Origin of the sequence: Streptomyces thermocarboxydovorans (assembly GCF_039524635.1) — a bacterium.
Taxonomy (GTDB): Bacteria; Actinomycetota; Actinomycetes; order Streptomycetales; family Streptomycetaceae; genus Streptomyces; species Streptomyces thermocarboxydovorans.
In genome coordinates this window covers 1-55459 of sequence record NZ_BAAAGU010000018.1, presented here as the reverse complement: position 1 = coordinate 55459, position 55459 = coordinate 1, and the positions used below count along the sequence as shown (strand labels likewise).

General features: G+C 72.0%; 50 protein-coding genes and 8 pseudogenes (1 of these 58 cut by a window edge). 26 read left to right on the top strand and 32 right to left on the bottom strand.

The genetic code is table 11. The annotated features are described in order from the left end of the window. A protein-coding gene (locus tag ABD198_RS10875; RefSeq protein WP_425580450.1) for an ABC transporter ATP-binding protein crosses the window boundary here: on the bottom strand, window positions 1-235 show its 5' end (the start). It extends 746 nt beyond the left edge of the window; the window shows 235 of its 981 coding nt (coding positions 1-235); its start codon is at window positions 233-235; the stop codon falls past the left edge of the window. Between the two features lie 255 nt (window positions 236-490). Between ABD198_RS10875 and ABD198_RS10870 the strand changes: the two genes are divergently transcribed. From ABD198_RS10870 to ABD198_RS10860, 3 genes are all read left to right on the top strand, one after another. Beyond that, a complete protein-coding gene (locus tag ABD198_RS10870; protein WP_343999812.1) occupies window positions 491-1156 on the top strand; it encodes a dienelactone hydrolase family protein in 666 nt (221 codons plus the stop codon). A 159-nt stretch (window positions 1157-1315) separates the two neighbouring features. After that, window positions 1316-2326, top strand: a complete 1011-nt coding sequence (locus ABD198_RS10865) for a TerC family protein (protein WP_343999810.1) — start codon at window positions 1316-1318, stop codon at window positions 2324-2326. A gap of 21 nt (window positions 2327-2347) precedes the next feature. Further along, window positions 2348-2608: a hypothetical protein gene (locus ABD198_RS10860; RefSeq protein WP_343999808.1), complete on the top strand. Its 261-nt coding sequence runs from the start codon at window positions 2348-2350 to the stop codon at window positions 2606-2608. Here the strand turns inward: ABD198_RS10860 and ABD198_RS10855 are convergent. Next, the gene (locus ABD198_RS10855) at window positions 2593-4977 is read right to left on the bottom strand and encodes an ATP-binding cassette domain-containing protein (RefSeq protein WP_343999886.1); all 2385 of its coding nucleotides are present in this window, start codon (window positions 4975-4977) and stop codon (window positions 2593-2595) included. The genes ABD198_RS10860 and ABD198_RS10855 overlap by 16 nt on opposite strands. 55 nt (window positions 4978-5032) lie before the next feature. Continuing rightward, entirely contained in the window at window positions 5033-5479 is a 447-nt protein-coding gene (locus tag ABD198_RS10850) for a helix-turn-helix transcriptional regulator (protein WP_343999806.1), read from the bottom strand. A gap of 105 nt (window positions 5480-5584) precedes the next feature. Between ABD198_RS10850 and ABD198_RS10845 the strand changes: the two genes are divergently transcribed. Next, a complete protein-coding gene (locus ABD198_RS10845; protein ID WP_343999804.1) occupies window positions 5585-6031 on the top strand; it encodes a universal stress protein in 447 nt (148 codons plus the stop codon). A gap of 18 nt (window positions 6032-6049) precedes the next feature. Here ABD198_RS10845 and ABD198_RS10840 read toward each other — a convergent pair whose 3' ends face one another. The 3 genes from ABD198_RS10840 to ABD198_RS10830 form a co-directional block, all read right to left on the bottom strand. After that, window positions 6050-7756: an enoyl-CoA hydratase-related protein gene (locus ABD198_RS10840; protein ID WP_343999802.1), complete on the bottom strand. Its 1707-nt coding sequence runs from the start codon at window positions 7754-7756 to the stop codon at window positions 6050-6052. Window positions 7757-8099: 343 nt separating this feature from the next. After that, a complete protein-coding gene (locus ABD198_RS10835) occupies window positions 8100-8606 on the bottom strand; it encodes a DUF2267 domain-containing protein (protein WP_343999800.1) in 507 nt (168 codons plus the stop codon). A gap of 109 nt (window positions 8607-8715) precedes the next feature. After that, window positions 8716-9138, bottom strand: coding sequence for an Hsp20/alpha crystallin family protein (locus ABD198_RS10830; RefSeq protein WP_343999798.1), 423 nt, complete (start codon window positions 9136-9138; stop codon window positions 8716-8718). Between the two features lie 729 nt (window positions 9139-9867). On the opposite strand from ABD198_RS10830, the gene ABD198_RS10825 reads away from it, so the two are divergent. From ABD198_RS10825 to ABD198_RS10800, 6 genes are all read left to right on the top strand, one after another. Continuing rightward, on the top strand, window positions 9868-11061 hold the full coding sequence (locus ABD198_RS10825) for an ATP-binding protein (RefSeq protein ID WP_343999796.1): 1194 nt from the start codon (window positions 9868-9870) through the stop codon (window positions 11059-11061). A 14-nt stretch (window positions 11062-11075) separates the two neighbouring features. After that, complete coding sequence (locus ABD198_RS10820) at window positions 11076-11456, top strand: roadblock/LC7 domain-containing protein (protein WP_343999884.1); 381 nt, start codon at window positions 11076-11078, stop codon at window positions 11454-11456. Beyond that, window positions 11453-11830, top strand: coding sequence for a DUF742 domain-containing protein (locus ABD198_RS10815; RefSeq protein WP_343999794.1), 378 nt, complete (start codon window positions 11453-11455; stop codon window positions 11828-11830). The genes ABD198_RS10820 and ABD198_RS10815 overlap by 4 nt, the downstream gene beginning before the upstream one ends. Further along, complete coding sequence (locus ABD198_RS10810; protein WP_343999792.1) at window positions 11805-12434, top strand: GTP-binding protein; 630 nt, start codon at window positions 11805-11807, stop codon at window positions 12432-12434. The genes ABD198_RS10815 and ABD198_RS10810 overlap by 26 nt, the downstream gene beginning before the upstream one ends. 413 nt (window positions 12435-12847) lie before the next feature. Continuing rightward, complete coding sequence (locus tag ABD198_RS10805) at window positions 12848-13882, top strand: tryptophan dimethylallyltransferase family protein (protein ID WP_343999790.1); 1035 nt, start codon at window positions 12848-12850, stop codon at window positions 13880-13882. A 170-nt stretch (window positions 13883-14052) separates the two neighbouring features. Beyond that, on the top strand, window positions 14053-15969 hold the full coding sequence (locus tag ABD198_RS10800) for an AMP-dependent synthetase/ligase (RefSeq protein ID WP_343999788.1): 1917 nt from the start codon (window positions 14053-14055) through the stop codon (window positions 15967-15969). Window positions 15970-16020: 51 nt separating this feature from the next. Here ABD198_RS10800 and ABD198_RS10795 read toward each other — a convergent pair whose 3' ends face one another. After that, window positions 16021-17568, bottom strand: coding sequence for a VWA domain-containing protein (locus tag ABD198_RS10795; protein ID WP_343999786.1), 1548 nt, complete (start codon window positions 17566-17568; stop codon window positions 16021-16023). A gap of 346 nt (window positions 17569-17914) precedes the next feature. Here ABD198_RS10795 and ABD198_RS10790 point away from each other — a divergent pair, with 346 nt between their 5' ends. Then, window positions 17915-18559 carry a CBS domain-containing protein gene (locus ABD198_RS10790; RefSeq protein ID WP_343999784.1) on the top strand — a complete coding sequence of 215 codons (645 nt, stop codon included), beginning with the start codon at window positions 17915-17917 and terminating at the stop codon, window positions 18557-18559. Between the two features lie 199 nt (window positions 18560-18758). Here the strand turns inward: ABD198_RS10790 and ABD198_RS10785 are convergent. Further along, window positions 18759-18998 (bottom strand): annotated as a pseudogene (locus ABD198_RS10785) (DUF2201 family putative metallopeptidase); the annotation flags it as partial. 421 nt (window positions 18999-19419) lie between these two features. Between ABD198_RS10785 and ABD198_RS10775 the strand changes: the two are divergent. Beyond that, window positions 19420-19872, top strand: a complete 453-nt coding sequence (locus ABD198_RS10775; protein WP_343999782.1) for a phospholipase — start codon at window positions 19420-19422, stop codon at window positions 19870-19872. Window positions 19873-19965: 93 nt separating this feature from the next. Here ABD198_RS10775 and ABD198_RS10770 read toward each other — a convergent pair. From ABD198_RS10770 to ABD198_RS10760, 3 genes and pseudogenes are all read right to left on the bottom strand, one after another. After that, a pseudogene (locus tag ABD198_RS10770) lies at window positions 19966-21404 on the bottom strand (catalase). Between the two features lie 145 nt (window positions 21405-21549). Continuing rightward, entirely contained in the window at window positions 21550-22005 is a 456-nt protein-coding gene (locus ABD198_RS10765) for a MarR family winged helix-turn-helix transcriptional regulator (protein WP_343999780.1), read from the bottom strand. A gap of 113 nt (window positions 22006-22118) precedes the next feature. After that, window positions 22119-22343 (bottom strand): hypothetical protein, encoded by a 225-nt coding sequence (locus ABD198_RS10760; RefSeq protein WP_343999778.1) that lies wholly within the window; start codon window positions 22341-22343, stop codon window positions 22119-22121. A gap of 163 nt (window positions 22344-22506) precedes the next feature. Here ABD198_RS10760 and ABD198_RS10755 point away from each other — a divergent pair, with 163 nt between their 5' ends. Continuing rightward, window positions 22507-22980: a carboxymuconolactone decarboxylase family protein gene (locus tag ABD198_RS10755; protein WP_343999776.1), complete on the top strand. Its 474-nt coding sequence runs from the start codon at window positions 22507-22509 to the stop codon at window positions 22978-22980. 85 nt (window positions 22981-23065) lie between these two features. Here the strand turns inward: ABD198_RS10755 and msrA are convergent, their stop codons facing one another. Both msrA and ABD198_RS10745 read right to left on the bottom strand, forming a co-directional pair. Beyond that, window positions 23066-23578, bottom strand: coding sequence for a peptide-methionine (S)-S-oxide reductase MsrA (gene msrA, locus ABD198_RS10750; protein WP_343999774.1), 513 nt, complete (start codon window positions 23576-23578; stop codon window positions 23066-23068). 101 nt (window positions 23579-23679) lie between these two features. Next, on the bottom strand, window positions 23680-24156 hold the full coding sequence (locus ABD198_RS10745) for a MarR family winged helix-turn-helix transcriptional regulator (protein ID WP_343999772.1): 477 nt from the start codon (window positions 24154-24156) through the stop codon (window positions 23680-23682). A gap of 79 nt (window positions 24157-24235) precedes the next feature. Between ABD198_RS10745 and htpG the strand changes: the two genes are divergently transcribed. Then, on the top strand, window positions 24236-26134 hold the full coding sequence (gene htpG, locus ABD198_RS10740) for a molecular chaperone HtpG (RefSeq protein ID WP_343999771.1): 1899 nt from the start codon (window positions 24236-24238) through the stop codon (window positions 26132-26134). A 90-nt stretch (window positions 26135-26224) separates the two neighbouring features. Here the strand turns inward: htpG and ABD198_RS10735 are convergent, their stop codons facing one another. Next, window positions 26225-26815 carry a DUF2269 domain-containing protein gene (locus ABD198_RS10735; protein WP_343999769.1) on the bottom strand — a complete coding sequence of 197 codons (591 nt, stop codon included), beginning with the start codon at window positions 26813-26815 and terminating at the stop codon, window positions 26225-26227. Between the two features lie 105 nt (window positions 26816-26920). Further along, window positions 26921-27223: pseudogene (locus ABD198_RS10730) on the bottom strand (GNAT family N-acetyltransferase); the annotation flags it as partial. A gap of 293 nt (window positions 27224-27516) precedes the next feature. On the opposite strand from ABD198_RS10730, the gene ABD198_RS10725 reads away from it, so the two are divergent. Both ABD198_RS10725 and ABD198_RS10720 read left to right on the top strand, forming a co-directional pair. Next, complete coding sequence (locus ABD198_RS10725; RefSeq protein ID WP_343999767.1) at window positions 27517-28461, top strand: hypothetical protein; 945 nt, start codon at window positions 27517-27519, stop codon at window positions 28459-28461. A gap of 176 nt (window positions 28462-28637) precedes the next feature. Continuing rightward, window positions 28638-29801: a S1 family peptidase gene (locus ABD198_RS10720; RefSeq protein WP_343999765.1), complete on the top strand. Its 1164-nt coding sequence runs from the start codon at window positions 28638-28640 to the stop codon at window positions 29799-29801. 1019 nt (window positions 29802-30820) lie between these two features. Here ABD198_RS10720 and ABD198_RS10715 read toward each other — a convergent pair. Next, the gene (locus ABD198_RS10715; protein WP_343999763.1) at window positions 30821-31390 is read right to left on the bottom strand and encodes a snapalysin family zinc-dependent metalloprotease; all 570 of its coding nucleotides are present in this window, start codon (window positions 31388-31390) and stop codon (window positions 30821-30823) included. Between the two features lie 249 nt (window positions 31391-31639). Between ABD198_RS10715 and mgrA the strand changes: the two genes are divergently transcribed. Further along, window positions 31640-32683, top strand: coding sequence for an L-glyceraldehyde 3-phosphate reductase (gene mgrA, locus ABD198_RS10710; protein ID WP_343999761.1), 1044 nt, complete (start codon window positions 31640-31642; stop codon window positions 32681-32683). Window positions 32684-32781: 98 nt separating this feature from the next. Next, complete coding sequence (locus ABD198_RS10705) at window positions 32782-33261, top strand: MSMEG_6728 family protein (RefSeq protein ID WP_343999759.1); 480 nt, start codon at window positions 32782-32784, stop codon at window positions 33259-33261. 102 nt (window positions 33262-33363) lie between these two features. Here ABD198_RS10705 and ABD198_RS10700 read toward each other — a convergent pair. From ABD198_RS10700 to ABD198_RS10685, 4 genes and pseudogenes are all read right to left on the bottom strand, one after another. Beyond that, window positions 33364-34649: pseudogene (locus tag ABD198_RS10700) on the bottom strand (ABC transporter substrate-binding protein). Further along, window positions 34646-36037 (bottom strand): ABC transporter permease, encoded by a 1392-nt coding sequence (locus tag ABD198_RS10695; protein ID WP_343999757.1) that lies wholly within the window; start codon window positions 36035-36037, stop codon window positions 34646-34648. Before ABD198_RS10695 ends, ABD198_RS10700 begins: the two are co-directional and overlap by 4 nt. Then, complete coding sequence (locus tag ABD198_RS10690; protein WP_343999755.1) at window positions 36034-36741, bottom strand: ABC transporter ATP-binding protein C-terminal domain-containing protein; 708 nt, start codon at window positions 36739-36741, stop codon at window positions 36034-36036. Before ABD198_RS10690 ends, ABD198_RS10695 begins: the two co-directional genes overlap by 4 nt. Before the next feature lie 479 nt (window positions 36742-37220). Next, the gene (locus tag ABD198_RS10685) at window positions 37221-37415 is read right to left on the bottom strand and encodes a hypothetical protein (protein WP_343999882.1); all 195 of its coding nucleotides are present in this window, start codon (window positions 37413-37415) and stop codon (window positions 37221-37223) included. Window positions 37416-37616: 201 nt separating this feature from the next. On the opposite strand from ABD198_RS10685, the gene ABD198_RS10680 reads away from it, so the two are divergent. Then, window positions 37617-37763, top strand: coding sequence for a hypothetical protein (locus ABD198_RS10680; RefSeq protein ID WP_343999753.1), 147 nt, complete (start codon window positions 37617-37619; stop codon window positions 37761-37763). A gap of 96 nt (window positions 37764-37859) precedes the next feature. Here the strand turns inward: ABD198_RS10680 and ABD198_RS10675 are convergent, their stop codons facing one another. The 3 genes and pseudogenes from ABD198_RS10675 to ABD198_RS10665 form a co-directional block, all read right to left on the bottom strand. Continuing rightward, entirely contained in the window at window positions 37860-39626 is a 1767-nt protein-coding gene (locus ABD198_RS10675; protein ID WP_343999751.1) for a tetratricopeptide repeat protein, read from the bottom strand. A 114-nt stretch (window positions 39627-39740) separates the two neighbouring features. Continuing rightward, a pseudogene (locus ABD198_RS10670) lies at window positions 39741-40118 on the bottom strand (hypothetical protein); the annotation flags it as partial. Window position 40119: 1 nt separating this feature from the next. Beyond that, window positions 40120-40844 (bottom strand): annotated as a pseudogene (locus tag ABD198_RS10665) (molybdopterin-dependent oxidoreductase); the annotation flags it as partial. A gap of 228 nt (window positions 40845-41072) precedes the next feature. Between ABD198_RS10665 and ABD198_RS10660 the strand changes: the two are divergent. After that, window positions 41073-41894, top strand: coding sequence for an SAM-dependent methyltransferase (locus ABD198_RS10660; protein WP_343999750.1), 822 nt, complete (start codon window positions 41073-41075; stop codon window positions 41892-41894). A gap of 132 nt (window positions 41895-42026) precedes the next feature. On the opposite strand, the gene ABD198_RS10655 is transcribed toward ABD198_RS10660, so the two are convergent. Together ABD198_RS10655 and ABD198_RS10650 are read right to left on the bottom strand one after the other, a co-directional pair. Then, window positions 42027-42944, bottom strand: coding sequence for a helix-turn-helix domain-containing protein (locus tag ABD198_RS10655; protein WP_343999748.1), 918 nt, complete (start codon window positions 42942-42944; stop codon window positions 42027-42029). 156 nt (window positions 42945-43100) lie between these two features. Then, window positions 43101-43331, bottom strand: coding sequence for a DUF397 domain-containing protein (locus ABD198_RS10650; protein WP_343999746.1), 231 nt, complete (start codon window positions 43329-43331; stop codon window positions 43101-43103). Window positions 43332-43483: 152 nt separating this feature from the next. Between ABD198_RS10650 and ABD198_RS10645 the strand changes: the two genes are divergently transcribed. From ABD198_RS10645 to ABD198_RS10630, 4 genes and pseudogenes are all read left to right on the top strand, one after another. Further along, complete coding sequence (locus ABD198_RS10645) at window positions 43484-43651, top strand: hypothetical protein (protein WP_343999745.1); 168 nt, start codon at window positions 43484-43486, stop codon at window positions 43649-43651. Window positions 43652-43680: 29 nt separating this feature from the next. Further along, window positions 43681-44226 carry a hypothetical protein gene (locus ABD198_RS10640; protein ID WP_343999744.1) on the top strand — a complete coding sequence of 182 codons (546 nt, stop codon included), beginning with the start codon at window positions 43681-43683 and terminating at the stop codon, window positions 44224-44226. Window positions 44227-44499: 273 nt separating this feature from the next. Next, a pseudogene (locus ABD198_RS10635) lies at window positions 44500-45168 on the top strand (sensor histidine kinase); the annotation flags it as partial. Between the two features lie 297 nt (window positions 45169-45465). Beyond that, window positions 45466-46830, top strand: a complete 1365-nt coding sequence (locus ABD198_RS10630) for an FAD-dependent oxidoreductase (RefSeq protein ID WP_343999742.1) — start codon at window positions 45466-45468, stop codon at window positions 46828-46830. A gap of 96 nt (window positions 46831-46926) precedes the next feature. Here the strand turns inward: ABD198_RS10630 and ABD198_RS10625 are convergent, their stop codons facing one another. Further along, window positions 46927-47334 carry a DUF3224 domain-containing protein gene (locus tag ABD198_RS10625; RefSeq protein ID WP_343999740.1) on the bottom strand — a complete coding sequence of 136 codons (408 nt, stop codon included), beginning with the start codon at window positions 47332-47334 and terminating at the stop codon, window positions 46927-46929. A 109-nt stretch (window positions 47335-47443) separates the two neighbouring features. Here ABD198_RS10625 and ABD198_RS10620 point away from each other — a divergent pair, with 109 nt between their 5' ends. Next, a complete protein-coding gene (locus ABD198_RS10620) occupies window positions 47444-47941 on the top strand; it encodes a lamin tail domain-containing protein (protein WP_343999738.1) in 498 nt (165 codons plus the stop codon). Window positions 47942-47995: 54 nt separating this feature from the next. Here ABD198_RS10620 and ABD198_RS10615 read toward each other — a convergent pair whose 3' ends face one another. The 5 genes from ABD198_RS10615 to ABD198_RS10595 all read right to left on the bottom strand — a co-directional run bounded on the left by ABD198_RS10615 (window position 47996) and on the right by ABD198_RS10595 (window position 52933). Further along, entirely contained in the window at window positions 47996-50365 is a 2370-nt protein-coding gene (locus tag ABD198_RS10615; RefSeq protein ID WP_343999880.1) for a glycoside hydrolase family 65 protein, read from the bottom strand. Between the two features lie 372 nt (window positions 50366-50737). After that, window positions 50738-51112 (bottom strand): roadblock/LC7 domain-containing protein, encoded by a 375-nt coding sequence (locus ABD198_RS10610; RefSeq protein ID WP_343999735.1) that lies wholly within the window; start codon window positions 51110-51112, stop codon window positions 50738-50740. 83 nt (window positions 51113-51195) lie between these two features. Further along, the gene (locus ABD198_RS10605; RefSeq protein WP_343999733.1) at window positions 51196-51714 is read right to left on the bottom strand and encodes a roadblock/LC7 domain-containing protein; all 519 of its coding nucleotides are present in this window, start codon (window positions 51712-51714) and stop codon (window positions 51196-51198) included. 38 nt (window positions 51715-51752) lie between these two features. Then, window positions 51753-52529, bottom strand: coding sequence for a hypothetical protein (locus ABD198_RS10600; protein WP_343999732.1), 777 nt, complete (start codon window positions 52527-52529; stop codon window positions 51753-51755). Next, on the bottom strand, window positions 52526-52933 hold the full coding sequence (locus ABD198_RS10595; RefSeq protein WP_343999730.1) for a hypothetical protein: 408 nt from the start codon (window positions 52931-52933) through the stop codon (window positions 52526-52528). The genes ABD198_RS10600 and ABD198_RS10595 overlap by 4 nt, the downstream gene beginning before the upstream one ends. Window positions 52934-53374: 441 nt before the next feature. Here ABD198_RS10595 and ABD198_RS10590 point away from each other — a divergent pair, with 441 nt between their 5' ends. Beyond that, entirely contained in the window at window positions 53375-54718 is a 1344-nt protein-coding gene (locus ABD198_RS10590) for a hypothetical protein (RefSeq protein ID WP_343999728.1), read from the top strand. A 209-nt stretch (window positions 54719-54927) separates the two neighbouring features. On the opposite strand, the pseudogene ABD198_RS10585 reads toward ABD198_RS10590, so the two are convergent. Then, window positions 54928-55459: pseudogene (locus ABD198_RS10585) on the bottom strand (hypothetical protein); the annotation flags it as partial.

Below are 55459 nucleotides of genomic sequence, written 5' to 3'. Positions count from 1 at the left end.
ACAGCAGGGTCGACCTGCCGGAGCCGGAGGCGCCGACGAGCGCCATGCACTCACCCTCCTCGACGACGAGGTCGAGCCCTTGGAGGGCCTGGGCCTCCACCCCCTCGGTGCGGTAGACGCGGACCAGGTTGTCGCAGACGATCAGGCCCGCGTCCGGCAGGGGGCGGCGGGCCTCACGGGCGCGCTCCTCCAGCCGGCGCAAGTCGGTCGCTTCGGTCGCTTCGGGTTCGCTCACGCTCACCGTTCCTCCGCACGGGCAGCGGGTAGCAGCGCAGCAGGACGGCGACGACGGCCAGGCCCAGCAGGGCCGGCACCGCGGCGAGCAGCGGATCGGGACCGGCGCCGTCCGGACGGACTCCCGGGGACGCGCCGGGGCGGGCGATGAACGCTGCCGAGGTCGAGGGCCGGGGTTGGCGTGGAGGGGTGGCGTGGCGGGTCCGGCCGGGTACCCGGGTGGCAGGCGACCAACTGCCGGAGGGAGTGACGCGGCATGCTCTCCGAAACTGTGACGGTCCCCGCGCAGGGGCCGGACCAGGCATCCCTGGACGGCGATCTGGTCCTTCCGGAGGAGCCCCGGGGGGTGGTGCTGTTCGCGCACGGCAGCGGCAGCTCGCGGTTCAGCCCCCGCAACCGGGCGGTCGCCGCCGAGCTGCAGCAGGCCGGGCTCGGGACGCTGCTGCTCGATCTGCTCACCGAGGACGAGGAGCGCGACGACCTGCTGACCGCGCGGCACCGCTTCGACATCGATCTGCTCGCCGGGCGGCTGGCCGCCACGATCGACTGGCTGGAGCGGCGGCCGGACACCGCCGACCTTCCGGTGGGTCTGTTCGGGGCGAGCACGGGGGCGGCGGCCGCGCTGGTGGCGGCGGCCGAGCGCCCGGAACGCGTGTCGGCCGTGGTGTCGCGGGGCGGGCGCCCGGATCTGGCGGGCGGGGCGCTGGAGCTGGTCACGGCGCCGGTGCTGCTCATCGTGGGCGGCAACGACCAGACGGTGCTCAATCTCAACCGTGAGGCGGCGGCCAGGCTGCGGGCGACGCACGAGATCCATGTGGTGCCCGGGGCGACCCACCTGTTCCCGGAACCAGGTGCGCTGGAAGAGGTGGCGCGGGCCGCCGCCGGATGGTTCGGCCGCTGGCTCGCGGAGTCCAACGGGTGACAGTCACCGGGCGGGTGACGACGGGCTCGGGCCGCGCGGCGCTCGAGGAACTGAACGTGCCGCCGGAGAGACAAGGCGTGCCACCGGAGAGACAAGCGGTCACCGGATGCCCCAGACTCGACACAGGCCTCCCGATCGACTCCGTTGGGGGGTGGGCCCGTGTATGACGTGCCGGAGTGGCTGTGGCTGGTGTTCGCCGTCACCGTGCTGGCGTCGCTGGCGGTCGATCTGCTCGCGCACCGGCAGGCGCATGTCATCGGGTTCCGTGAGGCCGCCGTCTGGAGCGGATGGTGGGTGAGCCTGGCCGTGCTCTTCGGCGGCCTCGTCTTTCTCGTCGTCGGGACGCAGCCGGGGGTCGAATACACCACCGCCTGGCTGCTGGAGAAGAGCCTGTCGGTCGACAACCTCTTCGTCTTCGCGCTGGTTTTCAGCTACTTCAAGGTGCCGCGCGACTATCAGCACCGGGTGCTGTTTCTCGGGGTGTTCGGCGCGCTGGTCTTCCGCTGGGTGTTTCTCGCGGCCGGTGTGGCGGTGGTCAGCCGCTTCACCGCCGTTCTTTTCGTCTTCGCCGCCATCCTCTTCTACAGCACGTACAAGATCCTCCACGAGGAGGACGTGGGTTTCGACCCGGGCCGGAGCCTCGCCGTGCGTCTGCTGCGCAAGGTCGTTCCGGTGCGGGACGAATACGCGGGCGCACGGTTCTTCGTGAAGGAGGCCGGGAGGCGGGTGGCCACGCCGCTGCTGGCGGTGGTCGCCGCGATCGAGGCCGCGGACCTGGTGTTCGCGGTGGACAGCGTGCCGGCCGTGCTGGCCGTGAGCAACGACGCCTTCATCGTGTACACCAGCAATGCTTTCGCGATTCTCGGTCTGCGTGCCCTGTATTTCCTGCTGTCCGGGCTGCTCGACAGCTTCCGCTATCTGAGTCAGGGCCTGGCGCTGGTCCTTTCCTTCATCGGCGTCAAGCTCATCATGCAGGCCTCCCACAAACTGATCACCCCTGCCGTTCCCGAGGTGCCCTCGTGGCTCAGTCTCTGCGTGATCGTGGTCGTGCTGACCGTCTCCGTCGCACTCAGCCTGCTCCGGCCGGGGACCGTGGTGGATTCCGGAAATGCGCGCCCCGCTGAAGTTTCCGCGCCGGAAGACCCTCCCGACCCTCCCGAAAAGCATTAAAAAGTGGGTAAAATCCCGGGTATGAATGGTGAGCGGAAACACCGGGTGACGCTGCCCGCCGGTCAGGTCTGCCCGTCCTGCAAGCACCCTGTCGAGACGGTGGTCGAGCGTCACAAGACCATGGGCGTGTACGTGCCGCTGTGGGTGGCGGGGCCCTGCCGGAACCCGCACTGCTCGCGGTACGAGCCGGAGGAGGCCCCCTCCGCCGAGGAGGAGGCCTCGCCCCGCGTGATGGAGACCAAGACCAAGGAGGCCTCCTCCTCGGGTCAGGCCCCCACGTAGTCCGCGAGGTGCTCGCCGGTGAGGGTGGACCGGCCGGCGACCAGGTCGGCCGGCGTGCCCTCGAAGACGATCCGGCCGCCGTCGTGACCCGCGCCGGGGCCGAGGTCGATGATCCAGTCGGCGTGCGCCATGACCGCCTGGTGGTGCTCGATCACGATGACCGACTTGCCGGAGTCCACCAGGCGGTCCAGCAGGCCGAGCAGCTGCTCCACGTCGGCCAGGTGCAGACCCGTGGTGGGCTCGTCCAGGACGTAGATGCCGCCCTTCTCCCCCATGTGCGTGGCGAGCTTGAGCCGCTGGCGCTCGCCGCCGGAGAGCGTGGTGAGCGGCTGGCCCAGCGTGAGATAGCCGAGCCCGACGTCCGTCAGCCGCTCGACGATCTTGTGCGCGGCGGGCAGGCGTGAGGCGCCCTCGCGGAAGAACTCCTCCGCCTCGGTCACCGACATCTCGAGGACCTCGCTGATGTCCCGCCCGCCGAAGCGGTACTCCAGCACCTCGGCCATGAACCGCTTGCCCTCGCAGTCCTCGCAGGGCGAGGAGACGGTGGCCATGATACCGAGCTCGGTGAAGACGACTCCGGCGCCGTTGCAGGTGGGGCAGGCGCCCTCGGAGTTGGCGCTGAACAGGGCGGGCTTGACGCCGTTGGCCTTGGCGAAGGCCTTGCGGACCGGATCGAGCAGCCCGGTGTAGGTGGCCGGGTTGCTGCGCCGGGAGCCGCGGATCGGGGCCTGGTCGACGAAGACGACGCCCTCGTCCTCGGGCATCGAGCCGTGGATGAGCGAGCTCTTGCCGGAGCCGGCCACGCCGGTGACGACCGTGAGCACGCCGAGGGGGATGTCGACGTCGACGTTCCGCAGGTTGTTCTCGGTCGCGCCGCGGATGGCCAGCTTGCCGGTGGGCTTGCGCACCGACTCCTTCAGCTGCGCCCGGTCGTCCAGGTGCCGGCCGGTGACGGTGCCGCTCCTGCGCAGCCCCTCCACGGTGCCCTGGTAGCAGACGGTGCCGCCGGCCGTGCCCGCGCCCGGTCCGAGGTCCACCACATGGTCGGCGATGGCGATGGTCTCCGGCTTGTGCTCCACGACGAGCACCGTGTTGCCCTTGTCGCGCAGCCGCAGCAGCAGATCGTTCATCCGCTGGATGTCGTGCGGGTGCAGGCCGATGGTCGGCTCGTCGAAGACGTAGGTGACGTCGGTGAGCGAGGAGCCGAGGTGACGGATCATCTTCACGCGCTGCGCCTCGCCGCCGGAGAGGGTGCCCGCGGGACGGTCCAGGGACAGGTAACCGAGGCCGATCTCCTCGAACGAGTCGAGGGTGCCCTGGAGTGCGGTGAGCAGCGGGGCGACGGACGGCTCGTCCAGCTCGCGCACCCAGGCGGCCAGGTCGCGGACCTCCATGCGGCAGGCGTCGGCGATGTTGATGCCCTTGATCCTGGAGGACCGGGCGGCCTCGCTGAGCCGGGTGCCCTCGCACTCGGGGCAGTCGGTGAAGGTGACCGCCCGCTCCACGAAGGCCCGGATGTGCGGCTGCATCGCCTCCTTGTCCTTCGACAGGAAGGACTTCTGGATCTTGGGGATGAGGCCCTCGTAGGTCAGATTGACCCCGTTGACCTTCACCTTGGTGGGCTCCCGGTACAGGAAGTCCTGCATCTCCTGCTTGGTGAACTCGCGGATCGGCTTGTGCGGGTCGAGGAAGCCCGACTGGGCGTAGAGGCCGACCGTCCAGACGTTGTCCGACTTCCAGCCGGGGATGGTGAAGGCGCCCTCGGCGATGGACTTGGAGTCGTCGTAGAGCTGGGTGAGGTCGATGTCGGAGACCTTGCCGCGGCCCTCGCAGTGGGGGCACATGCCTCCGGTGCGGGTGAAGGTGACCTTCTCCTTCTTGCCGCTGCCCACGGTGATCGCGCCGGCCGCCTTGACCGTGGGCACGTTGAAGGAGTACGCGGCGGGGCCGCCGATGTGCGGGGTGCCGAGCCGGCTGAAGAGGATGCGCAGCATCGCGTTGGCGTCGGTGGCGGTGCCGACGGTGGAGCGCGGGTCGCCGCCCATGCGCTGCTGGTCCACGGTGATCGCCGTGGTGAGTCCCTCGAGGACGTCGACCTCCGGGCGGGCCACATTGGGCATGAAGCCCTGGACGAAGGCGCTGTAGGTCTCGTTGATCAGCCGCTGCGACTCGGCGGCGATGGTGTCGAACACCAGGGAGCTCTTGCCGGAGCCGGACACGCCGGTGAACACGGTGAGGCGGCGCTTGGGCAGTTCGACGCTGACGTCCTTGAGGTTGTTCTCCCGCGCGCCGTGCACGCGAATGACGTCGTGGCTGTCTGCGGCGGGCAAGGCGGGCGACTGGCTCTTCGTCGTCTCGGCCTTGGTCATCTTCTGACTCCTCGGACGGTTCTCGAACGGCTCGGCGGTGTCCATGACCGTCACGCTAGTCACGGCGCAGAGGGGGTGCTTCTCGATTCCTGACCGGTCTGGTGACCTGCTTGGCGACACAGGAGGGCAGCCCGGCCGTGGCACGGGCCGCCTCCTGCCGGTACACGCTCGGCGGCATGCCGACCAGCTCGGTGAAGCGGGTGCTGAAGGTGCCCAGCGAGGAGCAGCCGACCTCGAAGCAGACCTCGGTGACGCTCAGGTCGCCGCGGCGCAGCAGGGCCATCGCGCGCTCGATGCGCCGGGTCATCAGGTAGCTGTAGGGGGACTCGCCGTAGGCGCGGCGGAACTCGCGGCTGAGATGCCCGGCCGACATGTGCACGCCGCGGGCCAGTGCCTCCACGTCCAGCGGCTGCGCGTACTCCCGGTCGATGCGGTCGCGGACGCGGCGCAGCCTCGCGAGATCCCGCACGTGGTGAGGGGCGTCGCCGCTGCTGCTGGTCATGCTCGCATCGTGCCACGACACGGGTGCGCCGCGCGTTCGAATGGCAGGGTCGCCCGGAGCGGGGCAGCGTGGTCGTAGGAGCTACGACTTCCGTGTGAGGTGGCCATGCAAGCCGATGAGCCGGTTCGTCTGGTGGTGGTCGGCGTGGACGGTTCCCCGTCGTCGTACGCGGCGCTGCGCTGGGCCGTGCGGTACGCGGACATGGTCGACGGTGAGGTGGAGGCGGTGCACGCCTGGGACACTCCGTCGGCGGTGGGCTGGACCGGGCCCGCCATCGACCCCGAGTTCGATCTCGAGCAGGCCAGGGAGCGGTTCACGGAGGAGCTCAACGCCGTCTTCCCGGACGGGCGGCCGCCCCGGCTGCGGGAGCGGCTGGTGGAGGGGGACCCGTCGGAGGCGCTGATCCGGGCCTCCGAGCGGGCCGAACTGCTGGTGGTGGGTCATCGCGGCCGGGGCGGGTTCGCACGGGCCATGCTGGGCTCGGTCAGCCAGCGCTGCGCCCAGCACGCCGCCTGCCCCGTGGTCGTGGTACGTGAGGGCCAGCGGGTCTGACGCGGGCGTGCGCTCCGGTCAGCAGGGGTCCGGTGCTGGGCCGAGCGGCCGGGCGCCGGCCGGGGGCGCCTTGCGCACGAAGGCCGAGCGCAGGGCGTGGTGCGGTGAGCCGGGGTCGAAGAGGATGGCGTGCATGCGGGCCAGCTCGGCCTCGCGGTACTCCGCCAGCGGGCGCGTCGCCTCGTCGCGGGCCCGCCGGTCCCGCTTGGCGGCGATGCGCCGGGGCAGGCCGGACTCGGCGGCGAGCCGGGCCGCCGCGCGCTCGACCTCGCCGGTGAAGTCCTGGGGTGCGACCGGCAGGAGGCGGTCGACCAGGCCGAGGGCGGCGGCGGAGGCGGCGCTGACCGGCAGCGCCTCACCGGTCAGGCGTTCTGCGGTCTCCGGCCCGACGCGGCGCGGCAGGGTGTAGGTCCAGTACTCGGAGCCGTACAGGCCCATGCGCCGGTAGTGCGGGTTGAGGACGGTGCCGGTGCGGCACCAGACCTCGTCGGCGGCGAGGGCGAGCATCACGCCGCCCGCCGCCGCGTTGCCGCCGAGAGCGGCGACGACCAGCCGGTCGGTGGTGCGCAGCACCGCCTCCACCAGATCGTCGATGGCGTTCAGGTTGGCCCAGGCCTCCGCGGCGGGGTCGGGGGCGGCCTCGATGACGTTGAGGTGGATGCCGTTGGAGAAGAAGTCGCGCCGGCCGCCGAGCACCAGGACCGGGGTGGGGCGGGTGAGCGCGTACCGGTAGGCGGTCAGGAGTCTGCGGCACTGGCCGGTGCTCATGGCGCCGCCGGGGAACGAGAAGTCCAGGAAGCCGACGTCGCCGCGCTGCCGGTAGCGGATGTCGGTGTAGGTGCGCCGGTCCGGCGGGAGTTCGAGCGGGGCGGGCACCTCGGGCAGGCAGGGGGCCTGTGGAAGGGATGCGAGGACGTCGGCGGCGGGGCGCCGGAAGGGTGCCGGGTCGCCGGAGGCGCGGCGGAGGCGCAGCTCCGGTATCCACACCGCGCCGTCCCGGGTGGCCCGGCAGACCGCGCCGTCCCGGGTGGCGAGCAGTTCGCCGGGGCGTCCGCGCAACCGGTCCTCGGGGTGGCCGCCGTGCAGGAACATCTGTTGGCCGAGGAGTTCGTCGAGGACGCCGGGCTGCGAGTCGGCGGCCCGCAGGGTGTGCAGCACCGTGTCGGTGCTGTCGGCGTGCCAGTCGATGCGCCGCCGCTCCTGGCGGAAGGCGTCCCGCCAGACCACGCGGATCGCGGGGTCGGACTGCGGCTGCGGTTTGAACGCGCCGCCGGCGTAGTGCCGCACCGCCAGCAGGACGGCCGAGACGGCGGCGTCGGAGACCTCTCCGCGGTAGAGGTCGCTCTTGCCGACGGGCGGTACGTCGAACGCCGCCGACGCCCAGATGGCGCCCGCGTCCATCGCGGCCTCCGCCTGAAGAACCGTTACTCCCCAGCGGGGGGCGCGTTCGGCGAGGGCCCAGTCGAGGGCGGACGGCCCGCGGTCGCCGGGCGGGCCGGGGTGCACGATCAGGCAGGTGTGCTGCTGCCACACGTCGTCGGGCAGCACCGACTTCAGCATGGGCGCGATGATCAGTTCGGGCCGTGCCCGGCGTATCGCGGCGCGTATCGCGCCGGCTCCGTGCGTGGCGAGCACGACGTCCACGCGGTGTCCGCGGTCGGAGAGTTCCGCGTACACGCGCTGGGAGAGGCTGTTGAACGCGCTGGCGACGAGCAGAATGTCCATGCCGCGGCATCGTTGCCGCTCCGGGCGGGGGCCGACAGAGGACCTGGCGGAAATTCAGCCGTTCGGGCGGTTGTGCGCGATCGCGGCTGCGTGATCCCGACTTCCCTGCTCCAGCGGGGAGACCGGCTCTCCGGCCGACGAGGGCGGAGGGCCGGGCGGGCCGGAGGATCTGGCCGGATCCGGCGCGGCGGTGCGGCCTGCGCGGGCGGTTGCGCGCCGCGACCGCGGGCTCGGCGGGCTCATGCGACCGGGCCCCGCCCGGACCGCGGCGGCTCCGCGGCCCGGGCGGGGCCCGGGTGGAAGGGTTCGGATCACCGGCTGGAGGAACCGGTGTGCGGCCCGGTCACTCCGCCGGGGTGAGCTCGGCCCGGCCGAACAGGAGGGCGTACCCCTGGGGCAGTTGACCGATGATGCGGGTGATCAGGTCCTCGCCCACGAAGGACGGCAGGACGCTGAGGACCGAGCTGACGTCCCAGCGCGCGGTCGCCGGGGTCGAGCCCTCGATCCGGGCGGCCACCGACTCCACGAATTCCGCCGCGGTGAGCGGGCGGGTGGCCGGGACCTGGGAGGCGATCACCCGTGCCGCCTCTTCCGGCAGCGCGCGTGCCAGATCGACACGTTCGTCACCGACGACATGACCGCCGAGCGCGGAGAGGACGATGCGGGTGACGCTCTCCGCCTCCGCCCGCGTCCGGTACTGACCGGACTCCCGCACCGCGTCGACCAGTTCCTGCCAGCCGACCTCCGCGGAGCGGGGGACGGGGGCCTGGCGGTCCCGGTCCGGGGCCGGGGCCGGGATCACCGTCTTGCGGCTGGGCATCGTGGTCTCGTGCGGCGTCACCGTGGTCATGGGGCTCCTCTCCTCCTTCGGGGCCTCCGGTCGCTCCCCCGCGCCGCTGCGGGCACGGGAGCGCGTCCCGCGGGCGGCCGGGGTCCGCGGGACGCGTGCGTGAGTGGTGTCAGCTGCTGATCTGCTTGCGGCTGTCGCCGCCCGTGATCTGGATGCGGCGTGCCTTGGCCTCCTCGGCCACCGGGATGCGCAGCGTCAGGACACCGGCGTCATAGGCGGCCTCGATGCGGTCGGTGTCGAGGGTGTCGGCGAGGAACAGCTGCCGGCTGAAGGTGCCGGTGGGCCGTTCCGCGACGATCACGTCGGCGTCCTCGGGGGCCTCAGAGCGTCGCTCGGCGCGCACATTGAGGACGTTGCGCTCGACATCCAGCTCGATCGTCTCGGGGTCGAGGCCGGGGAGATCGAAGTGGACGACGAACTCGTCCCCCGCCCGGTACGCGTCCATCGGCATCGCCGACGAGCGGGCGGCCGAGCCGAAGACCTGCTGTGCGAGTCGGTCGATCTCGCGGAACGGGTCGGTGCGCATGAGCATCACAGTCCACTCCTCCCTTCACTGTGACGACCGATGCGATGCTCTTCGATCACCTTCTTATATAGCTCCGGAGAGGAAACTTGACAACCCCAGACTCAGGTTCGGTGAGCTCCGAACCGGCGTCGTAGGGGGGTGATCACGACGTCGGGGGGAATCGGCGCGGCCGCCGGGCCGGCTGGCGCCGCCTCGTGGACCGGGGGCGTAGCCGGGCCGCTCCGGAGCCGACTCGGAAAACGCGCGTGCCGGCGCAGCCAGGCGGGCCCGGATCGGCGTCGCTGCCGCGGGCGGATCCGGCGGCGCGATGGGCGCCGACGGCCAGATCGCGATCACGACGGCGGCGAGGGCGCCGGCCGCCACAGCGGGCGGACCCCCGCGAAGCGCGACTCGCCATCGGCGTGAGCGACCACAGCGAGCAGGCTCGGCGACGCGCCCCCTCTCAACTCGGGAAACCGCACCCCCTCTCACCTCGGGAAACAGGGAAGTCACAGACCGTTTCCTTCCGTTGGCATCCACGATCCGGCGACGCCACGGCCTCAACCCCGCTCCCCGGCGCTCCGGCGATCTACCCGCCATGTGAGCAACCCAGGTATTTGGCAAGGGTCTTGACGTCAGTTCATGCGTTCGGCCGGTGATACGATCACCGCGTTTTTGATGCGGGCGCGGACCGCCTGCCATGGACGCCGACACCTCGCCGGCACCGCCGGCCGCCAGTCGCCTGAAGAGAGTCCTATGACGTCATTCGCAGCGAGCCCCCTGTTCTGGGCTCTGGTCGCCGCCCTCGCTGCCGCCCTCGTCGTGATCGAACGCCAGCGCCGGGCGGCGCGTACCGTGCGGCAGGAGGTACGAGCGCTCAAGGAGCGCTGCGCGCAGCTGGAGAACGACCACACGAAGTCTGTGCGGGCGGCGCAGGAGCAGGCCGAGGAGGAGACCAAGACGGTTCTGAAGTCCGCCATGCGGACCCTTCAGGGCCTCGCCGCCGAGCAGCAGTTGGTGCTCTCCCGGCTGCAGACCAAGTACGGCGACTCGGCGATCCTCCAGGACCTGCTGGAGATCGACCACACCAACTCGCAGTTCGGCCGGCGCGCCCAGTCCATCGCGGTGCTGTGCGACGGCTGGCTGGGCGGCCGCCGCGACACCGCCTCCGTCTTCGACGTGGTGCGCAGCGCCCAGGGCCGGATCCGCCACTTCCGCCGGGTGGAGATCCTCTCCCAGGTCGACTTCGGCATCACCAGCCGTGCCGTCGAGCCGGTCGCCCTGGCCCTCGCCGAGCTGCTCGACAACGCCACCAGCTACTCCAGCCCGGACACCGTCGTCGAGATCAACATCCGGACCGTGCCGAAGGGCATCTGCATCGTCGTCGACGACGCCGGTGTCGGCATGAGCGAGGAGGAGCGCGCCCGCGCGATGAAGCTGCTGAGCAGCGAGCGCGCCACCGGCGTGGCCGGCCTCGGCAACCCGCCGCAGTTCGGGTTCGCGGTGATCGGCGTGCTGTGCGAGCGGTTCGGTTTCGAGGTGTCGGTGGACTCCTCCTCCCCCTACGGCGGTGTGCGGGCCGTGGTGCTGCTGCCCCACGATCTGCTCACCGCGATGCCGGAGAAGAAGGCTCCCGCTCCGGCCGCCGTCCACACCGCCGCCGCCCGCCCGGCCGCTCGGGCGGGTTCGGACGGCGGGCCCGAGCCGGCGCTCGCCCCGGCGACGACCGCGGACGGCCTGCCCCGGCGCCGCCGCAAGCGGCCGATGGCGATCGTGCCGCCGACCGGCGGCGAGCCGGCTCCCCGCCCGGGCCGCTCGGACGCCGAACAGGCGCGCATCATGGGCGCCTTCCAGCGGGGCACGCGGTCCGGCCGGGCAGCGGCGCCCGACCAGACGGACCCGACGAGCAGCACACCCGGTGCAAGCAGCGAAGGACATGAGGTCTCGTGAACGATCTGTCATGGATGCTCGACAGCGCTCTGGAGATTCCGGGGGCCCTGCACGCCGTCCTGATATCCGCCGACGGTCTGCTGATGGCCCGGACGAAGGACTTCGACAGGGACGACGCGGACCGGGTCGCCGCGGCGATGAGCGGGGTGCAGTCGCTCAGCCGCACGCTCGGCTTCTTCTGTGAGGACCCGAGCCAGCGGTGGCGTCAGACGCTGGTCGAGTTCGACGGCGGCTGGGTGTTCGTGATCTCCGCCGGGGAGGGCGCCTACCTGGGTGTGTCCGCCACCGCGGACGTCGACATGGCCGACATCACCTTCCGCATGCAGCAGCTGGTGTCCCGGCTCGGCAAGGAGCTGACGACGCCGCCGCGCGAGAACCTCGGCGCCCGCTCATGACGGGCCACGACGGCTGGGACCCGGAGGACACCGCCTTAGTACGGGCGTACGTCATCACCAAGGGACGCGAACTGCCCGACGAGGAGCAGTTGTCGCTGATCACCCTGGTGACGGCGTCCCCCGACCACGCGCAGCGGCCGCTGCGGCTGTCCCCCGAGGAGCAGATGCTGCTCGACATCTGCTCCGCCGGCTATCTCTCGGTCGCCGAGATCGCCGGCCACACCAGGCTGCCGCTGGGAGTCGTGCGGATCCTGCTGGCCTCGCTCGTCGAGGGCGGCTATCTGATCACCCGTCCGCCGGTGGCGCCCGCCCAGCTCGCGGACCGGGAGATCCTGGAGGAGGTGCTCAATGGTCTCCGCGCCAAGTTTGGGTGAGCGGGCCTATGTCCGCAGCGGGGCGACGCAGACCGCGGTGAAGATCCTTGTCGTCGGGCACTTCGCGGTGGGCAAGACCACGTTCATCGGCTCGATCTCCGAGATCGAGCCGCTGTCCACCGAGGAGACGATGACGCAGGCCGCCGAGTCGGTGGACGACCTCAAGGGGATCCACGGCAAGACGACCACCACGGTCGCCATGGACTTCGGCCGGCTGACCATCAGCGACCGGGTCGTGCTCTACCTGTTCGGCACGCCCGGTCAGCAGCGGTTCGTGCAGATGTGGGAGGACATGGCCCGCGGCGCCCTCGGCGCGCTGGTGCTGGTCGACCCAGAGCGCCTGGCCGACTCCTTCCCGGTGATCGACCTCATCGAGAGCTACGGCCTCGACTACGCCATCGCCGTCAACCACTTCGACGGCACACCGCTGCGGGACGAACGGGCCCTGCGGGAGGCGCTGGACCTGCTCGACGACACCCCGGTCGTCACCTGCGACGCCCGCGACGAGAAGTCCTCGGCCGCCGCCCTGACCACCCTGGTCCGCTACCTCCTCAACCGCGCCCAGCAGACCACCCATCCGGCACCGCGCCCTTCATCTCCCTAGTACCAGACCGGCAGTTGACCGGGGGGCGTGGACGCTCACGGCAGCACCCCGTTCCCGCCGCCGGGTTGCCCGGTCCACGGCTTCCGTGGACCGGGCCGGGTGGACGGAAGCGGCTCATGGGGTGACAGGCGCAACACGGGTCCAACGTGCCTGATTTGCATGATGGCTGAACAGCAGGGGTAGTGAGCAATTCGGCACAACGAGTTGCTTCCCTGCAAAGGAGGTGCCGTGGACCACATATCCATGGATGCCGGACAACTGCCGAGACCTTCGATACCCGCCTCTCGAGGCGGGTATTTTCCTGTGCGGCGCGGGAGCAGCCGGTGACCGGGGGGCCGGCCGGGGGTCTTGCGAGCGGGGGCACGGCCACCCTGGGCGCCTTTGCCGGCGGGCAGTTGCGCAGGCTGTGTGCGGTGGTGGGGCTGTCCGAGGGCGATGCGGACGGGTATGCGGAGGTGGTGGCCGGGTCGCTGGGGGCGGTCGCCGGGCGGTCGCTGGATCTGCCGCCGCCGTCACGCAGCTTCCTGTCCGACGACCACACGCCGGTGGAGTTCTCGCTCTCCTTCCGGCCTGGGTCGGCCCCGGCCGTGCGGGTGCTGGTGGAACCGGGGTGCGGGGCGGGGAGCCTCGCCCGCAACGGGCATACCGGGCTGGCGGCGGTGCGGGCGATGTCCGAGCGGTGGGGCTTCGCCACCGACTCGCTGGACGCGCTCGTGGATCTGTTCCTGCCCGCGCGGCCGCAGGGCGCCCTCGCCCTCTGGTACGCCCTGGAGCTGCGTCCGGGCGGGGTGCCGGGCCTGAAGGTGTACCTGAACCCGGCCGCCAACGGGGAGGAACGTTCCGCCTCGACGGTGCGGGAGGCGCTGAGGCGTCTCGGTCACGACCAGGCCTTCGACGCCCTGCCGGAGGCCGGCGGCTACCCGTTCCTCGCCCTGGACCTCGGCGATTGGGACGCGCCCCGGGTGAAGGTCTATCTGCGGCACGACGCTCTGTCGGCAGCCGAGGCCGGACGTCTGTCGCGGATGCCCGGCGGTCCCGATCCCGCGTCGGTCGAGGGTTTCTTCCGGGCGGTGGCGGGCCCCGACGTGCCGTTGCTGACCCGGCGCCCGGGGCTGACCTGCCACTCCTTCACCGAGACCGGCGCCGCCCGGCCGAGCGGGTTCACGCTGCACGTCCCCGTCCGTGACTATGCCGAGCACGACGGGGAGGCCCTGCGGCGGGCGACGAAGGTGCTGGGCGACTTCGGCATCGAGGCTCCAGTCCTCGCCGAGGCTTTGGGGGCCCTCACCTCGCGCCACCTGCACGAAGGGGTGGGTCTGATCGCCTACTTGGCCCTGGCGCACCAGCAGGGCAGCCCGCCCCGGGTGACCGCGTATCTCTCCTCGGAGGCGTATGCGGTCAGGCCTCCCAACCGGGCTCCGGCCCGCTCCGCGCAGCCGGTGCGCTGAGCGCGGGAGCAACGCCAGAACGATGAGCGCCCCGGTGGCGCTCATCGTCGTTTCTGCCGGTCCTGCCCATTGACGCATTCTTACGCATGAGTAAGTTGACTCTGGAGTAAGGAAGAGGGACCGCAAGCACCATCAGAGCACCATCAGCATCAGCGCGACCGGGAGCCGCCATGGGCGTACGCAAGGATCTGAAGCGGGCGAAACGACACACCGACCTGGCCGCCCGTACCAGGGTCGAGACCGTGCGGGACGAGCGAGGCGTCGTCCGCGAGGTGCGTGCGCAGCCGCTCGTCCCGCGGCCGGCCACCGGCAGCACCGCCGACATCCCGTTCACCAACGCGTCCGAGGCCCCGGACGAAGTGGTGCTGCGCCGGGAGCGGGACGGCGCCTGGCAGCCGGTGACGGCGGCGGCGTTCGCCCGCGAGGTCACCGAGGTGGCCAAGGGGCTGATCGCCGCCGGACTCCAGCCGGGCGACCGGGTCGCGGTGATGTCCCGCACCCGCTACGAGTGGACGGTGCTGGACTTCGCGATCTGGTCGGCAGGCGGCCAGTCGGTCCCCGTGTACGCCACCTCCTCGGCGGCCCAGGTGGAGTGGATCGTCCGGGACTCCGGCGCGCGGTACGTGGTCACGGAGACCGGGGAGAACACCGCCACGGTCACCGTCGGCACCGCCTCGCACTCCTCTCCCCCGCGCATCTGGGAGCTGGACTCGGGCGCCCTCGCCGAGCTGACCGCCCTCGGCCGGGATGTGCCCGACGAGGAGGTGACCAAGCGCCGCGCGGCACTGACCCCCGAGACCACGGCGACCATCTGCTACACCTCCGGCACCACCGGCCGCCCCAAGGGCTGCGTCCTCACCCACGGCAATCTGCACGCGGAGGCGGCCAACACCGTCGAACTGCTGCACCCCGTCTTCAAGGAGGTCACCGACCAGGTCGCCTCCACCCTGTTGTTCCTGCCGCTCGCCCACATCCTCGGGCGCACCCTGCAGATCGCCTGTCTGATGGGCCGCATCGAGATCGGCCACTGCCCGAGCATCAAGCCCGACGACCTGCGGCCCGCCCTCAAGGCGTTCCGGCCCACCTTCCTGGTCGGCGTCCCGTATCTCTTCGAGAAGATCCACGACACCGGCCGCGCCACCGCCGAGAAGATCGGCCGGGGGGCTTCCTTCGAGCGGGCCCACCGCATCGCGGTCCGCTTCGGCGAGGCCCATCTGGACAAGTTCCTGGGCCGGGGCAAGGGACCGGGCCCCGGCCTCTACGCCGCCTGGGCGCTGTACGACCTGCTGGTCTACCGCCGGGTCCGCAAGGAGCTGGGCGGCCGGCTGCGCTACGCAATCAGCGGCGGCTCCCCGCTGGAACGCGACCTCAACTTGTTCTTCTACGCGGCCGGGATCATGGTCTACGAGGGCTACGGCCTGACCGAGACCACGGCCGCGGCGACCATCGTGCCGCCGCTGAGCCCCCGCCCCGGCACGGTGGGTCTCCCGGTGCCGGGCACGGCGGTCCGGATCGCCGACGACGGCGAGGTGCTGATCAAGGGCGGGATCGTCTTCGGTTCCTACTGGAACAACCCGGACGCCACCGAGGAGGTCCTCGACGACGGCTGGTTCGCCACCGGCGACCTGGGCTCCCTCGACGAGGACGGCTTCCTCACCATCACCGGCCGCAAGAAGGACATCCTGGTCACCACCGGCGGCAAGAACGTCTCCCCGGCCGTGCTGGAGGACCGGCTGCGCAGCCGGCCGCCGATCGGGCAGTGCCTGGTCGTCGGCGACAACCGCCCGTTCGTCGCCGCGCTGATCACCCTCGACCCGGAGACGGTCGCGCACTGGCTCGCGGTGCGGAAGATGCCCGCCGACACGCCGATGTCCGAGGTGGTGCGGGACCCGCGCATGCTCGCCGATGTGCAGAAGGCCGTGGACTACGCCAACGAGGCCGTCTCCCGGGCCGAGTCGATCCGCGCCTTCCAGCTGGTGGAGGGCGAGTTCAGCGAGGAGAACGGCCTGCTGACGCCCTCGCTGAAGGTGAAGCGGAAGGCGGTGCAGGAGGCGTACGCCAAGGAGATCGAGGCGCTGTACTCCTGACCGGCGCCCCACGCTCCGGGCGCCGGTCGGGACGGCCGGGGCGCCGTCGGCTCAGTCCAGGCGGTCGGCGGTGCGGATCGCCCGGGCGAGTCCCCGTACCTCCTCGTCCTCGGTGCGAGCCGCCAAGTCGTCGGCCCGCTCCGCGAGTTCGCCGAGGCCGGGGGCGCCGGGCAGGCCGCTGCCGCGGTGGCCGGCGGAGCGCAGGGCGTCGGCGAAGTAGGCGGCGGTGGCGGTGACGGCGAGGCCCCGGCCGGCGGACCACACCGACTCCTCGAGGGCGCCGGTCTCCAGGTCGCCGGACTCCTCGTGCGGGCTGCGGGTGTCCGGGTCGAGCCAGCGCACGGTGGCGGTGGCGAGGTGGCCGTCGGTCCCGGGCCGGGTGCGCACCGCGTACAGGGCGGTGACGGTGTGTCCGGGACCGACCTCGCCGCCGTCCACCCGGTCGTCGCGGAAGTCGTCGTCGGCGACCCGGCGGTTGTCGTAGCCGACCAGGGCGAACTCGGCGACCGTCTCCGGGTCGAAGGCCACCTGCGCCTTGGCGTCACGGGCGGTCAGGTCGATGTTGCGGGGCAGCTCGTCGCAGAAGACCTTGCGGCCCTCCTCCTCGTCGGAGACGTACACCGTGTGGCCGTCGCCCCGGTCGGCGAGGCGTTCCATCAGGGCGTCGCCGTAGTCGCTGCCGACGCCGACTCCGAAGAGGGTGATGCCGTGTTCGCGGCGGTGCTCCGCGATGCGTTCCAGGATCGCGTCGGCGTCGGTGTCACCGGTGTTGGCGAGCGCGTCGGAGACCAGGACGACCCGGTTGGTGGCGCCCCGGCGCAGTCCCTCGACGGCGGTCTCGTAGCCGGTCTCGACCCCGGCCGCGAGGTTGGTGGAGTCGGTGGGTGACAGGCTGTCGACGGCGTCGTGGATCCTGCCCCGGTTGCCGCCGAGGCGGGTCATCGGCAGGACCGTCTCGGCCTCGTCGCTGAAGGTGACGACGGCCACGGAGTCGTCGTCGCGCAACCGGTCGGTCATCACGCCGAGGGACTTCTTGGCCAGGTCCAGGCGGCCCGGTTCGGCCATCGAACCGGAGATGTCGATGACGAACGTGAGGGCGGCGGGCGCGCGGCGGGCGGAGTCCTCGGCGGCCCGGGTGGCGAGGCCCACGCGGAGCAGGGACCAGTCCTTCTCCTCGGTGCGGGCCCCGTCGACGGTGACGGTGAAGCCGTCGCCGTCGGGGCGTTGGTAGTCCTGGCGGAAGCTGTTGACGAACTCCTCGGGCCGGACCGTGGACGGGTCGGGCAGCCGGCCGTCGGCGAGGGTGCGGCGGGCGTAGCCGTAGGAGGCGGTGTCGACGTCGAGCGCGAACGTGGACAGGTAGTCGGGCTCGGGCGCGATGTCGCGGGAGTCCTGCTCGCCCTCGCTCGCGCCGTTCCTGGGCCCTTCGGGTGCGGGCAGCGGCGCCGAGCCGTCGCCGCGCGAGCCGTCGTAGCGGCTGTCGGTGGCGCTCTTGCCGCCGCCGTCGCTGCTGCCGCTGCATCCGGTGAGCAGCAGACCGCTCGCCGCCGTGAGCGCGATCAGCGCCCCGCCGAGCCGTCGTGTCCGGTGCCACTTCATCTTCGGTGCCCCCTGGGTGCGTTGGCCGACTTCTGTGACTGTGACGGCGGAGCCCACCGAAACGTGCGCTACGGAGCGTCACAGCTGCGTCTCGAAGCGGCCACGGTGCGAGGTCGCCGAGACCGGTGGGTGATCTTCCGTTGACCCGGCCCGGCGCGCCGCCACCGGCCCGAACGGGCGCGGGCCAGTGCGGACGGCCCCGACGGCGGGCGTTACCGGCCGTGCACGGTGCGGGGCGCCGCGTGTGACACGACCGTCACACGGCCGGCCGTGCGGAGGCGCGGCGCACGTCCGACGATGATGGGGGTGAGGAGCACTGCCCGGACCACGGAAGGACAGCATCCCGATGAGCCACCAGAAGGTGCGCGACGTGATGAGCGACGCGGTCGTCCGCATTCCGCCCGGGATGCCGTTCAAGGAGATCGCGTACCTGCTGCTGGAGTACGACATCACGGCCGTTCCCGTGGTGGACGCCGAGGACCGTCCGCTGGGCGTGGTGTCGGAGGCGGATCTGCTGCACAAGATGTGGGGGTGGTCGCAGGACGGCGGCGACGGCACGCCGGAGGCGGAGCGGCGCCTCGCCAAGGCCTGGGCCACCGATGCGGGAGGCCTGATGACCTCGCCGCCGGTGTGCGCCTTTGAGGACTGGGAGGTGGTGCAGGCCGCCCGGGTGATGGCGGAGCGGGGCATCAAGCGGCTGCTGGTGGTCGACGGGGAGGGCCGGCTGATCGGTGTGGTGAGCCGGGGCGATCTGCTGCGGGTGTTCGTGCGCAAGGACCAGGCCATCCGCACCGAGATCGTGGAGGAGGTGCTGGTCAGGAAGCTCGGTGAGGCTCCGTCGGCGGTGCATGTGGACGTGTCGCACGGTCATGTGGTGCTCACCGGGCGGCTCTCCACCGGGGCGTCGGTCCAGGAGCTGGAGAAGCTGTGCCGGGACGTGGACGGCGTGGTGGACGTGGAGTTCCGGCCGCTTCCGGAGGCCGGTGACTGAGTTTCCGCCGGCGGTGCGTCCGCCCGTCCGGGAGCGGATGCCCCCCGGACGGGCGAACGCCGGGGTGACCGTCAGACGGCGGTCGGGAGACGGTCAGACGGCGGGGAACTGGTCCGGGGTCCGGATGCGGTCGCGGACCCAGACTCCGGCCGGCTTCAGCTGGGCCGTGCCGGCCCACGGGCCCTTGCAGGTCGTGGGCCGCGGCGTCGCAGGGCACCACGGACACCATGTCGCGGCGTCCGCCGACGGCCCGGGAGATGGCGGCGACCTCCAGCAGCGCACTGCCCAGTTCACGGTCGCTGACCGACCCGGACGTGTCGATCACGACGGCGACCCGTGGCGGGGTGCGGCGCAGGCTCGGCAGCACCGCACCGGGCACGCCCGCCGAACGCCGGTACGGCCGGCCGTAGCTGTAGTCCTCGCCCGCGCCGGAGCCGGCGACGGCGGGAGCGCAGGTCGATCTCGTGGTCGATGTGGGCGGCGGAGCAGGCGCCCGCCCAGTCGCCGGCGCGGCGGCGTGCGGTCGCGGTCTCGATCATGGAGGCCGGCACGGCGTACCTGCCCACGCGCCGCCAGAGGAGGATGCGGGATTCCTCGGTGCGGGGTTCCTCGTTCGCGGTGTGAGTGGCCATCAGCACTCACCTTGGGCGGACGGGACCCCCAATCTGTCAGCGGAGTGAGTCGTCATCGCGGTGAGCATATCGGTTCGCCGGCTTGGCCCGCCACGGTGAATTTTCCTCTCCTGCCGGTGAGTTGACAGCTCATTGGCCCACATGTGGTTGAAAGCATGAATAGTCCGGGCATTCATTGTCATGAACCTGCGGTCCGGTGGGCGGACCGCAGTCTCATGGAGGTGTGGGATGCACCGAAGACTTGCCACCGCACTCACCGCCCCGGCCCTGGCCTTCGCCGCCGTCATCGCCACGGCCGGAACCGCCGACGCCGTACCCGCCGACAAACCGGCCGTGCTGGCGAGCTGGACCCAGACGAGCGCGTCCAGCTACAACCAGTGGGCCGCCGCCCGGGCCAACCAGTCCGCCTGGGCCGCCTACCAGTTCGACTGGAGCACCGACTACTGCTCGTCCTCGCCGGACAATCCGTTCGGCTTCCCCTTCCAGATGTCCTGCGCCCGCCACGACTTCGGCTACCGCAACTACAAGGCCGCCGGCACGTTCAGCGCCAACAAGGCACGGCTCGACAGCGCCTTCTACGAAGATCTCAAACGGGTCTGCGCCAACTACAGCGGCGGGACCAGGACCGCCTGCGACAGCACGGCATGGACGTACTACCAGGCCGTCAAAGCCTTCGGCTGACGCGGTCTCAGCCACGGAACACCGAAGGGGCCCGGCCGTTCGGCCGGGCCCCTCCCCGTTCGTCAGGTGCGGTCGGTCCGCGGGCCGCGCGGATCAGACCCGGCTGTCGAAGCGCTCCCAGACGCGGTGGCCGGCGAGGAGTTCGCGCACCTGCTCCAGGGCGGCCGGGCCGGAGCCGGCGACGACCACGCCGGGTGCGTCGGCGGGGACACCGGCCCCGGCGAGGGCTGCCTCGCCCCCCGCCCAGGCGCCGATCGCCTTGCCGTGCCGGAACGCCTCCGACAGCAGCAGCGCGACCCGCGGGTCGCCCGCCGGGCGCAGTGCGGCGGACGGCACTCCCTTGGCGTCCCGTGCTCCGTAGGCGTCGTCGCCGACGGCGGGCGGACCGGCCAGCAGTACGGCGTCGAACTCGACGGACCGTGCGGTGACGTAACTGCGCTGGGCCATCAGCGCGTTGCTGCCGGAGCCGAGCATGCCGCCGGTGGGGCCGACGACCAGGGGCACCATCTCGGCCTCCAGCACCGCGTCACGCACCGCGTGGACCGCGCCGAGGTCGCTGTCAGGTCCGGCGACGATGCCGATGACCCGGCCGTCCACCGGCCAGGTCCCGCCCCCAAGCCGGCCGTGCCGCTCGCCGACGTCGAGCCCAGCCCGGCGCTGTCCCAGATCGGGGTGGAGCCGTCGGCGGCGACCAGGCGGAAGGTGTGGACGCCGAAGCCCTCCATCATCCGGTAGGAGCGCGGGATGCCCCGGTCGGACATGTTCCACAGGGTGTGGTGGGTGGCCTCGGTGTGCAGGGAGACGAAGTCCCAGAAGGTGTCGTGGGCGCTCTGGGCCTGCGGGATCTCCCAGTCGGGGTGCGGCTTGCCGGCGTGGATGACGTCGGGGAACTTGATGGCGTCCTGGATGAAGAAGACCGGGATGTTGTTGCCCACCAGGTCGAAGACGCCCTGCTCGGTGTAGAACTTGGTGGCGAAGCCGCGGGTGTCGCGCACGGTGTCGGCGGAGCCGCGCGACCCCAGCACGGTGGAGAAGCGCACGAACACCGGCGTCTCGACGTCCTTGGCGAGGAAGGCCGCCTTGGTGACGGAGGCGGCGGTGCCGTAGCTCTTGAAGACGCCGTGCGCCGCGGCGCCCCGGGCGTGGACCACGCGCTCCGGGATGCGCTCGTGGTCGAAGTGCATGACCTTCTCGCGCAGATGGTGGTCCTGGAGCAGGACGGGGCCCCGCGGGCCGGCCTTGAGCGAGTGGTCGGTGTCGTACAGGCGGGCGCCCTGCGCGGTGGTCAGGTAGCTGCCCGCCTGGGCGACGTCGGCCTGGTCGGCCCCCGTGGCCTGGCCGGTCGGCGACATGGTGGCGGGGCCGGTCTGGTCGGGCTTGGGCGGCAGCGGTCCGCAGGGCTCGACCGGCTCCTCGAGGGACGGCTCCTCGGGGGCGGGCCGGCCGGGGATGCCGTCGGAGGGGGCGGCGTCCCCCGGAAGGGCATCGGCGATCTTCCGGACAGCCCGCTTCAAGGGGTTGGCCTCGCTCATGGGATGACACTCCTACGGTCCGCTGGGGGGCAGTGGCCACGGCTGAGTACCCAGAAAGGGGGCACGATGCCGTCAAGTTCTCACGCCCCCGGACCCCTCGCACCGGGCGTGCCGCGATGGGGTGAACCCGCCGCCCCGCGTCCCGTCAGTGGTGCCAGGCCCGGCCGCCCGTGTTGCGGATGAACCGCTGGAGCACCTTCATGGTGGTCAGGTACTCCTCGTCGGAGATGCCCGCGTGGCGCTCCGCCCAGAGCTCGTCCTGCAGGGCGGCGGCCTTCTCGTACAGGGCCCGCCCCTCGTCCGTCCGGGTCAGCCGCCCCTCGGCGTCCTCGTCGAGCAGAGCGCGGGCGACGCAGGCGTCGATCTCCGCGGCGATGCCCTCGCGACCGGCGTCCAGGTAGCCGGACAGCAGGTCGAGCAGCTCGTCACGGGTGCGTCCGCCGGTGCGGGCGGTCTGCGCGAGGATCCACCACTGGGGCTGGGTGAGGCCCAGTCCGGCGAGGGCGGAGCGGGTGCGGGTGACGACCGCCTTGTAGGCGGCCCAGCTCCAGTAGCCGATCGGCTGCTTGATCAGTTCCGCGTCGCTGTGCGAGTACTGCATGGCTGCGATCCCCTCGATGGCTGCCCTCTCGGGCCGGACGGGTTCGAACGTAGAAACTCAAGCGCACTTGAGGTCAAGCGACGCCCGCCCCGGGTGCTCGCCGGCGACCCCGCTCAGAACAACTGCTCCTGGACGGCCGGTGCGGAAGGACCCTGGGGGCGGCGGGGGCGCGAGGGGCGCTCCGGGCGCTGCTGCCCGAACAGGGCCGGGGTGCCGTACTCGTCGGGCTCGGCCGGGACGACGACGGGGCCGCTGCCGACGTTCAGGCACAGCGGCGCGTCGCGGTCGAAGTCGCCCGGTGTCATGTCCGTCCAGTCGCGTTCCTGACGCTCACCCACCGGCGCTCCGCTCCCCGTCCCTGCTCCCGGCCACACATTGTCCCCCGTATCCGGCCGCCCACCCCGCCAAGGGTGAGACGCACATCACATTCGCCGCCGGTCACACCGTCCGGCGCCGCCCCGTCAGTAGGGCGTAACCGACCAGCTGACCAAGGAGATCATCATGGATGCCCGAGTCGATCTCTACGCCAACGCCCTCGGCGCGAAGGTACTGCGGCACATCAACTCCGCGGGCAAGGCGGTCTCGGACTCGACACTGCCGGCCGCCACCCAGGAGCTGGTGAAGATCCGTGCCAGCCAGATCAACGGCTGCGGCTTCTGCCTCGACATGCACACCAAGGAGGCCGCCGCGGCCGGGGAGAGCGCCCTGCGCCTCAACATGGTCGCCGCCTGGCGGGAGGCCACGGTCTTCACCGAGGCCGAGCGTGCCGCCCTGGAGCTGACCGAGCAGGGCACCCGGCTGGCGGACGCCTCCGGGGGCGTGACCGACGAGGCGTGGGAGAACGCGGCCAAGCACTACGACGAGGACCAGCTCGTCGCCCTGATGTCGCTGATCGCGATCATCAACACCTACAACCGGCTGAATGTGATCAACCGGCAGCCGGCGGGCGACTACCGGGTCGGCCAGTTCGCCTGACCTGCGGCCGCGCCACAGCACGAGAACGCCCCGCGTCCGGTACGGGCGCGGGGCGTCGGCCGTTGCCGGCGGCTGCGGTGTGCGGTCAGGACCGGTTGCGCTTGGGCAGCTTCCAGTCGGGCCGCACGAAGTGGCAGGTGTAGCCGTCCGGGTAGCGCTGGAGGTAGTCCTGGTGCTCGGGCTCGGCCTCCCAGAAGGGGCCCGCGGGCGACACCTCGGTCACGACCTCGCCGGGCCACAGCCCCGAGGCGTTGACGTCGGCGATGGTCTCCTCGGCGATGCGCTTCTGCTCGTCGTTGTAGTAGAAGATCGCCGAGCGGTAGCTCAGGCCGATGTCGTTGCCCTGCCGGTTCTTCGTGGTCGGGTCGTGGATCTGGAAGAAGTACTCCAGAATCGTGCGGTAGTCGGTGACGGACGGATCGTAGGTGATCTCGATCGACTCCGCGTGGGTGCCGTGGTTGCGGTAGGTGGCGTTGGGGACGTCACCGCCGCTGTATCCCACTCGTGTGGAGATCACGCCCGGGAACGAGCGGATCAGCTCCTGCATGCCCCAGAAGCAGCCGCCCGCCAGCAGCGCCTTCTCCTCGGTCCTCGTCATCTCGTCCTCTCCCCGCGTGCGTGTCGGCGACCGTTCAACGGGGTCAACCCCGCCAAGGGCATGATTGTTCCAGCCATGATCACCGGCGCCGTGCCCCGGGGTCAGCGGGCCGAGGAGTCCAGCTGGCGGGTGAGGGCGGTGAGCGGCCCCACGGCGGACCGGAGGGCACCTACCTCGCCGTCGCTGAGGGACATCAGGGCCTGCCTGATCCGGGCGGTCTCCCAGTCGCGTACCTCGGCCAGCCGGCGGCGGGCCGCGGCGGTCGGATACAGATGGGCGACGCGCCGGTCGGAGCGGTCCTGCCGGCGCTCCAGCAGCCCCGACTCGGTCATCCGGGAGACCAGCGCGCTGACATTGCTGGGCTTCATCAGCAGCGCCTCGGCCGCCTCCCGCACGGTGGCGCCCTCGCACCCCTCCACGAACCGCAGCAGGGCGAGCTGGCCCTCCGGCGGCCGGGGATGCGGGTGACCGGCGGCGAGCTGCCGGTCCAGGGCCCGGGACAGCGCGGGCAGGCACGCAGCGAGGCCGGAGGCCGTGCGGTCGAGCTCCCGGCCCGGGGCACTGGTCGAGTCGGTCACTCCGGCACAATAGGTATGGTTTCATACCTATGTCAAAGGACGTACTTCACCCCATGGACCTGTGAGGTAAGCGCGCACCATGCCGACCGAAACGTTTGAGTTCCAGGTAGAGGCCCGTCAGCTGCTCCAGCTGATGATCCACTCGGTCTACTCGAACAAGGACGTCTTCCTCCGCGAGCTCATCTCCAACGCCTCGGACGCGCTCGACAAGCTGCGGCTGGCCAAGCTGCGGGACGACTCGCTCGACGCCGATGTCTCCGACCTGCACATCGAGCTCGAGGTCGACAAGGACGCCCGCACCCTCACCGTGCGGGACAACGGCATCGGCATGTCCTACGACGAGGTCGGCGAGCTCATCGGCACGATCGCCAACTCGGGCACCGCCGAGTTCCTGCGGGAGCTGAAGGAGGCGAAGGACTCGGCGAACGCCGAGGGGCTGATCGGCCAGTTCGGTGTCGGCTTCTACTCCGCCTTCATGGTGGCGGACGAGGTCACGCTGGTGACCCGGCGGGCCGGTGAGCAGCAGGGCACCCGCTGGCAGTCGCGCGGCGAGGGCACGTACACCCTGGAGAAGGTCGACGACGTCCCGCAGGGCACCTCGGTCATCCTGCACCTCAAGCCGGCCGACCCGGACAACCAGCTGCACGACTACACCTCGGTGTGGAAGCTGAAGGAGATCGTCAAGCGCTACTCCGACTTCATCACCTGGCCGATCCGGCTCGTGGGCGAGAAGCGCGACGGTGACAAGGACGCGGAGCCCGAGACGCTCAACTCGATGAAGGCGCTGTGGGCGCGCTCGCGCGACGAGGTGTCCGACGAGGAGTACCACGAGCTCTACAAGCACATCAGCCACGACTGGCGCGACCCGCTGGAGATCATCCAGCTGCAGGCCGAGGGCACCTTCGAGTACCAGGCGCTGCTGTTCCTCCCCTCGCACGCCCCGCACGACCTGTTCACGCAGAACTTCAAGCGCGGCGTCCAGCTGTATGTGAAGCGCGTCTTCATCATGGACGACTGCGAGGAGCTGCTGCCGCCGTATCTGCGCTTCGTCAAGGGCGTGGTGGACGCCCAGGACCTCTCGCTGAACGTCTCCCGCGAGATCCTGCAGCAGGACCGGCACATCCGGATGATGCAGCGCCGGCTGACCAAGAAGGTGCTCTCCTCGGTCAAGAGCATGATGGCGAAGGACGCCGAGAAGTACGCCACGTTCTGGCGGGAGTTCGGCGCGGTCCTCAAGGAGGGCCTGGTCGTCGACCCGGACAACCGCGACGCGCTGCTCGCCGTCTGCTCGTTCGCCACCACGAAGTCCGGGGACGAGACGGTCACCCTCAAGCAGTACGTGGAGCGGATGCCGGACGACCAGAAGGACATCTACTACGTCACCGGCGAGTCCCGGCAGACCATCGACAACTCCCCGCACATGGAGGCGTTCCGCGAGCGCGGCATCGAGGTGCTGCTGCTCACCGACCCGGTGGACGAGGTCTGGGTCGACGCGGTGGGCGAGTTCGAGGGCAAGCGGCTGCGCTCCATCGCCAAGGGCGAGATCGACCTCGGGTCCGAGGACGACGAGAAGAAGGACAGCGAGCGGGAGAAGCGGGCCGAGGAGTACGAGGGCCTGCTCGGCTGGATGCGGGAGCAGCTGGACGAGGACATCAAGGAGGTGCGGCTGTCGTCGCGTCTGACGGTGTCCCCGGCCTGCCTGGTCGCCGACGCCAACGACCTCACCCCGGCGCTGGAGAGCATGTACCGGGCCATGGGCCAGGAGGTGCCGCACACCAAGCGCATCCTGGAACTCAACCCGGACCACGAGCTGGTGAAGGGCCTCAACCGCGCCTACAAGGAGCGCGAGGACAAGGCGGAGCTGGCCGAGACCACCGAGCTGCTGCACGCCCTGGCCGTGGTGGCCGAGGGCGGCCGGCCCAAGGACCCGGGCCGCTTCGTGAAGCTGGCGGCGGAGCGCCTGCAGCGGACGCTGTGATCAACTCCCGTACTCCGCGGGGAGTATGATCGCCGGCCAGGGCGGGGATGCGCCCTGGCCGGAGCGCTGAGCATTCCGGACGCCACGTGCTCAGGACGCCGCGGCCGGGGATGCCTGCCTCGGCCGGCGGGCCGCGGCGGCGCGCAGGCGGCGGCCGCGGCGGGTCAGCCCCCAGGGCTTCAGGACGGAGATCACCGTCATGAACACATACGCGGACAGCGAGACGACCGGCCCGAACAGGACGTCACCGGCGTCCGGCAGCGGTTGCCCGGCGGCGACCGCCGCCACCGCGGTGTTCACCCCCGGCCGCAGCGCGAAGGCCGTCGCGGTGGTGGTGCCCAGCGTCAGCCAGAACTTGGTGTAGACCCAGCGGTGCCGGGCCAGGCCCCATGACGTGCCGAGCGCCAGCACCAGACCGCTGATCAGGGTCAGCAGGGCCAGCGGCAGCAGCAGCCAGTCGGCGAACAGCTTCATCGCCCTCAGCGCCGCCTCGGTCATGGCCGGGCCGCGGGTGGTGGCCGCGGTGATGCCGAGGGCGAGCAGGCCGAGCGTGAGCCCGAGCCAGCCCGCCGCGGCGACGACGTGCACCACGAGGAAGGTCCGGCGCGCCCGGCGGCCGAGCCCCGGCCTGGCGGGCGTCCGCGCCGGCGGGGACTGCTTCGGTTCGGTCAGTGGCTTCATGTCCACCACCGTGCCGGGCGGGCGCGCAGCCGGCGTCCGGCGGCGGGAGTAACCCCGCGTACTGGGCTGGGCGTACGGGCCGCCCGCCCGCCTGCTCCGAAGTGATCAGCCCGTTCGCAGCCGGCCGGCCTGCTCCAGCGTCCGCCGGGCCAGGCGGGCGAGCCGGGGGTGGTTGCGCACCGCACGGCCGGCCGCCCGCGCCGGTTCCCGTCCCAGCCGGCAGACGGCACCGGCCGGCCCCGGGCGGATCACCGCGCCCTCGTACACGCACAGCTCACGGGTCTTGAGCGTGTCCTTGTAGCGGGCCGGTCCGCTGCCCAGGTCGACCATGCGGACCCCGTCCGCGGCGGCCGCCCGGAGCAGGTGCAGCAGCAGGATCGAGCCGGGCGAGTGCCTGCCGTGGTCGCGGTCGTAGGCGGGGGCCCTGGCCGATGGCCCTCCGGGGCCTCATGTCGGGCCGGGAGGGAGCGGAGCCCGATGAGGCCGAGGTGGCGGGAGAGCGGTTGCAGGGCGGACGCCGGTGCCGCTCCCGGGCCCACGCCCGTCGCGGATGTCCGCAGGTCATGCCCCGTCGCGTGCGTCCGCGTCTCATGGCCCTTCGCGTGCGTCCGTGTCTCATGGCCCTTCGCGTGCGTCGGCGTGGCATGCCTGCTCCCCCGCCCGGCGTGCGGCTGCGCCCCGCCCGGTGGAGTCTGGGGATCATGCGGCGCAAAGGCGAGCGGCAGGGCGCGAAGGGCGAGGCGGAGGACGACGTCGAGGCAGTGCTCGACGAGCTCTACGCGCTGCCTCCGTCCGGCTTCGTGCCCCGGCGGGAGGAGCGGGCCGCCGAGGCCAGATCGGCCGGACGGGCCGACGACGCCCGGCGCATCCGGGCGGCGCGCCGGCCCACCCTCGCCGCCTGGGCGGCGAACCTGCTGCGCCGCTCCCGGCCCGAGGAGGCGGAGCAGTTCCTGGAGCTCGGGCGGGCCCTGCGCGAGGCCTTCACCACCCTGGACCCCGCTGGGCTGAAGGAGTTGTCGGCGCAGCGGCGGCGTATCGTCGCCGAGCTGTCCCGGCAGGCGGCGCAGCTGGCCCGGGACGCAGGGCACCCGCTGTCGGACTCCGTACAGCGGGACGTGGAGGAGACGCTGCGTGCCGTACTGGCCGACCCGGAGGCCGCGGACCGCTGGGCCGAGGGCCGGCTGGAGAGCGCGCTCACCCCGCCCGCCGAGTTCGCCGTCGCCGGGGGCGGCACGGGCGCGGCCGCCTCGAAGCGCTCGGAGCGGCGCCCGCCCGCCCCGTCGAAGACAACCACTCCCCCGGCACCGAAGAAGGACGAGCTGGCCGAGCGGCGCAGACAGCGCCAGGAACAGGCCCGTGCGGCGGCCGAGGCCGCCGAGGAGCGCGTACGGGAGCGGCGGGGCGAGCGGGAGGCGGCCGAGACGGCCGCGGAGCAGGCGCGGGAGCGGTGCGGTGAGGCCGAGCGGCGAGTGGCCGACCTCGAGGAGCAACTCGGCGCGGCGCGTGCGGAGCTGGAGCGGGCCGAGCACGAGCAGCGTGCGGCGGAGCAGCAGGCACGTGCGGCCGCCGGTGCCCTGGACCGCGCCGAGCGGGAGGCGAAGAAGGCCGCCCGGGAGGCGAAAAGGCTTGCCGCGCGGGCGAGATGAGCGGATCCGCAGCCGTGCGCGAGAACAACCGCCTTGTCCCTCCGGGACATTGAGCCCTTCATTGGCATGGACCTGACGACGCAGAGCCGCTACGCTCTGCCCCACTCGAGTTGAGAGCGCTCTCAGACCTCGGTTGTTCCACCCCCACCTCGTTGGAACGACGAAGGGCTTCTTCCATGAGACGCACCAGACTCACGCATGCCTGCGTGGCGGCCCTCCTGCTGCTGGGCAGCTGGACCGCGGCGGGCACCCTGCCCGCCTCCGCGCAGGACGCGGCAGGCTCCCCGGACCCCTCCCCCGTAGCCTCCGCCGGCCTCGTCGAGGCGATGCAACGCGGCCTCGGCCTGACCAGCACCGAGGCCGAGGAGCGCCTGGCCGCCGAGCGCCGGGCCACCGAACTCGCCCCGAAGGCCCGCAAGACGGCCGGGTCCGCCTACGGCGGCGACTGGTTCGACGCCCGGACCGGGAAACTGGCCGTCGCCGTCACCGAGGACGCCGACGAGGCGACGGTACGCAGACTGCGCTCCTCCGGCGTCGCCGTACGCACTGTGGAGCACAGCGCGCGTGCGCTGGACGCCGCCCGGGCCCGTATCGACCGGCTCGACGCCCCCGCGGGCGTGAGCAGCTGGTCCGTCGACCCGGCCGCCAACGCGGTGGTCGTGAACGTCGTGAAGGGCGAGCGGTCCGACAACGATGTCCGCAGGTTCCTCGCCGAGGCGCGCGAGGCCGGACCGGTCACCGTGCGCACCGTGCCGGCCGCCGCCCGGACCTTCGCGGCGGGCACCGTGGGCGGCGACCCGTACTACACCGGCAACGTCCGCTGCTCCATCGGCTTCTCGGTGCACGGCGGCTTCGTCACCGCCGGGCACTGCGGCGGCGCCGGGGCCGCGGTGCGCGGCTGGGACGGCTCGCACATCGGCACCTTCCAGGGCTCGTCCTTCCCGGGCAACGACTACGCCTGGGTCAATGCGGGCAGCGGCTGGTGGACGGTCCCGGTGGTGCTCGGCTGGGGCACCGTCCCGGACCAGCTGGTGCGCGGCTCGGCCGAGGCACCGGTCGGCGCCTCGATCTGCCGCTCGGGTTCGACCACCCACTGGCACTGCGGCACCGTGCTGGCCAAGAACGAGACGGTGAACTACAGCCAGGGCGCGGTGCATCAGATGACCAAGACGAGCGTGTGCGCCGAACCGGGCGACTCGGGCGGCTCGTTCATCAGCGGTGACCAGGCCCAGGGCGTCACCTCGGGCGGCTGGGGCAACTGCTCCGGCGGCGGCGAGACCTGGTTCCAGCCGGTCAACGAGATCCTCGGACGCTATGGGCTGACCCTGCACACCGCCTGATCGCACCCACCGGACACATCCGGCCCCGAGCGGGCCTCGCCGCAACGACAGGGCGGGGCCCGCTTCCGGCGGCGCCGTAATCCTGGGCGGCTGCACCGGGCCCGGTCGTACGGAAAAGGATGCTCTTCAATTTTTCGAGCACATCGACTTTCTGGCACCGCTTTATCGGCATGATCCGGCGTCGATTTGGTCGCGCGCCACCACTTACCGATCTCGCTCATCAATCGGTGGTCAATGGGCACCGGCTTTCCAAACCCCTGGAGCACGCCGGTTACGGCCTTCCCACCACCGACCCCGACAACCGAAACGGCCCGCCGAAAAACCGACGGACCGTCACGAAAGATGAGGCTAGGCGTTGTGGACGAAACCGTCATCTATACGTGTCTGCCCGCTCGGACAAGCGGCATACACGCCCCTGCGGTCCCCATACCACCTCGAGTACGTGGCGGTGTACCAGCCCTTGGTGCAGTACACCTTGGTGGCGTACCTCTGCGGCCCCGTGCCATCACACCAGCCGGTGAAGGATTTGGTGGTACGGCTGAGTGTGTGGCATTTGCCATTCCAGCCCTGCGCGGATTCCGTCCCCGCCGAAGCGGTTCCCGCGGCTCCGACAGTAAGTGCAAGAGCCGACGCGGCTACCGCGACTCTCTGGCGCCAACCGATCATATGTCACCCCTTCGATTCCGGGATCACGTCTAGGCACGCCTGAACACGAGAATCCTGGCAGTCAGGAGTCACCCTTGTCTTGATGGGTTTCGGACACATGCACCACGAGGATGGAATGTCGCAGAACCGGTGGTCTCTTTCCCGGATATGGCACCGGCGGTTCCCTCCCCCACCTACGAAGAGGTCGAGGGTGACAGCACCCGCTGACGCTCAGCGGACAGACCGTGTTGCTGCGGGACGGGGCTTTCGACCGCCGGGGCGGCCCTGCCGTGCGCGAGCCGCCCCGTCGGCGCGGGCCTCGGCCGGTCCCGGACCGCGGACAGTCCCGGACCGTGGTCAGTCCCGGGCCCCGGTCAGTCCAGGGCCGCGCCGGCGAGCGCGCCGGCCGCCGGGGCCGTGCGGGCGGCGCCGGTGAAGTTGTCCTCGACCCTGGCGCGCTCCGAGGCGTCCGGATGCACGTTGGTGCAGCCGGGGCCCGGGCTGGAGCCGGACATCAGGCTGGAGCAGGGGCCGGGCTTGCGGTCGGACAGGCCCAGGATGTGGCCGAGCTCGTGGGCCGAGATGCGGACCGTGTGGTAGCCCTGGTCCACGGCCTGGCGGCCGATGTAGACCGTGCCGTTGCCCAGGGAACCGGGGACGGCGCGCGGCCAGCCGCTGTCGGCGAGGACGCGTATGTTCGCGCGCTGCCCGGAGGCTGCCGGGCGCAGTTCGACCGAGTCGACGCTCTCGTTCCAGGCGGCGGCGCCCCGGTCCACCGCGGAGCGGAACTCCGCGGCGCCGCTCGCGTCGTAGGTGAGCACCCGGGCGGCGGGGGCGGCCTGGGGCGCCGTCCCGGGCTCGGCGGCCACGGCCTGGCCGCCCATCAGGGGCAGGGACATCATCGCCGTCGCGGCTAGGCCGCAGGTCAGCGTACGGATCCGCATGGTCGACCTCCTTGTGGGGGAAGGGCAGTCGTGCTCATGCCACTCGCTGCGTCCCTGCCCTTACGGAGGGACCGGCAATCCGTCATTCCGGTCCGCAGCGATGCGGAGGCGGCACTGATTCAGAAGCGGTTCTGCTGAATCTCATGGGAAGGATCGGTTGGACTTCCTGATCATGTGGGGGCACTGTGGGGCAAGGGTCACACAGGATCCCACGGGACACCCCGAACCGCACCACGGAGACCGAACACGATGAACCACGTCGCCAACCCCGAGCGCTACGACGGCCCCATGCGCTACCGCCGGACCGGACGCTCGGGACTCGACCTGCCCCTGCTGTCCCTCGGCTACTGGCACAACTTCGGCGACGACCGGCCGTTCGAGACGCAGCGCGAGATCGCCCTGCGTGCCTTCGACCTCGGCATCACCCACCACGACCTGGCCAACAACTACGGCCCGCCCTACGGCGCCGCGGAGATCAACTTCGGCCGGCTGATGAAGCAGGACCTGGCCCCCTACCGCGACGAGCTGGTGATCTCCACCAAGGCGGGCTGGGACATGTGGCCCGGCCCCTACGGCCAGGGCGGCGGCTCCCGCAAGTATCTGCTCGCCTCGCTGGACCAGTCCCTGAAGCGGATGGGCCTGGAGTACGTCGACATCTTCTACTCGCACCGCCTGGACGCCACCACGCCCCTGGAGGAGACCATGGGCGCGCTGGACACGGCCGTTCGCCAGGGTAAGGCGCTGTACGTGGGCATCTCCTCCTACGACGCCGAGCGCACCCGTGAGGCCGCGGCGATCCTGCGCGACCTCGGCACACCGCTGCTGATCCACCAGCCGTCGTACAACATGCTGAACCGCTGGATCGAGACCGAGGGCCTGCTGGACGTGGCCCAGGAGGAGGGCTTCGGCGTCATCGGCTTCACCGCGCTCGCCCAGGGCCTGCTGACCAGCCGCTACCTGGACGGCATCCCGCAGGACTCGCGGGCGGCGCAGGGCAAGTCGCTCGACCCGGCCTGGCTCACGGACGACATGCGGCAGCGGCTGCGCGCCCTGAACGACATCGCGGCCCGGCGCGGGCAGAGCCTGGCGCAGATGGCGCTGGCCTGGGCGCTGCGGGACCCGCGGGTCACCTCGCTGGTCATCGGCGCCTCGCGCACCGAGCAGCTGGAGCAGAACGTGGCCGCGCTGGAGAACCTCGACTTCACCGCCGAGGAGCTGGCCGAGATCGACAAGTACGCCACCGACGGCGGCGTCGACCTGTGGCGCGAGGCGCGCCTGGGCACCCTGGGCTGACCTGCGCGGGATGTGCCGTGGCCCGACCCGCGCGGTGGGTGCGGCGCGCCGAGCCGGGCGCGTGTGCGCCCGGGCGCACGGGGAACACGGATCGTCCCATGCAGACGTTCCTTCCGTATCCCGGTTTCGCCGAGTCGGCGCTGGTCCTCGACCGGCGCCGGCTCGGCAAGCAGCGTGTCGAGGCGATCCAGGTGCTGCGCGGCCTGATCGTGCCCGGCTACGGCTGGCGCCGCCATCCGGCGGTGCGCATGTGGACCGGGTACGAGGAGGCCCTGGTGCGCTACGGGCTGGAGGTCTGCCGCATCTGGCGCGAGCAGGGGCACCAGGACAGCTGCGCGGCCACGCTGGTCGCCGACCTGGCCGCCGCCCGGCCCGGCATCCGGGTGCGTGACCAGCGGGAGCTGGCGCGGGCCGGTGAGCTGCCGCCGTGGCTGGGGGACCCGTCCTTCCACGGCAGCCACCGCTCGGCCCTGCTCCGCAAGGACCCGGACACCTACGCCGAGCACTTCCCGGACGTGCCGGACGACCTGCCCTACGTCTGGCCGGCGTCCGACCGCGATCCCGAAGTGGTGCCCTGACACGGCACAGCCGGCACACCCGTCGACGGCCGCGCACCGGGGCGCCGCGCGAGGCGACACCCCGGTCGCGCCCACGGGTCAGCGGATCAGCGGATCAGCGGATCAGCGGGCGGACAGGTACTCCTTCACGCCCGGTGCGGTGTGCGCGTCCTCCGCGTTCACCACGGCGCCCACCGCCTTGGCGTCGGGCTTGAGGACGTATGTCTTGATGCTCGCCGGGCGGTCGACGTCCGAGAAGTCCTGCGGGGTGCCGAGTCCGGTGTCCGCGTTCTTCTGCGACCGGTGCGCCCTCACCACGTCCTCGCGGCTCAGTCCGCCCTGCTCGCACGCCTTCTTCAGGTCGGCGCCCATCAGCTGCGCGGCGTTGTAGCCGGAGAGCACGCCGGAGTCGACCGGCGAGTCCGGGAACTTCTTCTGATACGCCTTCACCATCCGCTGCACCCCGGGCAGATCGGAGCTGACCGCGGGCGCGGCGCTCACGATGTGCAGCAGTTTCGCCAGCGCCGGCGCGGCGGGGGTCTTCATCAGCTGGGGTGCGAAGCCGGGGGCGCTGCTGACGACGGGGACCCGCAGGCCGCGGGAGGCGGCGACGCCGACCAGGGAGGCCGTCTGGGCGGGTCCGGCGCTGATCAGGACGGCCTTCACTCCTTCCTTGCGCAGCGCGGAGACCTGCGCGGACAGATCGGTGTCGGTGGCCTGGATCTTCTGGCCCACCACCGTCAGACCGGCCTTCTTCGCCGCCCAGGTGGAGCCCTCCAGGGCGTTGGCGCCGTAGTCGCCCTCGAAGTACACGTGCCCGATCTTGTCGCCCTTCTTCAGCCCCTTGGTGCGGGTGAGGAAGTCGACGGCGGCGATCATGTCGATGTCGTAGGTGGTGCCGATCACCTGCACGGCGTCCTTGCCGAGCAGGGAGGCGGCCCAGGCCTGCGGGAAGGTGAGCACCTTGTCGCGCTCGATGTCGTCGAGCAGCGCGCGACCACCGGGGAGCCGATGACCTGCGGCATGGCGACGATGTCCGCGGAGATGTCGGCGTAGGCGGTGACCGCCTTCTGCACGTCGTAGCCGTGGTCCTTGACGACGATCTCGATCTTCCGGCCGCAGATGCCGCCCTTGGCGTTGACCTCGTCGGCCCACATCTGCTGGGCCTGCACGATGGACTTGCCGAGGGTGGCGTAGGGGCCGGTGAGGTCGGTGAGGGAGCCCAGTCTGATCGCGTCTGCGCTGACGCCGGGCCCGGTGCGGACGCCGTCGGCGGCGTCGCCGCCCTTGTCGCCGCCGTCCGCCTTGGAGCTGCATCCGGAGACCGCGAGCAGCAGGGCGAGGGCGCCGGCGAGGACGGTACCGGAGGTGCGGCGCCGGTTGCGGGGCCTGTGGGTCGTGGTGTTCACGGGGTGTGCTCCTTGGATCGTGCGGCGGCTGCGGCCGGTTGGGAGGGAAAAGACGATGAAGCTGCGGCGACGGAGGCCACGGGGCTCCGGCCGGCGGACGGAGGCCGGTTGCGCCCCAGGCGGGCGCGGATGCGGTGGGCCAGTCCGTGCAGACCGTCGGGCGCGTACAGCAGGACGAGGACGATCGCGGCGCCGTACAGGTAGCGGGCGGCCTCGGTGGGGCCGACGGAGCCCTCGGCGGAGCCGGGGGCGGTCACCAGCGGCAGCTGGTCGGCGTAACGGGTCATCAGCAGCGGGAGCGCGGTGACGAACACGGCGCCCGCGGTGGCTCCGGCGACCGAGCCGAGCCCACCGATGACGATCATGGCGAGGTAGTCGATGGACAGGGCGAGCGAGAAGTAGTCGGGCACCACCCGGCGGAAGGCGAGCGCCAGGAGCACTCCAGCCAGGCCCGCGTACATGGAGGACACCACGAAGGCCGCCGAGCGGTGGCGAGCGACGTCCACGCCCAGCACCGCCGCCGCGGTCTCGCTGTCCCGCAGGGCGGCCAGCGCGCGTCCCGGACGCCCGCGCAGCAGTCCCCCGGCGGACGCGAACAGCGCCAGACCCAGGTACCAGAGGCGTTCCTCGGCGCCGAACGGCACGCCGAGCACGACGAGTTCCGGGTCCGACGCGGCGAAGGTGAACCCGCCGAGGGTGAGCGGCGGCACCGAGCGGCCGTTGAAGCCGCCGGTGACCGAGTCCCAGGTGAGCAGCACATGGTGGCCGAGGAACACCAGGGCGAGCGTGGCGAGCCCGCCGGCCAGGCACCAGGCCAGGGCGCGGACCCGGCGCAGCCGGACGCCCATCAGCGCCGCGGCCTCCAGGTCCTCGGCCGCCGCCCGCAGGGACAGTCCCCAAGGCGTGAACCGGAACAGGGCGAACACGGCGGCGATGACCACGGTGGACACCGCGATCGCGGCGAGCCGGCTGTCGGCGACGGTGACCGGGCCGAGTTCGGTGACCGAGTCGCCCCACGGGTCGCCCAGGCTCAGCAGGTCGCCGCCGATGCGGCGGGCGAGGTCGGTGAAGATCAGGATGTCGATGCCGATGGTGGCGATGGTCTGGATGTGGGCGGACTGCTCGTCCTGTCCCGCGCGTTGCAGCAGGAACCGGTCGAGGGCGCCGGCGAGCGCGGCGGTGGTCAGAACGGCGAGGGCGAGCGCACCGGCGAAGCCCAGGTCGTCGTGGAGGACGGCGATGAGATAGCCGCCGAGCAGCAGGATGGAGCCGTGGGCGAAGTTGAGGACGCCGGAGGCCTTGAACATGACCACGAAGCCGAGGGCGACCAGTGCGTAGACCGCGCCCAGCGCGAGGCCGTTGAGGACGTTGTCCCGGAAGCCGGTCATGCCGCGTCCTCCTCTTCTGTTCCGGTGCCGAGGCAGGCGCGGAGCACCCGCGGGTCGCGGCGGACCTCGTCGGGTGTGCCGTGGGCGATGGTGCGGCCGAAGTCGAGGACGGTGACCTCGTCGGCGAGCCGCATCACCAGGCCCATGTCGTGCTCCACCAGGAGGACGGTCAGGCCGAGTTCGGCACGCAGGGTGCCGATGACATCGGCGGTGCGGGCGCGTTCGGCGGCGTTCATCCCGGCGACCGGTTCGTCGAGCAGCAGCACTCGGGGCTCCAGGCAGAGGGCGCGGGCGAGTTCCACGCGTTTGCGGTCGCCGCACGGCAGCAGGTGGACGGGGCTGTCGAAGTGCTCTGCGAGGCCGGTGAGTTCGGCGATCTCCCGGGCCCTCGCCAGGTGTGCGCGCTGTTCGCGCACGGCGCCGGGCAGGCGCAGGGCGCTGGCGGCGAAGCCGGCCCGGCGCGCGCTGCGCAGCCCCTCCTCGGCATGGGTCCGGGCCAACTGGTGCCGTCCGGAACGGAGTTCGGCGTACGCCAGATACTCGAGCGCCCGCGGTGCGAGCGCCCCGGCCCCGAGCGTGCGCACCGCCGCCAGCGCACGCGCCCCGGCCCGACGGGCCTCGGTGACGTTCCCCAGCATCAACGCGGCGGCGGCCGACCGCAGCAGCCGCTCCGGCTCGTCGGCGGGCCGCCCTCGCTCGACCACACGTCCCAGCGAAGCGCCAGCGAGATCGAACCGGCCCAACAACACCGCCCGCATGCCGTCGAGGTGATCGCGGAGGTGGGCGGCGGAGTCGGAGCGGCACGGATCCTCTCTGTCACGGCGGACCGCCCGCCGGCCGGGCACGGGGATGGGATGCGTGCGCGGCACGCGGGACGCGTCCGTGCACCGGCCGGGGGCGCCGCCGATGGGCTGGCGAGGCCACTGTCGGAGAGGAAGGGGTCGCAGGGGATCGGCAATATCACCGGTCTCGTGCACCAGCCGCGTCGACCCGGCTGTGCGATGCCCGCCGGCCGCAGCGCGTGCCCGGCCGCGAGCCGGCCCCGAGCAGGGAGTCAGGCCTGGTGGAGGGGGTCGCAGGACGGTGTGAAGAGACCCGCATGCGGCAGGAGAGCCGGGGTATACGAGGTTGCGCGGTCACCGTCGGAGTCGGCGCCGACGGTGACCGTCAGTGCGACGTGCGATCAGGCCGCGTCGTACACGTGCGCACGGCCGCCGACCCACTTCACCCAGGCCGGGTCGTCGAGCAGCCGCTCCCCCTCCGGAAGCCCGGCGCGCCGCAGGAACTCCACGACGTCGCGGTCGGAGTTCGCGAGCCCGACGATCTCCCCGCGGATCGTCACGCGCCGGCCGCCCGTGCCGAGCGGCGGGTGCACCACGATCGGGGCCTTCGTCCTCACGTATCCAGCATCCGGCTCGGGCCCCGGATATGCCACCCCTCGGACCACGTCACCCGCTTGGCTGTCCCGGCAGGCCGCCGCCCGGGGGGCCGTGCTCAGATGGAAGCGGCCTCCATGCCTACCCGGAGGGAGCTGGAAATGCACGAGATGTGGTGCGGTGCAGACACTTCGGGAGAGCCGGTGTGGCACGTTCTGACCACGGACAAGACGACCACGCTGTGCGGAGTGGAGCGGGACGACGAGGACTCCCGCCGGCGGCATGCGACGGACCGGCACTGTTTCCCCTGCATGAAGTCGTTCCAGGCGGTCATGGAGGCCTCCCGGTAAGCCCCGAGGCGTCACCGGACCGGTCGACCAGTCGAGACGCCACCGGGGCCGGGCTGGTTCCCGGCCCGGCCCCGGTGGCAGTACTCCCGTTCCGGCTCAGTGGCAGCACTCCTCGTCGTCCCGCCCGCTCGCCGCGTGGTGAGACTGACCGCTGTGAGAGTGGCCGGGGCGCGCGTGGCCGGTGTGCGCGTGGCCGGTGTGGGCGTGGCCGGTCTCCAGCCGGCAGAAGCAGGAGCGGTCGACCGGAACGTCCGCGAGGGCGACGGCCCGGGTGAGCTGCTGGGCCACGATCTCGGCCTCCGCGGTCCTGCCCCTCCTCATCAGGCACTCGTGGAAGCCGTGCAGGGCCCAGACGTTCCCCGGATGCTGCAGGGGGCGGGGCAGCGTGGAGTCGAGACCGAGGTCGGCACGGTAGACCGCCTCGGCCTGCTCCACCCGGCCCTGCTCCAGCAGCAGCGCGCCGTAGGCGTGCCGGGTGGGCTGCATCCAGCCCCAGGGCTCGTCGTAGGGGAGGTTGTCGTCGAGTTCGATGGCCCGCTCCAGTGAGGCGAAGGCCGCGTCGAACTCGCCTTTGCGGTATTCGAGTTCGCCGTCCAGCATGGCGCCGGCGATGGCGAGGATGTCCCGGCAGGTGTTGTTGAACAGGGTCCGTGACTCCGGCACCCGGTCGACGGCCGCGCGGAACGCCTGCCGTTCGGCCTCGGCCCGCCCGACCTCTCCCTTGGCGCCCAGGGCGATGCCGCGGGCGTAGTGGAGCATCGCGGTGGTGGTGCGGTACAGCTCGGGGTCGTCGGGGAACGGCAGGGCCAGGATGTCGTCCCAGCGTCCGAAGCGGATCAGCACATGGACGCGCATGGCGAGGAAGCCCTCGAGCCAGTCCGCCATGGGCGGGCTCTGCACTCGCAGCAGCTTCTCGGGGACGGCCGCCTCCAGCTGCCCGGCGGCGTCCAGGGCGACCTGCGAGGCGCCGAGGAACATGGCACCGTAGATCCTGAAGTGGATGTTGTGCGCCCGGTAGAGGGTGTAGAAGTTCATGGCGCCGGCGCGCTCGAGGTACTTCTCGTCGGCGGCGATGGCGCGGTCGTTGTCCCAGATCACGCGCCGGTAGTCGCCGCACAGCACCTCCAGGTGGGACGGCATGTGGTGCAGGTGCCCGGCGTCGGGGACGGCGCCGCGCAGCCGGTCGGCGACGGTGAGGGCCGCCTCCGGCGTGGGCGACATCTCCATCAGGTGGATGTACATGTGCAGGACGCCGGGGTGGTGCGTGCCCGCCTCGGTGGCCAGGGCGTGGTCCAGGATCCGCTTGGCCTCCAGCGTGCGGGCGCCCTCGGCGGGGCGGCCGGTCGGCAGGTCCCACAGCTGCCAGGGGGTGAGGTTCATCGCCGCGTCGGCGGCCAGCGTGGCCACATCCGGGTCGTCGGGTGCGCTCTCGTACACGGCGCGCATGCGGTCCGCGTACGGCTCGTTCCACACCGAGCAGTCGGCGGGGGTCTCGGCCTGGGGGTAGCGGGCGCGCAGGGCGTCGATGAGGGCCTGCTCGACGGGGGTGGCGCGGCCGGCCTTCTCGTGCGCCCGCTCGACCGCGGCGTGGGTGCGCTCCACGGTGGTGACGAGCTCCTCGCTGTCGAATGCCTCCCAGGGCTTGTTGTAGTTGGGGCCGAGGGCGTAGGCGATGCCCCAGTGCGCCATGGCGCAGTCCGGGTCGGCGGCGGCAGCCTTCTCGAAGCAGGCGACGGCCTCCTCGTGGTTGAACGCGTAGGTCCACAGCAGGCCGCGGTCGAACCACTTCTGGGCCTCCGCGGAGTCGGTGGTCACGGGCCGGCTGTAGGTGCCGAGGTCGTAGTAGTCGTCCGAGGTGTGCATGACGCTCTCCCTGGAAGCGGCTCGATCGGCCCTGCCCGGCCGGCACGGCACACCGGCCGGAACGATCCCGACAATAGCCGCGTACGACCGTCCGCGCAGGAGACCGTGCGACGCCTATTCGGCGGTGAGGAGCTGCGGCGAGAGCACCTTGATCATGGTGTTGGTCCAGCGTGTCTGGCGCAGGGTCTGCGGGTGGCAGGAGGAGGCCAGGGCCAGCAGCCGCTCGTCCCGGACGGCCTTCGCCGCATGGGCGAGCATCTCCCAGTACAGGGAGTTGCCGGCGGCGGCCAGGTGCAGGTGCCGCAGGTCGTTCAGCAGGAGCAGGCCCGTTTTGGAGCGACGGCCGAGGGCCGCCGCGGCCCGCTCGCGCAGCGCGGTGAACGCGGCGGACGCGGCGTCGTCGCGGGGTCCCGGCAGGTCGAGGCCGCGTTCGCGGCCGGCGTCGGCGAGCCGCTCCGTGTGCTCCCGGGACCAGCGGGCGACGTCGAGGGCGCCGGGGGTCGACGCAGATCAGCCGGGGCGGGTCGGAGCCCTCAAGGCGGTCCAGGACCCGCATCCACAGCACCGTCTGGGTCTCGGCCATGTTGTGCCCGAACAGCGCGATGGTGTCGGCGTGGTCGATGTCCTCGTAGGAGCCGGGCTGGCCGTCGCTGCCGAAGGTCTCCTTCAGCGCCTCGGCGGCGGTCGCGGTGCACAGCCGGGTGTTGCCGTCCAGGTGGTTGGTGCCGATGCCGGCGTGGGCCTGGACGGAGAGCGTGTAGTACTCCTCCAGGAAGAGCTGTCCGCTGGTGTAGAAGGCGATGGAGCCCGGCCCCCGTTCGTCCAGCAGCCGCGTGGAGCGGGCCGCGACCCGGTCCATCGCCGTGTGTCAGTCGGTCTCCACCAGGCGGCCGTTCTCGCGGACCAGCGGCCGGGTGAGCCGGTCGGCGGAGTGGTTGGCCTGCCAGCCGTAGAGGTCCTTGGGGCCGAGCCGGCCGCGGTTGACCCGGTCCCCGGCCCGTCCCCGGACGCCGGCGATCCGGCCCTCGCGCACCGCGATGTCCATGGCGTCGCCGTTGGAGTGCAGGATCGAGGCGGACCGCACCCACCGCTCCACGTCGTCCTCGGTGACCCCGTCCGCGAGGTGCGAATCGGTACGCACCGGCCAGGGGGTGCCGGGGCGTAGGGGGTGCGCGCTCCCCAGGGGTCGGCGATGCGGTCGTCCGGCGAGTCCTTCATGGTGCGCCCTCTCGTGCGCCGATGGCTGCGCACGGCGACTACCCGGCGCTCGAAGAGCGATTCTTCACTGTCGGTGAAGATTTCGCGACGCACGGGCACGGTCGGTGAGCGTCGCATGATTCGTTCGTGGCTTGTTCGCCGACGGGCTGGCAGGCCCCGCTCGCGCCTCCCTAGGATGTATTTCCTGTCCAGCCAGTCCAGTTGGCGCGGTACTCCGCAGGGGGAACGATGCACACCGGTAAGCAGCTGTCCACCGAGATCGACGCGACCGTGCCGACGGCAGCCCGCATGTACGACTACTACTTGGGCGGCAAGGACAACTACGCGGCCGACCGCGCGGCGGTCGAGGAGCTCGACAAGGTCGTGCCCAGCACCCGCCGGCTCGCGCTGAACAACCGGCGGTTCCTGAACCGGGTGGTGCGCACCCTCGCGGAGGAGTACGGAATCCGCCAGTTCCTCGACCACGGCTCCGGTCTGCCCACCCAGGAGAACGTGCACCAGGTCGCCCAGCGGATCGACCCGGACAGCCGCGTGGTGTACGTGGACAACGACCCGATGGTGCTGGTCCACGGGCGGGCGCTGCTGGAGCAGGACGAGCGGACCGCGGTGATCCACGCCGACATGCGGGCCACCGACGAGATCTTCGACCACCCCGAGACCAAGCGCCTGATCGACTTCTCGCAGCCGGTGTGCGCGCTGTTCAACTCGGTGTTCCACTGCATCCCGGACAGCGACACCGACGGCCCGCTCGCGGTGGCGCACCGGGTGCGCGAACGGCTTGCTCCCGGCAGCTTCATGGTGATGTGTCAGCTGGTCAGCGACGACCCCCAGGTGCGTGAGTTCGTCACCGACTTCATGGACAAGGTGACCCAGGGCCACTGGGGCCGGGTACGGGAGCGCAAGGACGTGGAGGCGCTGTTCGAGGGCCTGGAGATCCTGGAGCCGGGGCTGGTGGAGGTCTCCACCTGGCGCCCGGACACCGAGGTGGCGCCCCGTCAGCTCACCGACGAGTGGATCGAGTTCGGCGGCGTGGGCCGGCTGCCGCAGTAGGACCACCCACGGCCTCTGACGCGCCGACGCCCCTCCCCGATCCGCAAGGGTCCGGGAGGGGCGTCGCGTTCTGAGCGCCATACGAACTGCTGATCCGGGCCGGAGTCCAGGGTGGAGCGGCGCTCCCCTCCGTCAGGAGTAGCGCTCCTTCATCGTGGTGCGCAGCAGCTCCAGGGACTCGCGGGGCGTGAGCGCCTCGTCGGCGAGGCGGTCCAGCGCGATCCGGTACTCCTCGGTCTCGTCACGGTCCTCGAGGAAGTTGGCGCTCCTGATGTGCTCCAGGTAGACCACGTCGGGCAGATCGAGACCGCCGAAGCGCAGATAGGTCACCGGGATCGCGGGAGCGGACGCGTTGGTCACGCTCAGCGGAACGATCTGCACGGTGACATTGGGCCTTTCGGCCATGGTCGCCAGGTGTTCGAGCTGCTCGCGCATCACCTCGCGGCTGCCCAGCACGCGCAGCAGGACGGACTCGTCGATGACCGCCCACAGCTGCGGGGCGTCCGGACGCAGCAGCAGTTCGGCCCGGCGCATGCGCAGTTCCACCCGGCGCTGCACCTCGCTCGCCGGGGCGTTCGGCAGTCCGCGCTCCACCACGGCGCGGGTGTACGCGGCGGTCTGCAGCAGGCCCGGCACGTACTGGATCTCGAAGGTACGGATGGTGGCCGCGGCCTCCTGCAGCCCCACCAGCCGCTCGAACCACTCGGGCATCAGCCGCTTGTCGTACCGCTGCCACCAGCCCGGTTCACCGGCGCGCTGGAGCAGCTTGAGCAGGACCGAGGCCTCGTACTCGTCCGTGCCGTAGAGCTGGAGCAGCTTGCGGACGTCGGCCTCGGTAGGCGGGCGGCGTCCCTTTCCGGACTCGATGCGGGACAGTTTGGCCGCGCTGAAACCGACACCGCGGGCCGCCTGGTCCTGGGCCAGGCCGGCGTCCTCGCGGAAGCCTGCGAGCTGCACTCCGACCAGCATCTTCAGCAGGGTCGGAGCCGGCTCGGGCCTGTCCAGATAGGGTTCCAGACGGGAGATGCGATGCGACGAGGCGGCGGACATCCTGACTCCCAGCAGACCGGCACAAGGGCGATTTACACTATCGCACTCTTACCGCCGCACCGCATCACCGTCAGAAGCCTTGCAGAAGTGAGGAGTTGTCCTCCGCTCCCGGGCGCCGCCCCCGTGCTCCCGGTCCGCGCCGTCGGCCTCCGGCGCTCACACCAGGTGGTCGAACTCGCCGTCCTTGGCGCCGGCCAGGAACGCCGCTATCTCGGCCGCCGTGTAGACCAGCGCCGGTCCGTCCGGGTCGCGGGAGTTGCGCAGCGCGACGGCTCCGCCGCCCAGCGGGGCCACCTCCACACAGTTGCCTTCGGCGTTGCTGCGCCGGCTCTTGATCCAGCGGGCGTCCAGCTGGCTCGCCCGCACTCCGTTCCGCACTCCTGGCACCGCAGCCTCCTTGCTGTTCGTTCGCGCCCCGGCCGAAAACAGCCCACGCAATTTCTCGTGCAATTGCACGCGGACGCTTTCTGCGTGGATAATAGCGGCGGCGTCAACCCCCGTGGTTGCGCCCCAACCTGACGCCGCATCGGGGAGATGCCGTGCCCTCACCTGCGCATCCCGTGATCCGTCCGCCCGGCGCGGACGCACACCCGATGCAGTCGGCGGCCGGCACCTCCCGCCCCTCGGCGGGGCCGCGCACCGAGCGCGGCCACAAGGGCCACCCCCAGGCCCGTGCGTCGACCGGCCGGCCGTACCCGCCCACCTGACACAACTGCCGCGGAAAGGCATCCACGCCATGCGCAGCATTTCGACGGAACAGCCGAGCAGCGAGCGCCCCGTGCGCCACGCTCCCCCCACCGGAGTCGCACGGGCCACGCCCCTTGCGGCACTGTCCCGAGTGCCGTGGGCCGAGATCCAGGACTCCACCGGATCGGCGGCGGCCATCCCGCTGCTGCTCAACGGCATCGCCTGGGGCGACGCCGACACCGCCCGGGCCGCCCTGGAGGATCTGCGCCGCCGGATCTGCCAGTACGGCTTCGTGGTGGAGCAGGCGACCGCCGCCACCGTCCCCTTCCTCTGGGAGCTGGCGCAGCTCCCGCACGTCACGGTCCGCGCCCAGATCATCCAGCTGCTGAAGGCCATCGCCGACGCCCGGCAGTGGGAGAGCACCGCGGCCGCCTACCCCAAGCTGCTCAATCACCGCGAGAACCCGGTGGCCTGGGAGCGCGCCGCGCGCCAAGCCGTACGTGCCCGCGCCGGCGACCTGGACCGGCTCCTCGACGAGGAGGACACCGAGGTCGCCCGCGCCACCACGGAGCTGGCGCACGCCCTGGCGCGGTGACATCCGGGCGGACCGCCCGGACCTAATCCTTCGGGACTTTCTGAACCTTTCGGACCTTTCACGAGAGGCGCGCGGAGCGGGGGACGATCCGCGCGCAGGGGGGAGGGTCGTGCGCGGCCGGCTGGTCACCGGCCACGCACGACCCGCGGGCCACCGCCCCGGCGGCACGCACGACCCGCGGGCCACCGCCCCGGCGGCACGGGGCTCCGCGCGCATGTCCCAAGGTCATGGAGTGCGCGGGCTCTGAGGTCATGGAGCGCGCATGTCCCGAGATCGCCCGACCCGACGGCCGTGCTGCAGCCACGGGCCGAGGCCGTGCGCGAGCAGGCCGAGGTCGACTTCGTCGTGGTGATGAACACCGCCGCCATCCGCTGCACCCATCCGGGGCCGGACCGCATCGGCAAGCAGTTCGTGGGCACCTACGCGCCCGCGCTGCGCGGCGAGCCCGTCGTGGAGCAGATCGAGGGCACCATCGGTGAACTGGTGCAGGCCGTGGTGCCGGTGGAGAACGACGACGGCACGGTCGTGGGCCTGGTGTCCGCGGGCATCACCACCGAGCACGTCGGCGGGGCCGCCAACCACCGGCTGCCGCTGGTGCTGACCGCGGCGGGCGTGGCGCTGGCCCTGGCCACCGCGGGCGCCGCCCTGGTCAGCAGGCGGCTGCTGCGCCAGGCCCAAGGGCTGGGCCCGCACGAGACGACCCGGATGCACGAGCACCATGACGCGGTGCTGCACGCCGTGCGGGAGGGCGTCGTCATCGTCGACGGGGACGGCACCCTGATCCCCGCCAATGACGAGGTCCGCCGGCTGCTCGGGCTCCCGGCGGACGCGGAGGGCCGGCAGGTGCTCGATCTGGGTCTGGATCCGGCCACCGCCGAGCTGCTGTCGTCCCGGCGGATGGCCACGGACGAGGTGCTGCTGGTCGGCGACCGGCTGCTGGCGGGATGACGGACGAGGGCGGGCGGGCCTGTTCCTGGTGGCGCAGCTCGCGGAGCGCTGGGGCACCCGCTATCTGCCGGCCGGCAAGGTCATCTGGACGGAGCAGCCGATCCCGGGGGCGTAAGCATCCGGCAGCATCCTGCCCGGGGTCATGAGCACCCCACCCGGAGCCATAAGCGCTCTGGGGGACATGCCATAAGCAAGCCTTATGGGCCCATAGAACGGACCCGCGTACCGGGTTAGGCAAGCCTTAATTTAGGCTCGGACGAGTCGCTGTCCTCGCTCGAAGGGAAACTGACCATGCCCCGCCCCCTGCGGGTTGCCATCGTCGGATCCGGCCCCGCCGGGATCTACGCCGCCGACGCCCTGCTCAAGTCCGACACGGCCGCCGAACCGGGCGTGTCCATCGACATCTTCGAGCGCATGCCGGCGCCGTTCGGTCTGATCCGGTACGGCGTGGCCCCCGACCACCCGCGGATCAAGGGCATCATCACGGCCCTGCACCAGGTCCTCGACAAGCCGCAGATCCGGCTGTTCGGCAACGTGGAGTACGGCACCGACATCCACCTCGACGACCTGCGTGCCTTCTACGACGCGGTGATCTTCGCCACCGGCGCGATGGCCGACCGCGCGCTTCCCATACCGGGCATCGACCTCGAAGGCTCCTACGGCGCCGCCGACTTCGTCTCCTGGTACGACGGCCACCCGGACGTGCCGCGCACCTGGCCGCTGGAGGCCGAGAAGGTGGCGGTGCTGGGCGTCGGCAACGTCGCGCTCGACGTGGCCCGCATCCTGGCCAAGACCGCCGACGAGCTGCTGCCCACGGAGATCCCGCCGAACGTCTACGACGGCCTCAAGGCCAACCGGGCCAAGGAGATCCACGTCTTCGGCCGCCGCGGCCCGGCGCAGGCGAAGTTCAGCCCGATGGAGCTCAGGGAGCTGGACCACTCCCCCAGCATCGAGGTGATCGTCGACCCCGAGGACATCGACTACGACGAGGGGTCGATCGCCACCCGGCGCGGCAACAAGCAGGCCGACATGGTCGCCAAGACGCTGGAGAACTGGGCGATCCGCGACGTGGGCGACCGCCCGCACAAGCTGTACCTGCACTTCTTCGAGTCGCCCGCGGAGATCCTCGGCGAGGACGGCCGCGTGGTCGGTCTGCGCACCGAGCGCACCGCTCTGGACGGCACCGGCAACGTCAAGGGCACCGGCGAATTCAAGGACTGGGACGTCACCGCCGTCTACCGCGCGGTCGGCTACCTCTCCGACCAGCTGCCCAAGCTGCCGTGGGACATCGAGTCCGGCACCGTGCCGGACGAGGGCGGCCGGATCATCGGTGACACCGGCGAGCATGTGCGGTCGGCGTACGTCACCGGCTGGATCCGGCGCGGCCCGGTGGGTCTGATCGGGCACACCAAGGGCGACGCCAACGAGACGGTGGCCAACCTGCTGGCCGACTTCGCCGCCGGCCGGCTGCACACGCCCGTCTCCCCCGCCCCCGAGGCCGTGGACGCGTTCCTCGCCGAGCGGGAGATCCGCTACACCACCTGGGACGGCTGGTACCGCCTGGACGCCGCCGAGAAGGCGCTGGGCGAGCCGCAGGGCCGCGAGCGGGTGAAGATCGTCGAGCGCGAGGACATGCTGAGGGCCAGCGGCGCCTGAGCCCCCGGCCCGCCGGGCAAGTCGCCCTCGGGCGCCGCGTGCGGACCCGTGTCATGGTCCGCACGCGGCGCCCGCTGCCGTCGACGGGCCCGCCCGTCAGGCGAGTTCGTAGTCGAACCAGATCCGGTGGGTGCCGTCGGCGTCGACGGCGATGCCGCCGGTGCCGGTGATCCCGGCGAGCTCCCCGGTGCCGCTGGCCGGGACGATCCTGAGGAACTCCGCGCTGCGGTCGCTGCCCGAGGTGGACGCCGAGTGCACGAAGTTGAAGGCACCCGAGCGTCCGCCCACCGAGCCCTCGAAGGACTCCATGGCGACATAGGTGCCGACGCCCGCCTCCTGGTCGTAGGCGGAGGTGAACACGGTCGCGGCGCGGCCCGCGATCTCTCCCTCGAAGCGCTTCTCCATGGTCGCCACGGTCACGGGCAGAGCCGTGGTCACGGCCGGGTCCGCCTTGACGTCGGCCGGCACGAAGGACTGGACGGTGAAGGTTCCCGAAGCTCTCATGGGCCGACCGTAGCCTTTGGGTCCGACAACGGCCCGGCGTTGTGTACGATCTCCCTTCACAGAAACACCACATGCCCTTCACGTAAGGGTCATGCAGGGGGGAGATTTCATGCGCATACGCACTGCCGCCGTGGCCACCACCGCGATCGCGGGCGCGCTCGCCGCGCTGACGGCCGCTCCGGCGCAGGCCGACGAGTACAGCTCCGCGCTGAAGGTCCGGGGCATCCAGTACGACGCGCCGGGCAGGGACGACCACAGGTGCTCCGGGGGCAACACCCACCAGGAGTACCTGACGATCAAGAACTACTCGAAGTCCTCGACGGTCAACCTCAAGGGTTACGTCGTCAAGGACGCCACCGGGAACCGGTTCACGTTCACCAAGAACCACTACCTCCAGCCCGGCGACTATGTGAGGCTGCGCGGCGGCCGCGGTACCGACTCCGACGCCAAGAACGTCGTCTACCGCAACAACTGCAACTTCATGTGGAACAACCCCGGCGACACGATCTACGTGTACAAGCCGAGCGGCGCCCGCGCCGACGTGCACAAGTACACCAAGTCCGGCAACGACCGGGACGGCAACGGATACATCCAGTTCCACAAGTGACCGCGCCCGCCGCGGCGTTCGGTCCGTTCACACCTTCCAGTTCGTTCAGACCGTTCAGTCCGTGAGCGGCAGATGGCCCGTCTCCCCCGGCTGGAGGCGGGCCGTCCGGTCCGGCAGCCGTACGTCGATCGGTCCCGGCCCGCTCGCCGGTACGTCGATCTCCAGCCGGCCGCTCTCCAGCCGCAGCCGGACGCCCCAGTGGCCGTGGTAGCGGATGGTGAAGCCGTAGGAGGACAGCTCCGGCAGCGGCACCGGGTTCAGGCGCAGCGCCCCGTTGCGGGTCTCCAGGCCTGGCAGTCCGCGCTGCACCAGGTCGAGGGTGCCGGCCATGGCGCCGAGGTGGATGCCCTCGCCGGTGGTACCGCCCTGGATGTCGGCGATGTCCCCCTGGAGCGCCTCCTGGCAGAAGGCCCAGGCCTCGGCGCGCCGGTCGCGGGCGAGGACCCAGCCGTGCACCAGGCCGCTGAGCGTGGAGCCGTGGCTGGTGCGGTGCAGGTAGTAGTCCACCGTGCGCCGCCAGATGTGCTCGTCGAGGTTGTGGCCCAGCCGCCCGAACAGCGCCTGCAGTTCGGCCGGTGAGAACAGGTAGCCGAGCATCAGGACGTCCGCCTGCTTGGAGGCCTGGTAGCGGTTGACGGTGTCCCCCTCGGCCTCCAGGATCCGGTCCAGCCGGCGGATGTCTCCGTACTGCTTGCGGTAGCCGTGCCAGTCGAGTTCCTCGAGTTCGCCGTAGCCCTCGAACTGGCTGATGACTCCCTCGTGGAACGGGATGTGGAGGGTGCGGGAGACCTCCTCCCAGTGGTCGAGTTCGCCGGCGTCCAGGCCGGTGCGTTCGTCGAGCTCCAGCCGCCGCGGCTCGGGCAGGGAGCGCAGCACGTCGAGTGTGTGGGCGAGCACCCAGGCCGCGGTGACGTTGGTGTAGGCGTTGTCGTCGAGGCCCGGGCGGTCCGAGCCGGGGTAGGCGTCGTGATACTCGTCGGGGCCGACCACGCCCCGAATGTGATGGCGGCCCAGGTGCGGGTCGTACTCGGCCGCGTCCGCCCAGAAGCGGGAGATCTGCAGCAGCATCTCGGCGCCCTTGGTGTGCAGGAACTCGGTGTCGCCGCTGGCCTCGCAGTACTGCCACACGTTGTAGGCGATCGCGGAGCCCACATGGTGCTGCAGGTGGGTGTGGTCGGGCAGCCAGCGGCCCGAGCGCGGGTTGAGGTGGAGCTGCTGGGTCTCCTCCCGGCCGTCGCTGCCGCTCTGCCAGGGGTACATCGCGCCCCGGCGGCCGGCGTCCCGTGCGGCGGTGCGGGCCCGCTCCAGGCGCCGGTAGCGGTAGTGCAGCAGGGAGCGGGAGACCTCGGGGAAGTGCAGATTGAGGTAGGGCAGCACGAACAGCTCGTCCCAGAAGACGTGCCCGCGGTAGGCCTCGCCGTGCAGTCCGCGGGCCGGCACGCCGACGTCGAGGTCGGCGGTGTGCAGGGAGAGCGTCTGCAGCACATGGAACAGGTGCAGGCGCAGGATGGTGCCCGCCTCGCCGGGGACGTCCAGCTCGCCCCTGCGCCACAGCTGGCCCCAGGCGGTACGGTGCGGGGCGACCAGCGCCGCCCAGCCGTCGACCCGGCCCACCCGGTCCACGGCGGCGTGCAGGGGGTCGCTGATCGCCGGGTCGCGCGAGGTGTGCAGGGCGACCAGTTTGTCCACGGTGACGGTGTGTCCGGGTGTCAGGTGCAGCCGGGTGTGGTGGACGGCGCGCCCGTTGTCCTTGCGCATGCTCACGGGTGAGTCGGCGAGGAGCCGGGCGGCGAGCGCGATCCGGATGTCGGAGGTGCGGGTGCGGCAGCGCAGCCACACCGTGCCGGCGTCGGCGATGCCGCCGTGCACATGAGTGAGGTGGCGGCCGTCGAGGTCCCGGTAGCGGGCGACGCCGGCGTTGGTGACGTTGCCGTCGAGGGCGGCCTCCACCTCGAGCGGTCCGGCGTAGCGCTGGGCGGTGAACTCGGTGCGCAGAGCGGCCATATGAGGGTCCGCCATGTGCACAAGGCGCTCCTGGCGCACCGTCAGGGTGCGGCCCTCGCCCAGGTCGTAGCGGGTCATCCGCTCGAACAGTCCGGGCGCCAGGTGCAGGATCTCGCGGTGTTCGAGCACATCGGCCGTGTCGGGGGTGAGCCATGCCCCGCCGGGGAGGCGGAAACGCAGCGGCAGCCAGTTCGGCAGGTTGACCATGTCCTCGTTCTCGACCCGCCGGCCGGCGACCTTGGAGGAGAGCCGGTTGTAGCAGCCGGCCACGTACGTCCCCGGGTAGTGCACCTCGTCGGCGGTGCACTCGGGCAGCGCTCCGCGGGTGGCGAAGTAGCCGTTTCCCAGGGTGCACAGCGACTCCCTCAGCCGCGCCTCGGCGGGCTCGTAGCCCTCGTACTCCCAGGTCCAGCCGGCCACGTCGACGCTCCTCCCGTCGGCGCCGCACCTAGATCCGAGTGCGACGGTGTCGGCGCCGTGCCGCAGCAGTCTGTCCCGGTGCCGTCCGGCGGCGGTGCGGCCCACGCCGATGACGTGGGCGAACCGCCGGTACGGCTGACAGCTGCGCTCGAAGTACCCCGAAGCCGGGACGGCACACGTCGGCGGCGCGGACCGGCCGGTGATCGCGGGCGGCGGCCGTGGACCAGCCGGTGGTCGCGGACGCCGGCCGCGGAACCGCACCCGCCGGGGCCGGGTCGCGGAGGCCGGCCGGCCCCTGGAGAACCGGGGGCGGGAGGAGGACACTGGGGGCAGGAGCGGCACCGATCCCCCGCGGTGCCGCTCCGTCCTGCGTCAGACCTCCAGCTCGGCCTCGATGCGGCGCAGCTGGTGGCGGGCCATCGCCAGGTTGGCGCGGTTGGCGTCCAGTACCAGGTAGAGGAACAGGCCGTTGCCGCCGCGCCTCTTGAGCGGCCGGATCATGTGGTACTGGCTGGACAGGGTGATCAGGATGTCGTCGATCTCCTCCTTGATGCCCAGGTGCTCCATGGTGCGCAGCTTGGACCGCACCACGTCGGTGTTGCCGGCCGCGGCCACCTCGATGTTGAAGTCCTTGCCGCCGCCCACCGAGCCGAGGGCCATGCCGCTGGTGTAGTCGACCAGTGCGGCGGCCGTGGCGCCGTCGATGGAGGCGAGGCACTCCTTGAGCGAGGTGTCGGTGTTGGCCATGGGTGACGTCCTTTCCGTCGGTTTCGGTGGTGGGTCCGGTCGCCCGGTGGTCCGGGCGGCGGGTCGGGGAAGCAGACCGGGGTTCAGGCGCCGGGCTGGGGCCGGGGCGTCTGGGTGGCGGCGCTGTGGGGGGTGCGCACGGGGAGGGTGCCGATACGCCGGGCCGGGTCCGGCGGCGGGGGCTGCCGCACGGCCGCCGCGCGGTCGGTGTGCCGGCCGCCGCCCGGACCGATGCGGGTGCCGACCAGCTCGGCGATCCGGGCCCCGCTGCGGCGGCCCTCCAGGTGGAGGCGGCCCACGTTGACGCGGTCGTCGGCGAGCAGGGTGAGCACGGCGGCGGTGCCGGCCGCGTACGTCGCGACGTATCCCTGGGCGCCGCGCACCAGCAGCTCGCGGAACTCGCCGCGGGAGGCGGCGTCCGTCACGCGGTGGGCGACGCCGAGCGCGGCGGCGGTGAGCGCGGCCAGCCCTTCCGGTTCGGTGCCGGGCACGTCGTGGGCGAGGACCAGTCCGTCGACGGTGGCGGCGAGCGATCCGGTGAGCCGGGGTATGCGGGTGCGCAGCCGGCGCAGTTCGTCCTGCACGTCGGTCTCGACGGCCATGAGCCGTCTCCTTTCGGCACGCTGCCGGCGCGCGCGGATCACAGTGCCTCCAAGGCGTCCAGGAGCCGTCGCAGCAGAGCTGTGTCGGGCTCGTCCCACGCCGTGCCGGGGGCGGCGAGGCCCGGGAGGGCGGCCGCGGGGCGCGGCGGCGCGGGGGTGACCAGTCCGTCGGCGGCGAGACGGCGCAGCTCGACGAGGGTGTGGAAGGTGCGGCAGGCCAGCGCCGAGGCGATCTGCGCTGCGGTGCTGGCACCGTCGACCAGGGCGAGCGCCCGGCCGCGGCGCGGCGGCAGGTCCGCGCGCCCGGCGCCGGAGGTGCGGGTGAGGGGGGCCGTGTCGACGGCCGGGTCGGGCCAGATGCGCTGCAGCAGGGCCCGGCGCCGCCGTGACTCGCGCAGCACCGCCGCCACGGGCACGGGACGGACCGCGCCGAGCCAGTGCGCCACCCCGGGGCGGAAGCGGGCGGGCCGGTCGTCGTGGACCAGGGCGAAGTAGGCCGCGTCGAACAGCGCGCCCAGGTGGCACAGCTCCAGGGCGCCAGTAGTGAGGCGGCCGTTCTCCACCAGGTAACGGCCGACGCGGCGCCGGGCGCCGGCCCGCCGCACCGCCTCCCACCAGCCGTCCGGGGCGAGGGCGCCGCTGCGGGTGAGCAGATCGCCCAGGGCGGGGCTCAGGGCCGACTCGACGTGGACGACCTCACCCGCCGAGAGGTAGAGCACGCCGGAGGCGGTGGTCAGTGCTCCGGTGGCGCGGTCGGCGGCGAGGCCGGCGAGCAGGGCGGGGGCGGTGGTGTGCGTGGGGGCGGCGGCCGTCATCCGAGCACCAGCCGGTCCGCCATCTCGGCCAGCCGGATGCGGGCGAGGGCGAGGTTGCCGTCACGCCGGTCGAGCCACAGGTACATGAACACGGTGCTGTCGAAGGGGGTGACGACCAGGCGCAGCAGCTGGTAGGCGTCCGCGGTGGTGAGGATCAGGTCCTCGACGGTCGCCTCCCCGTTCTCGTCGCCGTTCTCGTCACCCTCGGCCCCGGGCGCGAGGGTGGGGCTCTCCAGGGCGAGCCGGGCGAGTTCGGCGGTCTCCGCGGCCGTCGCCTCCGCGTCGCCGCCGGGCGCCTCGCCGACCGCACCCAGTGCGAGCCCGCTGATCCAGTCGACCACCAGGGCGCCGCGTGCGCCGGGCAGTCGCATGGCTTCCAGCAGACTCTCGTCGATTCCGGGCACGCCGGATCCCCCTCCTCGCACGGCTGTACCGCGAACGTGACATCGAAGCTACGCTGCGTACTCGAGCGAGGTGAAGGCTTTGGGGTTTTCCGGAGGAATATGCGCCAGAACGAAACTTCCCCCGACAAAGTCCGCGCCTTTCGCGACGGTGACCGATCACGTGCGAGCAGGGCCAACCCCGAAGCGGATGGTGGGCGGGCCCTGCTCGCGAAGCCCCATTCTGCGGAGCGGGCCCCGCACGGAACCACGAGTGAGAGCACCCCACCACGTGCGCGCCGCGCACACCCCGCGCGCGCCATTGCCTCGCGCGCCGGAGGTTGCATCCGCCGACTGGTGGGCAGGCGTGACGCGGCTGCGCCGTCCGGCGGAGCCCGCCCGGAGACCGCCGGACGGCGGCGACGATACTGGCAGGAGCACGTGCCCCCGCTCACATCTGGATCCATGCAGACCACGCCCACAGTCCGCCGTACCGTTCCCCCGACCGTCTGGCTGACCCGCGGCCGCCATGCCGGAGACAGCGCGGAGGAGCTCCTCAGGCGCTCGCTGCGCCGCCACAAGGACAGCCGGCACATCGACGACTACCTGGAGATCACCGACTCCGAATCGCCCGACCAGGTCTTCGAGGCCCGGATGCGCGTCGCCGGCGGCGTCACCGTGCGGGCCCGGCTGAGCCTCGCGCCCGCCTCCCAGCACGGCCAGGACTGGATCCTGGTCGCGGAGGCCGAGCAGCCCTGGGACCAGTCGTGGCCGTCCCCGGCCGGCATGTTCTGGCCGCACGAGCCGGACGCGGACTGGTCCATGGACGCGTCGGCGGGACTGCGGGTGGGCGCCCTCAACCCGCTGCCCGAGGAGGACAAGGCCGTCCGCCGGCGGCTGCGCGCGTGCGCGCGGGACACCTGGCGGCTGCATGTCGTGGTGCACGAGGCGATGACCACCGACGAGCGCGGCCAGGTGCCGCTGGCGCACTGGCTGCCGCCGGGGCTGCGCGACCGGGTGGTGGAGCACCGCGCCGCTCCGCACCAACTGCGCGTGGTGAACTGGGCGCTGCGCGAGTTCCACGCCGAGGTGCCGCGCGGCGGCGCGGTGCTGCTGCCCGGCCGCCCGGCACCCGAGGGCTACCAGGCCGACGCCTTCGCGGTGCGCGCGGTGTTCCTCGACGGCAGCGAACCGGCCGAACTCGTCGACGCGGTGAGGCGCTTCGACGCGCTGCCGCGCCCGCTGCCCGACGGCGCGCTGGAGGAATTGACCGCGCTGCGGGAGGACTGGCACCTGCTGACCCTGGAGGAGGAACTCGCCCGCGAACGGGCCCTGGTGAAGATGTACGCCGAGGCCCTGGAGGCGATGACCAGGTCACGCGACCTGTACCGCGAAGCGGCCGAGCGCGCCCACGAGGCACTGGCCGCCTACCGCGAGTCCAGCGACGCCTCCCCCGGTGTCCGCCCCCTGCTGCCCGGCCCGGCCTCCCCGCTGCGCGCCCTCACCCGCCGCCTGGAACGCCTCAAGGTCACCCCGCGAATCCGACGGGGTGAAGCCGCCCGCACGGACGCCGCCCCGGAGACCGAGGCTTCGGACGCGACACCGGCTCGCGGTGCTGACGGCACGTCGGCAGAGCCGACCCCGGCCGCCGAGGAGCAGCGCACGGTGGCCGGAACCTCCGTACCGGGCACGGAGGCATCCGGCCCGGAGGGGGAGGTGTCAGCTTCGGGCGCGGAGGAGGCCGACAGGACGGGCGACGCGGGCGACGCGGGCGACGCGCAGAAGCGGGCGACAGCGGCCCGCCGCTAGGTGTATTGATCACGAGCGTTGTTGACACTGGTTGCACCCGGTCGGCGGGCCCGCGCGGGCGCACTGCCACGCCGGCGCGAACGGGCCGACACCCGTCCAACCGGCGATTTCCGGTCACGCCCCTCACTCACCCCCGCTCCCCCGCCGCCAACACCGCGAGGGCCGGGACCGCGTGGGGGCGGGCCCGGCCCTCGTTCGTGGCGGGGGGGTCACTCCGCCGGGCGGTGGGGCTCCGGCGGGGGCCAGGCGGCCCAGCGGCGGGGCGGGAACGGGGAGGCGACCCGGACCACGAGCGCGGCCAGGGCGAGCAGCGCTGCGGTGACGGCGGCGGCGCTGGCGAGCCACGGCGGTGCCAGTGCCAGGTCGACCGCCCGGGACAGCACCGCCGACGGGAGGGTGGTCCCGTAGACGTGGGCTCCGGCGAGGACCGCCGGCACCGCGAAGGCGGACACCAGCGCCAGGACTCCGGGACGCACCACGAGGATCAGCGCGAGCACGGTGCACAGCACCGACAGGCCGACGGTGAGGGCGTGCAGCCGAAGTGACGTGCCGTCGTGGTGCAGCGGGAAGTGCGCCACCGCGCACAGCGCGAGGAAGGCCGCGGCGAGCCAGCTCGACCAGACGAGGGACCTGATGACCGGCTCGGGAGGCCGGCCCGGGACGGCGGCCGGACGGGGGCGCTGCGGGTGGCGCGCGTAGCGGGCGAGGGGCCGGCCGGGACGGCGGCCGGACGGGGGCGCT

Bases quoted from the DNA above. Each gene is read 5' to 3' on its own strand.
- ABD198_RS10870 (WP_343999812.1), top strand. From the start codon at position 491: ATGCTCTCCGAAACTGTGACGGTCCCCGCGCAGGGGCCGGACCAGGCA.
- ABD198_RS10860 (WP_343999808.1), top strand. From the start codon at position 2,348: ATGAATGGTGAGCGGAAACACCGGGTGACGCTGCCCGCCGGTCAGGTC.
- ABD198_RS10855 (WP_343999886.1), bottom strand. From the start codon at position 4,977: ATGACCAAGGCCGAGACGACGAAGAGCCAGTCGCCCGCCTTGCCCGCC.
- ABD198_RS10850 (WP_343999806.1), bottom strand. From the start codon at position 5,479: ATGACCAGCAGCAGCGGCGACGCCCCTCACCACGTGCGGGATCTCGCG.
- ABD198_RS10845 (WP_343999804.1), top strand. From the start codon at position 5,585: ATGCAAGCCGATGAGCCGGTTCGTCTGGTGGTGGTCGGCGTGGACGGT.
- ABD198_RS10840 (WP_343999802.1), bottom strand. From the start codon at position 7,756: ATGGACATTCTGCTCGTCGCCAGCGCGTTCAACAGCCTCTCCCAGCGC.
- ABD198_RS10835 (WP_343999800.1), bottom strand. From the start codon at position 8,606: ATGACCACGGTGACGCCGCACGAGACCACGATGCCCAGCCGCAAGACG.
- ABD198_RS10830 (WP_343999798.1), bottom strand. From the start codon at position 9,138: ATGCTCATGCGCACCGACCCGTTCCGCGAGATCGACCGACTCGCACAG.
- ABD198_RS10825 (WP_343999796.1), top strand. From the start codon at position 9,868: ATGACGTCATTCGCAGCGAGCCCCCTGTTCTGGGCTCTGGTCGCCGCC.
- ABD198_RS10820 (WP_343999884.1), top strand. From the start codon at position 11,076: ATGCTCGACAGCGCTCTGGAGATTCCGGGGGCCCTGCACGCCGTCCTG.
- ABD198_RS10815 (WP_343999794.1), top strand. From the start codon at position 11,453: ATGACGGGCCACGACGGCTGGGACCCGGAGGACACCGCCTTAGTACGG.
- ABD198_RS10810 (WP_343999792.1), top strand. From the start codon at position 11,805: ATGGTCTCCGCGCCAAGTTTGGGTGAGCGGGCCTATGTCCGCAGCGGG.
- ABD198_RS10800 (WP_343999788.1), top strand. From the start codon at position 14,053: ATGGGCGTACGCAAGGATCTGAAGCGGGCGAAACGACACACCGACCTG.
- ABD198_RS10795 (WP_343999786.1), bottom strand. From the start codon at position 17,568: ATGAAGTGGCACCGGACACGACGGCTCGGCGGGGCGCTGATCGCGCTC.
- ABD198_RS10790 (WP_343999784.1), top strand. From the start codon at position 17,915: ATGAGCCACCAGAAGGTGCGCGACGTGATGAGCGACGCGGTCGTCCGC.
- ABD198_RS10775 (WP_343999782.1), top strand. From the start codon at position 19,420: ATGCACCGAAGACTTGCCACCGCACTCACCGCCCCGGCCCTGGCCTTC.
- ABD198_RS10765 (WP_343999780.1), bottom strand. From the start codon at position 22,005: ATGCAGTACTCGCACAGCGACGCGGAACTGATCAAGCAGCCGATCGGC.
- ABD198_RS10755 (WP_343999776.1), top strand. From the start codon at position 22,507: ATGGATGCCCGAGTCGATCTCTACGCCAACGCCCTCGGCGCGAAGGTA.
- msrA (WP_343999774.1), bottom strand. From the start codon at position 23,578: ATGACGAGGACCGAGGAGAAGGCGCTGCTGGCGGGCGGCTGCTTCTGG.
- htpG (WP_343999771.1), top strand. From the start codon at position 24,236: ATGCCGACCGAAACGTTTGAGTTCCAGGTAGAGGCCCGTCAGCTGCTC.
- ABD198_RS10735 (WP_343999769.1), bottom strand. From the start codon at position 26,815: ATGAAGCCACTGACCGAACCGAAGCAGTCCCCGCCGGCGCGGACGCCC.
- ABD198_RS10725 (WP_343999767.1), top strand. From the start codon at position 27,517: ATGCGGCGCAAAGGCGAGCGGCAGGGCGCGAAGGGCGAGGCGGAGGAC.
- ABD198_RS10720 (WP_343999765.1), top strand. From the start codon at position 28,638: ATGAGACGCACCAGACTCACGCATGCCTGCGTGGCGGCCCTCCTGCTG.
- ABD198_RS10715 (WP_343999763.1), bottom strand. From the start codon at position 31,390: ATGCGGATCCGTACGCTGACCTGCGGCCTAGCCGCGACGGCGATGATG.
- mgrA (WP_343999761.1), top strand. From the start codon at position 31,640: ATGAACCACGTCGCCAACCCCGAGCGCTACGACGGCCCCATGCGCTAC.
- ABD198_RS10705 (WP_343999759.1), top strand. From the start codon at position 32,782: ATGCAGACGTTCCTTCCGTATCCCGGTTTCGCCGAGTCGGCGCTGGTC.
- ABD198_RS10695 (WP_343999757.1), bottom strand. From the start codon at position 36,037: ATGACCGGCTTCCGGGACAACGTCCTCAACGGCCTCGCGCTGGGCGCG.
- ABD198_RS10675 (WP_343999751.1), bottom strand. From the start codon at position 39,626: ATGCACACCTCGGACGACTACTACGACCTCGGCACCTACAGCCGGCCC.
- ABD198_RS10660 (WP_343999750.1), top strand. From the start codon at position 41,073: ATGCACACCGGTAAGCAGCTGTCCACCGAGATCGACGCGACCGTGCCG.
- ABD198_RS10655 (WP_343999748.1), bottom strand. From the start codon at position 42,944: ATGTCCGCCGCCTCGTCGCATCGCATCTCCCGTCTGGAACCCTATCTG.
- ABD198_RS10640 (WP_343999744.1), top strand. From the start codon at position 43,681: ATGCGCAGCATTTCGACGGAACAGCCGAGCAGCGAGCGCCCCGTGCGC.
- ABD198_RS10630 (WP_343999742.1), top strand. From the start codon at position 45,466: ATGCCCCGCCCCCTGCGGGTTGCCATCGTCGGATCCGGCCCCGCCGGG.
- ABD198_RS10625 (WP_343999740.1), bottom strand. From the start codon at position 47,334: ATGAGAGCTTCGGGAACCTTCACCGTCCAGTCCTTCGTGCCGGCCGAC.
- ABD198_RS10620 (WP_343999738.1), top strand. From the start codon at position 47,444: ATGCGCATACGCACTGCCGCCGTGGCCACCACCGCGATCGCGGGCGCG.
- ABD198_RS10610 (WP_343999735.1), bottom strand. From the start codon at position 51,112: ATGGCCAACACCGACACCTCGCTCAAGGAGTGCCTCGCCTCCATCGAC.
- ABD198_RS10605 (WP_343999733.1), bottom strand. From the start codon at position 51,714: ATGGCCGTCGAGACCGACGTGCAGGACGAACTGCGCCGGCTGCGCACC.
- ABD198_RS10600 (WP_343999732.1), bottom strand. From the start codon at position 52,529: ATGACGGCCGCCGCCCCCACGCACACCACCGCCCCCGCCCTGCTCGCC.
- ABD198_RS10590 (WP_343999728.1), top strand. From the start codon at position 53,375: ATGCAGACCACGCCCACAGTCCGCCGTACCGTTCCCCCGACCGTCTGG.